The organism is Amycolatopsis sp. NPDC003731 (assembly GCF_053586895.1).
The window spans coordinates 1-50,444 of sequence record NZ_JBSFNC010000059.1 but is presented as its reverse complement, the minus strand read 5'-3'; the positions used below and the strand labels follow the sequence as shown (position 1 = coordinate 50,444).

At 71.7% G+C, this 50,444-nt stretch carries 45 protein-coding genes and 2 riboswitches; of the genes, 20 read left to right on the top strand and 25 right to left on the bottom strand.

What is annotated here, in order from left to right:
- Positions 1-66: 66 nt before the first annotated feature.
- From ACWDN5_RS24340 to ACWDN5_RS24320, 5 genes are all read right to left on the bottom strand, one after another.
- Positions 67-1,716, bottom strand: a complete 1,650-nt coding sequence (locus ACWDN5_RS24340) for a S53 family peptidase (RefSeq protein WP_449677880.1) — start codon at positions 1,714-1,716, stop codon at positions 67-69.
- Between the two features lie 166 nt (positions 1,717-1,882).
- Positions 1,883-2,845 (bottom strand): hypothetical protein, encoded by a 963-nt coding sequence (locus ACWDN5_RS24335; RefSeq protein WP_449677879.1) that lies wholly within the window; start codon positions 2,843-2,845, stop codon positions 1,883-1,885.
- Between the two features lie 44 nt (positions 2,846-2,889).
- Positions 2,890-3,102 (bottom strand): hypothetical protein, encoded by a 213-nt coding sequence (locus ACWDN5_RS24330; RefSeq protein ID WP_310968743.1) that lies wholly within the window; start codon positions 3,100-3,102, stop codon positions 2,890-2,892.
- Positions 3,103-3,520: 418 nt separating this feature from the next.
- Entirely contained in the window at positions 3,521-4,198 is a 678-nt protein-coding gene (locus tag ACWDN5_RS24325; RefSeq protein ID WP_449677878.1) for a copper homeostasis protein CutC, read from the bottom strand.
- A gap of 13 nt (positions 4,199-4,211) precedes the next feature.
- Complete coding sequence (locus ACWDN5_RS24320; protein WP_449677877.1) at positions 4,212-7,133, bottom strand: nitrate- and nitrite sensing domain-containing protein; 2,922 nt, start codon at positions 7,131-7,133, stop codon at positions 4,212-4,214.
- A 186-nt stretch (positions 7,134-7,319) separates the two neighbouring features.
- Here ACWDN5_RS24320 and ACWDN5_RS24315 point away from each other — a divergent pair, with 186 nt between their 5' ends.
- On the top strand, positions 7,320-8,285 hold the full coding sequence (locus ACWDN5_RS24315) for an ABC transporter substrate-binding protein (RefSeq protein WP_310968746.1): 966 nt from the start codon (positions 7,320-7,322) through the stop codon (positions 8,283-8,285).
- A 3-nt stretch (positions 8,286-8,288) separates the two neighbouring features.
- Here the strand turns inward: ACWDN5_RS24315 and ACWDN5_RS24310 are convergent, their stop codons facing one another.
- Positions 8,289-8,906 carry an LppU/SCO3897 family protein gene (locus ACWDN5_RS24310; protein ID WP_449677876.1) on the bottom strand — a complete coding sequence of 206 codons (618 nt, stop codon included), beginning with the start codon at positions 8,904-8,906 and terminating at the stop codon, positions 8,289-8,291.
- 89 nt (positions 8,907-8,995) lie between these two features.
- On the opposite strand from ACWDN5_RS24310, the gene ACWDN5_RS24305 reads away from it, so the two are divergent.
- A complete protein-coding gene (locus ACWDN5_RS24305) occupies positions 8,996-10,642 on the top strand; it encodes a DNA repair helicase XPB (protein WP_310968748.1) in 1,647 nt (548 codons plus the stop codon).
- A 130-nt stretch (positions 10,643-10,772) separates the two neighbouring features.
- Here ACWDN5_RS24305 and ACWDN5_RS24300 read toward each other — a convergent pair whose 3' ends face one another.
- Positions 10,773-13,823, bottom strand: coding sequence for a BTAD domain-containing putative transcriptional regulator (locus ACWDN5_RS24300; RefSeq protein ID WP_449677875.1), 3,051 nt, complete (start codon positions 13,821-13,823; stop codon positions 10,773-10,775).
- A gap of 294 nt (positions 13,824-14,117) precedes the next feature.
- Here ACWDN5_RS24300 and ACWDN5_RS24295 point away from each other — a divergent pair, with 294 nt between their 5' ends.
- Positions 14,118-14,879, top strand: coding sequence for a DUF4253 domain-containing protein (locus ACWDN5_RS24295; protein ID WP_449677874.1), 762 nt, complete (start codon positions 14,118-14,120; stop codon positions 14,877-14,879).
- Between the two features lie 1,075 nt (positions 14,880-15,954).
- Positions 15,955-16,800, top strand: coding sequence for a DUF72 domain-containing protein (locus ACWDN5_RS24290; RefSeq protein ID WP_449677873.1), 846 nt, complete (start codon positions 15,955-15,957; stop codon positions 16,798-16,800).
- Between the two features lie 99 nt (positions 16,801-16,899).
- Here the strand turns inward: ACWDN5_RS24290 and ACWDN5_RS24285 are convergent, their stop codons facing one another.
- Positions 16,900-19,677 (bottom strand): AfsR/SARP family transcriptional regulator, encoded by a 2,778-nt coding sequence (locus ACWDN5_RS24285; protein ID WP_449677872.1) that lies wholly within the window; start codon positions 19,675-19,677, stop codon positions 16,900-16,902.
- Positions 19,678-19,751: 74 nt separating this feature from the next.
- On the opposite strand from ACWDN5_RS24285, the gene ACWDN5_RS24280 reads away from it, so the two are divergent.
- The 3 genes from ACWDN5_RS24280 (at position 19,752) to ACWDN5_RS24270 (ending at position 21,846) form a co-directional block, all read left to right on the top strand.
- Entirely contained in the window at positions 19,752-20,681 is a 930-nt protein-coding gene (locus ACWDN5_RS24280) for an o-succinylbenzoate synthase (protein ID WP_449677871.1), read from the top strand.
- Positions 20,682-20,758: 77 nt separating this feature from the next.
- Positions 20,759-20,977 carry a PspC domain-containing protein gene (locus ACWDN5_RS24275; RefSeq protein WP_310968754.1) on the top strand — a complete coding sequence of 73 codons (219 nt, stop codon included), beginning with the start codon at positions 20,759-20,761 and terminating at the stop codon, positions 20,975-20,977.
- A 548-nt stretch (positions 20,978-21,525) separates the two neighbouring features.
- Positions 21,526-21,846 (top strand): hypothetical protein, encoded by a 321-nt coding sequence (locus tag ACWDN5_RS24270; protein ID WP_310968755.1) that lies wholly within the window; start codon positions 21,526-21,528, stop codon positions 21,844-21,846.
- A 47-nt stretch (positions 21,847-21,893) separates the two neighbouring features.
- Here ACWDN5_RS24270 and groL read toward each other — a convergent pair whose 3' ends face one another.
- The 5 genes from groL to ACWDN5_RS24245 form a co-directional block, all read right to left on the bottom strand.
- Positions 21,894-23,522, bottom strand: a complete 1,629-nt coding sequence (gene groL, locus ACWDN5_RS24265; protein ID WP_086857657.1) for a chaperonin GroEL — start codon at positions 23,520-23,522, stop codon at positions 21,894-21,896.
- A gap of 224 nt (positions 23,523-23,746) precedes the next feature.
- Complete coding sequence (locus ACWDN5_RS24260) at positions 23,747-25,234, bottom strand: serine/threonine-protein kinase (protein WP_449677870.1); 1,488 nt, start codon at positions 25,232-25,234, stop codon at positions 23,747-23,749.
- A gap of 64 nt (positions 25,235-25,298) precedes the next feature.
- Positions 25,299-25,505, bottom strand: a complete 207-nt coding sequence (locus ACWDN5_RS24255; RefSeq protein WP_003085446.1) for a cold-shock protein — start codon at positions 25,503-25,505, stop codon at positions 25,299-25,301.
- A gap of 112 nt (positions 25,506-25,617) precedes the next feature.
- Positions 25,618-26,241, bottom strand: coding sequence for an AIM24 family protein (locus tag ACWDN5_RS24250; RefSeq protein WP_310968758.1), 624 nt, complete (start codon positions 26,239-26,241; stop codon positions 25,618-25,620).
- On the bottom strand, positions 26,241-26,918 hold the full coding sequence (locus ACWDN5_RS24245; RefSeq protein ID WP_310968762.1) for a TIGR00266 family protein: 678 nt from the start codon (positions 26,916-26,918) through the stop codon (positions 26,241-26,243). Before ACWDN5_RS24245 ends, ACWDN5_RS24250 begins: the two co-directional genes overlap by 1 nt.
- A gap of 74 nt (positions 26,919-26,992) precedes the next feature.
- On the opposite strand from ACWDN5_RS24245, the gene moeA reads away from it, so the two are divergent.
- A complete protein-coding gene (gene moeA / locus ACWDN5_RS24240) occupies positions 26,993-28,186 on the top strand; it encodes a molybdopterin molybdotransferase MoeA (protein WP_449677869.1) in 1,194 nt (397 codons plus the stop codon).
- Here the strand turns inward: moeA and ACWDN5_RS24235 are convergent.
- Together ACWDN5_RS24235 and ACWDN5_RS24230 are read right to left on the bottom strand one after the other, a co-directional pair.
- Complete coding sequence (locus tag ACWDN5_RS24235; RefSeq protein WP_449677868.1) at positions 28,140-29,393, bottom strand: MFS transporter; 1,254 nt, start codon at positions 29,391-29,393, stop codon at positions 28,140-28,142. The genes moeA and ACWDN5_RS24235 overlap by 47 nt on opposite strands.
- Positions 29,390-29,950: an ArsR/SmtB family transcription factor gene (locus ACWDN5_RS24230; protein ID WP_310968766.1), complete on the bottom strand. Its 561-nt coding sequence runs from the start codon at positions 29,948-29,950 to the stop codon at positions 29,390-29,392. Before ACWDN5_RS24230 ends, ACWDN5_RS24235 begins: the two co-directional genes overlap by 4 nt.
- A gap of 72 nt (positions 29,951-30,022) precedes the next feature.
- On the opposite strand from ACWDN5_RS24230, the gene ACWDN5_RS24225 reads away from it, so the two are divergent.
- Positions 30,023-30,307 carry a GlsB/YeaQ/YmgE family stress response membrane protein gene (locus ACWDN5_RS24225; RefSeq protein WP_310968768.1) on the top strand — a complete coding sequence of 95 codons (285 nt, stop codon included), beginning with the start codon at positions 30,023-30,025 and terminating at the stop codon, positions 30,305-30,307.
- A gap of 39 nt (positions 30,308-30,346) precedes the next feature.
- Here the strand turns inward: ACWDN5_RS24225 and ACWDN5_RS24220 are convergent, their stop codons facing one another.
- Positions 30,347-30,568, bottom strand: a complete 222-nt coding sequence (locus ACWDN5_RS24220) for a hypothetical protein (RefSeq protein WP_310968769.1) — start codon at positions 30,566-30,568, stop codon at positions 30,347-30,349.
- Between the two features lie 247 nt (positions 30,569-30,815).
- Between ACWDN5_RS24220 and ACWDN5_RS24215 the strand changes: the two genes are divergently transcribed.
- The 3 genes from ACWDN5_RS24215 to ACWDN5_RS24205 all read left to right on the top strand — a co-directional run bounded on the left by ACWDN5_RS24215 (position 30,816) and on the right by ACWDN5_RS24205 (position 34,943).
- Complete coding sequence (locus ACWDN5_RS24215; protein WP_449677867.1) at positions 30,816-31,541, top strand: phosphatidylserine decarboxylase; 726 nt, start codon at positions 30,816-30,818, stop codon at positions 31,539-31,541.
- A gap of 3 nt (positions 31,542-31,544) precedes the next feature.
- Positions 31,545-32,489 (top strand): CDP-diacylglycerol--serine O-phosphatidyltransferase, encoded by a 945-nt coding sequence (pssA, locus tag ACWDN5_RS24210; protein ID WP_310968771.1) that lies wholly within the window; start codon positions 31,545-31,547, stop codon positions 32,487-32,489.
- A gap of 192 nt (positions 32,490-32,681) precedes the next feature.
- Positions 32,682-34,943: an AAA family ATPase gene (locus tag ACWDN5_RS24205; protein WP_449677866.1), complete on the top strand. Its 2,262-nt coding sequence runs from the start codon at positions 32,682-32,684 to the stop codon at positions 34,941-34,943.
- Between the two features lie 149 nt (positions 34,944-35,092).
- Here the strand turns inward: ACWDN5_RS24205 and ACWDN5_RS24200 are convergent, their stop codons facing one another.
- Positions 35,093-35,728, bottom strand: a complete 636-nt coding sequence (locus tag ACWDN5_RS24200; RefSeq protein ID WP_310968773.1) for a LytR C-terminal domain-containing protein — start codon at positions 35,726-35,728, stop codon at positions 35,093-35,095.
- Positions 35,725-36,033, bottom strand: coding sequence for a DUF3263 domain-containing protein (locus ACWDN5_RS24195; protein ID WP_003101701.1), 309 nt, complete (start codon positions 36,031-36,033; stop codon positions 35,725-35,727). Before ACWDN5_RS24195 ends, ACWDN5_RS24200 begins: the two co-directional genes overlap by 4 nt.
- A gap of 155 nt (positions 36,034-36,188) precedes the next feature.
- On the opposite strand from ACWDN5_RS24195, the gene ACWDN5_RS24190 reads away from it, so the two are divergent.
- Entirely contained in the window at positions 36,189-36,767 is a 579-nt protein-coding gene (locus tag ACWDN5_RS24190; RefSeq protein WP_310968776.1) for a peptide deformylase, read from the top strand.
- A 43-nt stretch (positions 36,768-36,810) separates the two neighbouring features.
- Here the strand turns inward: ACWDN5_RS24190 and ACWDN5_RS24185 are convergent, their stop codons facing one another.
- Positions 36,811-38,976 (bottom strand): glycoside hydrolase family 15 protein, encoded by a 2,166-nt coding sequence (locus ACWDN5_RS24185; RefSeq protein WP_310968778.1) that lies wholly within the window; start codon positions 38,974-38,976, stop codon positions 36,811-36,813.
- A gap of 201 nt (positions 38,977-39,177) precedes the next feature.
- Between ACWDN5_RS24185 and ACWDN5_RS24180 the strand changes: the two genes are divergently transcribed.
- From ACWDN5_RS24180 to thiD (ACWDN5_RS24170), 3 genes are all read left to right on the top strand, one after another.
- Positions 39,178-40,089 (top strand): S1C family serine protease, encoded by a 912-nt coding sequence (locus ACWDN5_RS24180; protein WP_310968779.1) that lies wholly within the window; start codon positions 39,178-39,180, stop codon positions 40,087-40,089.
- A 38-nt stretch (positions 40,090-40,127) separates the two neighbouring features.
- Positions 40,128-40,249, top strand: a riboswitch (TPP riboswitch).
- Positions 40,243-41,880, top strand: coding sequence for a phosphomethylpyrimidine synthase ThiC (gene thiC, locus ACWDN5_RS24175; RefSeq protein ID WP_310968781.1), 1,638 nt, complete (start codon positions 40,243-40,245; stop codon positions 41,878-41,880). (Overlaps the previous riboswitch by 7 nt.)
- Positions 41,877-42,680: a bifunctional hydroxymethylpyrimidine kinase/phosphomethylpyrimidine kinase gene (gene thiD / locus ACWDN5_RS24170; protein WP_449677865.1), complete on the top strand. Its 804-nt coding sequence runs from the start codon at positions 41,877-41,879 to the stop codon at positions 42,678-42,680. The genes thiC and thiD (ACWDN5_RS24170) overlap by 4 nt, the downstream gene beginning before the upstream one ends.
- Here thiD (ACWDN5_RS24170) and ACWDN5_RS24165 read toward each other — a convergent pair.
- On the bottom strand, positions 42,677-43,072 hold the full coding sequence (locus ACWDN5_RS24165) for a winged helix-turn-helix transcriptional regulator (protein ID WP_310968785.1): 396 nt from the start codon (positions 43,070-43,072) through the stop codon (positions 42,677-42,679). The genes thiD (ACWDN5_RS24170) and ACWDN5_RS24165 overlap by 4 nt on opposite strands.
- A gap of 90 nt (positions 43,073-43,162) precedes the next feature.
- Between ACWDN5_RS24165 and ACWDN5_RS24160 the strand changes: the two genes are divergently transcribed.
- Entirely contained in the window at positions 43,163-44,086 is a 924-nt protein-coding gene (locus tag ACWDN5_RS24160; protein WP_449677864.1) for an NADP-dependent oxidoreductase, read from the top strand.
- On the opposite strand, the gene ACWDN5_RS24155 is transcribed toward ACWDN5_RS24160, so the two are convergent.
- Positions 44,083-45,093, bottom strand: coding sequence for a phosphatidylinositol-specific phospholipase C domain-containing protein (locus tag ACWDN5_RS24155; protein WP_449677863.1), 1,011 nt, complete (start codon positions 45,091-45,093; stop codon positions 44,083-44,085). The two genes, ACWDN5_RS24160 and ACWDN5_RS24155, sit on opposite strands and share 4 nt — an antisense overlap.
- Before the next feature lie 105 nt (positions 45,094-45,198).
- On the opposite strand from ACWDN5_RS24155, the gene thiD (ACWDN5_RS24150) reads away from it, so the two are divergent.
- Together thiD (ACWDN5_RS24150) and ACWDN5_RS24145 are read left to right on the top strand one after the other, a co-directional pair.
- Positions 45,199-46,026 (top strand): bifunctional hydroxymethylpyrimidine kinase/phosphomethylpyrimidine kinase, encoded by an 828-nt coding sequence (gene thiD, locus ACWDN5_RS24150; RefSeq protein ID WP_449677862.1) that lies wholly within the window; start codon positions 45,199-45,201, stop codon positions 46,024-46,026.
- A 59-nt stretch (positions 46,027-46,085) separates the two neighbouring features.
- Complete coding sequence (locus ACWDN5_RS24145) at positions 46,086-46,892, top strand: ion transporter (protein ID WP_176174506.1); 807 nt, start codon at positions 46,086-46,088, stop codon at positions 46,890-46,892.
- Here ACWDN5_RS24145 and ACWDN5_RS24140 read toward each other — a convergent pair.
- From ACWDN5_RS24140 to thiO, 4 genes are all read right to left on the bottom strand, one after another.
- A complete protein-coding gene (locus tag ACWDN5_RS24140; protein ID WP_310968790.1) occupies positions 46,889-47,317 on the bottom strand; it encodes a MarR family winged helix-turn-helix transcriptional regulator in 429 nt (142 codons plus the stop codon). The two genes, ACWDN5_RS24145 and ACWDN5_RS24140, sit on opposite strands and share 4 nt — an antisense overlap.
- Before the next feature lie 97 nt (positions 47,318-47,414).
- Positions 47,415-48,173 (bottom strand): thiazole synthase, encoded by a 759-nt coding sequence (gene thiG, locus ACWDN5_RS24135; protein WP_449677861.1) that lies wholly within the window; start codon positions 48,171-48,173, stop codon positions 47,415-47,417.
- A gap of 1 nt (position 48,174) precedes the next feature.
- Positions 48,175-48,375, bottom strand: a complete 201-nt coding sequence (gene thiS, locus ACWDN5_RS24130; protein WP_449677860.1) for a sulfur carrier protein ThiS — start codon at positions 48,373-48,375, stop codon at positions 48,175-48,177.
- Entirely contained in the window at positions 48,375-49,448 is a 1,074-nt protein-coding gene (gene thiO, locus ACWDN5_RS24125) for a glycine oxidase ThiO (RefSeq protein WP_449677859.1), read from the bottom strand. Before thiO ends, thiS begins: the two co-directional genes overlap by 1 nt.
- Positions 49,442-49,547: riboswitch (TPP riboswitch) on the bottom strand. Its footprint overlaps the gene before it by 7 nt.
- A 31-nt stretch (positions 49,548-49,578) precedes the next feature.
- Here thiO and thiE point away from each other — a divergent pair.
- A complete protein-coding gene (thiE, locus tag ACWDN5_RS24120; protein WP_449677858.1) occupies positions 49,579-50,238 on the top strand; it encodes a thiamine phosphate synthase in 660 nt (219 codons plus the stop codon).
- Positions 50,239-50,444: the final 206 nt, after the last annotated feature.

The window sequence follows — 50,444 nt, the reverse complement described above, 5'->3', positions numbered from 1 at the left end:
GGAGCGAGGGGCTGGGGGTCCGGAGCTCACCGGCCGGGGGGACCTGCTGCGCCGCTGGTCACGCACTCAGCCGAGCAGGCCGGAGAGCCCGGTGCCCTTGAAGGAACCCCAGCCGGTCACCTGGTCGTACCCGGTCCCGGCACTGAAGCCGGTCGTGCCGTGCAGGGTGTTGTTGCCCGAGGTCACGTCGTGGAACCCGGTGCCGTACGAGGAACCGTTGCCGATCGAGTAGAACTTCGGGTTCAGGTTGCCCAGACCACCGCCGTGCACCTGGTTCTGCAGCGTCGCGAAGGCCGCCCACAGCGGAGCCGCACCCGACGTGCCGCCGACCGTTCCCCAGCTGCCCGCGCTGTAGATGTAGTACCCCGAGGTCGGTGAGGCGTCCGCGGACACGTCCGGCACCTTGCGGTAGGTCGTGCTCTGCGAGGACTGCCACGACGGCGCCGTGAACACCGTCGAGATGCCGCCGCCGGTCGAGCCGCCGCTGTTGCCGTCGTTCCAGGTCACTTCGCTGCTGTAGCCGTTGGCCGACGTCACGCTCAGCTTCGTCCCGCCGACGCCGGTCACGTTCGGGCTCGACGCCGGGAAGTCGACGCCCTTGGCCGCCGAGCCCGTCTGGCGGTAGCAGTCGGTCGTGCCGTCGTCCCCGGCCGCCGCGAAGTACGAAATGCCTTCCGCGGTGCCGGTCGCGATCGCGCTGCTGACGCTCTTCGCCGCGCTCGAACCTTCAGCCGCTTCGCAGGCGCCCCAGGAGATCGAGACGACGTTGACCTTCGCGTCCGAGGCGATCTTCTGGTACATCGCCAGTTCGCCGGCGCTCGAGTTCGGTGCCTCGTAGACGTAGTCGTTGGCCGCCGCGGCCAGCGCGTGCACGACCTCGATGTCGAGCTCGACCTCGATCTGGCCGTCGCCCGGCGACGAGTCGTAGTTCGCGCCGCTGACGCCGACCGTCGTCACCGTGCCCGCGGACAGGCCGTACGTGCTGTCGTACTTGGTGATGTTGGACTTCTGGTAGCCGTCGAACTCGACGAAGCCGACGTTCACGCCGCGGCCGGTCGCGGACAGGCCGCTGGTGCCGTACGCGGTCTTGAGCACCGGCGGGGTGACGGACTTGACGACGTTGGGCTGGGCCAGCGGCTTCGCCGAGTGCGTGCGCACCGCGTGGTCGTCGAGGCCGACGACACCGGCCACGACGTCCGAGACGCTCGCCGGCACGGCCGGGACGGCGTCGTTGGCGAAGAAGTCCCGCCCGGACGCCTGGTCGTGGTAGGTCCCGATCCGGGTGCGGAAGGCCGACTCCAGCTGCGCCGCCGAGCCGGTGAACGTGACGGCCTGCCGGTTGCCGGAAACCTCGATCCCGCTCAGCCCGGCTTTCCCGAGAAATGAGACGGCCTTGTCGACATCGGCTTGGGTCGGGCCGAACCTGGCATTGAACTGTGCCGGGGTCAGGAACCGGTGGTATTGCGGCGAAGCGGGATTCTGTACATCGGCGAGGAACTTTTCCAGCGCCTGCTGGTTGTGCAGTTTCAGCGAGAGCGCGGCGGTGATCGGCCGGTCGGCCGGGACGTCACCGGTGCGCGCGCTGTTGATCAGCTGCGCGGCGTTGTCGGCCAGCGTGACCAGGGGTTCCGACGCCGCGGCGGCCGGGACGGCCACGGCGAGGCCGAGCAACGCCGGCAGCGGCACAGCGGCCGCGACGAGCTTGCGCAAGCGCATGGGGAATTTCCTCTCGGCGGTGGGGACCGGGCCTGCGCGGAATGCTCGCCGCAGGTTGCCGAGAAGCATAAGAAGCCGCGATCACGCCGAGGAACCTACTTTTGGCCGATCTTCGACGGATCCCATTTTCATTTTCCGATACGTTTACCTTTGGCTGATCATTCGATTATCGTCCGGAATGTCCGAGACGGTCGACGCGGTCGACGATCTCCCGAGCGTCGGCATTGCCGGAGAACCGGCGGGCGGCCGCCGAAAGCGAGTGCAGCCGCTGCCGCACCCGTGGCGACCGCAGCGCGCCGGCCAGCTCGACGGCCTCCTCCCCGACCGTGATGGCGATGTCGAGGTCCCCGTCCAGCGCGTGCACGGTGGCCAGCCAGATCAACGTCAGCGAGCGGCTGCGCGTCATGCCCCGCTGGTACCCCTCGATCGCCTCGGCGAGGGCGGGGATGCCGTCGCGGCCGTGGCGGACGTCGACCATCTGCGCCAGTTCGCCGTGCACCGTCCCGACCATCGCGGCCATGTCGGTGGGGCCGAAGAACGCCGCCCACGGCGACGGTTCGCGGCCCTCGGCCTCCGCGAACTCCTGGCGGGCGCGGCGCAGGTAGGTCAGCGCGCCGGTGACGTCGGCCTTCCGGGCGTGCGCCCACGCCTGGTTGGCCGACAGGATCGCCTGCGCGAGCTTGGAGTGGGCCGAGACGGCCGCCTCGCGGCCCCGCGCGAACTCGACCAGCGCCGCGTCGACCGCGTCGTAGTGCAGGTGCAGCCGCCCGACGCGGTACCGGATGTTGGCCTGCAGGTCGTCGTTCCCGGCCTCGACGGCCAGCTCCAGCGCCCGCGCGAACGCCTCCAGCGCGGCGGCCGGACGGTCCTGGTCGAAGTTGGTCCAGCCGGCCAGGTTGTAGAGGTCGGCGACGGCGGTGTAGAGCCGCGCCTGGACCACGGTCTTCGCCTCGCCGTCCAGCAGGGCCACGGCCGCGGGCAACCGCGACTCCACGGCCGCCCGGCACGAACCGCCGCCGTACCGGTAGTCCAGCGCCCTCAGCTCGGCGACGCTGTCTTCGAGCTGCCGCACGTCGGCGAGACCCACGCGCGTACCGCTCCGTTCGTCCCGCCCGTCACTGCCGGCCATGGCAGCCCTCCGTCCGTAGAGAGCTGCCGATCGGGCAGCCCCGCTCATTCCCCTCCCGGCCAGGCCGGAGCCCGCTCCTTCGAGGGACTGGCACCGGGCAGCACCCCGGTGGCGGTCAGCACCACACCCGTGGCGGTTTCCGCGATCTTGACGACGGCCAGCAGCCCGGTCAGGGCGAGGGAACCGCCGAGCCCCAGTTTCGCGAAATCGTCTTCGGAGGTTCCGGTTCCGCGTTGGCGCGGTATCGCGCTGGTCACGATTCGGCCTTCCGGCTCGCCGCGGCCGCGCCCGGGCGGCTTCCGCGGGGAATCAGCCGTCCCCAGGTGACGGAAATCCACCTGATCGTCGGCATCCTGGTTTCCTGTTGTCCTCGCAACGAGTTCTCGAACTGAATACGCGCGCACACGGCGCCGCCTCCCGCACTGCAGATCGATTCCTTGAAGATCGGCCGGATCGCGAAATGCGGGACAACCGTAGCCAGCCGATCACCGTAAAATCAGCCACCAACCAGGTCAAAGCTGGAAATGCTCGTGCAGCGGCACGCGCAACGCCCGGCGCGACACTGCACGCGGCGGATGCAATTTCGCATGCCGGTTCACGATTGCCGCGGGCACGCGAAAACAACGGAAGAAATCGTTCTACTCCGCCGATCCTGCGCGAGAACGGCGTAGTCGATCAGGATTTGACGAGCTCGACCCAGGTTTGCACGGCCGCGGCGTCCACCGGCGCCTGCCAGCCACCCGGCCGCACCGCGCTGCCGACGTGGAATCCGCGCACGCCGCCCGCGCGCAGGAGGTGCACCTGCTGGGCACGCAGACCGCCGCCCACCAGCAGCTCCGGGCCGCCGTCGCGCTGCGCGAGCCGCTGCAGCACCGAAAGGCCGCTGCCCACGCCGTTCGGGTGACCGGCGGCGAGCACGGTGTCACACCCGAGCGAGGCCAGCTGGTCGTAGGCGCGCACCGGGTCGCGCGTGCGGTCGATGGCGCGGTGGAACGTCCACGGCAGGCCGTCGACCTCCTTGATCAGCGCCTCGCAGGCGTCGACGTCGATCTCGCTGTCGACGTTGAGGAAGCCGAAGACGAATTCCCGCGCGCCCGCGTCGATCAGCCTGCCGGTGTCCGCGCGCAGCCCTTCCAGGTCGCCGACGGCGAAGGAACCGTTGTCCCGCAGCATGACCCGCACCGGGAGGTCGGTCGCCGAAAGCACGTCGCGCAGCGTCTCGACCGACGGCGTCAGGCCGTCCTGCGCCATGTCCGCAACCAGTTCGAGGCGGTCGGCCCCGCCCGCCTGCGCGCTTTCGGCGTCCGCCGCGTCCAGCGCGATCACTTCCAGCAGGGGCGTCTTCGAGCTCATGCCTCAATCCGTTTCACTGGTTCCGGGTGTCGTCCCCCCTCGCATGCCGCCCTCGCCGGAAGCCGCCTTGAAGGCTCGTCATCCGCTCGCGCACCGCTTCCGGGGAAAGAGAGAGTATCGGCCGCTGTTCCGGCACCGCTCCCGGGCTGGCCGCGGAATCCAGCGGCTGCAGGAACGGCCAGGTGTCCTCGGCACCGTCCTCCTGCTCCAGTTCGGCGGGGGTCGGCCACTCGTAAGCGGGCTCGACCGCGGCGGGCGGCGCGACCGGCGTCAGCCGCGGTTCGGTGTCCTCGTCGTCCGGCCTCGGCTCGCCGATTTCCCGCAGAAGCGGTGAGTCGACGGGCTCGGGGGCGAAGCTTCCGCCGGAAATCGGCGCCTCGGCCGGGGTTTCCCGGGAAAGCGGCGCTTCCCGCGATGGCAGGGGCGGAGTCTCCCGGGCAGGCAGCAGCGGCGGAGCTGGAGCTTCCCGGGCAGGCAACGGCGGGGCCGGAGCTTCCCGCGATGGCAGCAGCGGCGGGGGCGCGGCTTCCCGGGACGGCAGCGGAGGTGGCGGGGCGGCGAGCGCGTGCCGAGGCTGGGGCTCGGCCGGACGTGGCTGGGGTTCGGGCGGCCGCGGCGCCTCGGCGACCGGGAGCGGCTCCGCGGGCTTCCGCGGCTGTTCGGGCGCGGCGGAGGCGTCGAACCAGCGGGACAGGACGTCGCGGTAGGCGGGCATCCGCTCGGTCGGGGCGTCGAGGTCCAGGTGGGCCTCGTCGTCCACGGTCGGCCACTCCGGCGCGTGGTCGCGGGCCACCACCGGGGCCCGGCGCGGCGGGCCGGCCTCGATCGACGGCGGCGACAGCTCTTCCGGCTCCGGCTCGGGTTCCGGCTCCGGCGGCGTCAGCGGGGCGAGCGGTGCCAGCAGCTCCGGTTCCGGAACGGCGGCCGGCTCGGCGGGCGGCGGTGGCGCCGGCATCGGCGGCAGCTCGACGATCAGCGCCGCCGGCACCAGCACGGTCGCGACCAGCCCGGAGTCCGCGCCCGCGCTCAGGCTGACGTCGATGTGGTGGCGGGTGGCCAGCGTCGCGACGACGAACAGGCCCATCCGGCGCGACACCTCGACGTCGACGTCCGGCGGGTGCGCGAGCCGCGCGTTGGTGCGGTCGATCTCCGCCTGCGGCATGCCGGCCCCGTGGTCGACGATCTCGATCTGCCAGTCGCCGTCGTGGGTTTCGGCGCTCGCCACGGTGACCATCTCGTCGCCGGAGTAGCGCGTGGCGTTCTCCAGCAGCTCCGAAACGACGTGCACGAGGTCGTTGACGGCCTCGCCGCGGACCGCGACCTGCGGCGCCGGCCCGAGCTCGATCCGCTGGTAGTGCTCGACCTCCGAGAGCGCGGCGCCGATGATCTCGTCGGCCGGCACCGGGCCGGCGTCCTCGCGCGCGGAGTCGTTGCCGGACAGGACCAGCAGGTTCTCGCTGTTGCGCCGCATCCGCGTCGCCAGGTGGTCGAGCTCGAACAGCCCGGCGAGGGTGTCCGGGTCCTGCTCGTCGGCCTCCATCCGGTCGAGCACCGAAAGCTGCCGCTCGACGAGGTCCTGGCTGCGCTGCGAGAGGTTGACGAACATCGCGTTGACGTTCTCGCGCAGCATCGCCTGCTCGCCGGCGAGCCGGACGGCCTCGCCGTGCACCGCGTCGAACGCGCGCGCCACCTGGCCGAGTTCTTCGCGGGTGAACACCGGCACGGGCGCGACGGCGAGCCGTTTCCGCAGGTTCTCCGGGGCGGGCTCGGGATCGGTGAGCAGGTTCTGCACGGCCGCGGGCAGCCGGTGCTCGGCCACTTCCAGCGCCGTCCGGCGGAGAATCCGCAAGGGGCGCAACAGGGACCGCGCGATGACCACCGACAGCACGCCGGCGACGAGCAGGACGCCGAGGACGACACCGCCGTCCCACAGCGCGGCCGTCCGTGCTTGCGCCGCAAGGGCGTCCGTGCGTTCCTGCAACTGGACCAGCAGTGCCTGCTGCACCTGGTGGGCGAGGTTCACCGTGTGCGTCGCCGAAGTGTCCCACTGGTTCGGGTCGAGACCCGAGAGGTTCTGGCCGTTTTCGGTGCGGGTGAGCGCGGATTCGACCATGTCGTTGCCGATGTCGACGACCAGGCCGATCACCGTGTCGTCGAACATCCGCTGCTGGTCGGGGGTGGCGAAGGTGCGGTAGTCGCTGTGCGCGGCGGCCAGTTCGGCTTCCGCGCCGAGCAGCGCGCGCGTGCGGTCGCGGTTGAGGGTGCCCGACGCCAGCGCCTCGGCCATCACCGCCCGCTTGACCGACATCTGGTCCTTGATCCGGGCGAGGGCGTTGCCCGCCAGCCGCATCCGCGCGAGTTCCGGGTCGGCGACGTCGGCCGCGGCGGAGTCGCTGATGTCGAGCAGGCCGGAGATCAGCTCGCTGTAGGAGCGCAGCACGGCGTCGGCGGGGAAGGCCGAATGCTCCGCGGAAAACCGCAGGCCACCGAGGACGCGCAGCCGGTCGTCGGTCTGCTGCAGGCTTTCCGCGGCCTTCGCGTCGAGCCGCGGCTTGCTTTCCGCGAGCGTCCGTTCGAACGTGCCGATGCCCTTGTCGACGCGGGTGCGCTGGGCGGTGAGGTCCGCGGTGTCGCCCTGCCGGTTCTGGGCGACGAAGCGCACGGTGAGGTCGCGCTCGCGCTGCAGCTCGTGCAAGGCTTCGGCGACCGTGCTGTCGACCCGGCCGCGCGTGGCGAACTCGGCGAGCTGCCGGGCGTCGCGCAGGTCGGAGCTGATCCGCAGGCCGACGAGCGCGATCACGGCCAGCGCCGGGATGAGGAGGACGGCGAAGAGCTTCGTGCCGAGACGCCAGTTCCGCAGCCGCCAGCGGCCACCCGCCGGACGCGGATCCGCCGCGTCGCCGCCCTTGCGGGGACGCTTGTCGCGACGGGTCACCTGGTTTCCTTTTCCGCCGCGGGCGGGAACCCGCGGATCGAACGACACTCGAACCTACTGAACGGTAGCCCGCCCCATGAAGATCCGAAAGCCGCGCTGGCACGATACGGCCCTGCCCGCGATCGTATGGGGCGCGGACCATACGATCCAGCACGAGAACCAGATTCTCGCGGTAGGTGAAGGTTCATGAACAGACGCGGACGGCTGATTCCGCTGGTAGCGGCGCTCCTGGCGACCGCGGGGTGCAGCGTGTTCTCTTCCGGTACGCCCGCGCCTCCGCCGCCGCTGGAGCGGACCACGCTGCGCGTCGGTGTGGGCAACGCCATCGACACGGCCCCGCTGCGGATCGCCGTCGCGGCCGGGAAGTTCGGGTCCGCCGGCCTGAACGTGCAGCTCGTCGAACTCGGCGCGGACGACGGGCTCGCGAAGCTGGCCGCCGGCGACCTCGACGTCACCTTCGCCTCCGACATCGCGATGTTCCGGGCCGCGGCCGGGGGGACGGCGTTGCAGCTGCAGGGCGAGGCCTACACGTCCGGCCCCAACACGATGGCCCTGGTCACCCTGCCGGACTCGGACTACACGGTGCCGACGGCGAAGAGGTCACCGAAGATCGCGGTGAACATGCTGGACGACGTCGGCGCGCTCGTCGCCCGCTCGGTGCTGGGCACCGCGGGCGTCGACGAAGCGAAGATCAAGTTCCAGGCGGTGCCGTTCGACCGGATGCCGCAGGCCCTGCAGGCGGGCGACGCGGACGCCGCGCTGATGATCGAGCCGTACATCACCCGCGCCGAGAAGGACCTCGGCGCGCACATCCTGGCCGACGGCGCCCGCGGGTCGACGCTGGACTTCCCGCTGTCGGGCTACGCGGCGGCCAAGCCGTTCGCGCAGGCCAACCCGCGGACGCTCCATGCGTTCCGCACCGCGCTGGGCACGGCCCAGGAGAGCGCGACCGACCCGGCGATCGTGCGCGACGCGCTGCCGAAGTTCTCCGACATCGACACGACGACGGCCGCGCTGATCTCGCTCGGCTCCTACCCGGCGTCGCTCAACGGCATCCGGCTACAGCGCGTCGCCGACCTGATGCACAACTCGGGTCTGCTGGCGAACCGCCTCGACGTCCAGGGCCTGCTCCCCGACCAGACCGGTTACTGACGGTCAGATGTTCTCGCCGGTCTTGATCAGGCACACCGTGCGGGCCGGCGGGCCGGAGTAGCTGAACACCATGTCGGCGCCTTCGCACTTGTCGTCGCGGCCGTAGCCGGAGAGGATCTCGACTCGCTCCTGCGCCGCCGGGTCGGTGCAGAGGACCTTGCCGATCGTGCTCTCGTCGTCGACGTCACGCAGGCAGTCGCCGGCCTTGACGTTCAGGGCCAGGCACAGCGTGCGGCCGGAGGCCGAGCCGGAACCGAGCCGGAACCGCACGTAGTCGCCGGAGCCGCACGCGATGCCGCTGCGGTAGGTGTTCTCCACCTTGTACGTCGCGTTGTCCGCGCTGCAGCCGACGCGGTGGTAGGCGAGCTTGCCCGCCCCCTCGCGCGTCAGGTACAGGCAGTCGCCGTCGGACGGCGGCCCGCTGCGGTCGGCCCAATAGATGGCCATCGCGCCGAGCGCGCCCAGGCCCAGCGCGACGACGACGCACGCGACCAGCGTGATCCGCACCTTCGTGGTGAACCAGTGCGGAATCGCCTGCTGCCCCGGAACCGGCGGCATCGGCGCGGACTGCGCGTAGCCCGGCGACCGGAACGGGTTGTCGTCGAACGGCGGTGTGGTCAACGTGCCCTCCAGTGATCCCCTCGGCACCTCGTCCCACCGGCGGACCCGCGAGCGGAGCGGGCCGGAGCGAGGCACGTATAACAGTAGTTGTGACTGATGGCCCGTTGATCGTCCAGTCCGACAAGACCGTGCTCCTGGAGGTCGACCACCCCCAGGCCGATGACGCGCGGGTCGCGATCGCGCCGTTCGCCGAGCTCGAACGCGCACCCGAGCACGTCCACACCTACCGGATCACGCCCCTCGCCTTGTGGAACGCGCGTGCCGCCGGCCACGACGCCGAGCAGGTCGTCGACGCGCTGACGACGTACTCGCGCTTCCCCGTGCCGCAGCCGCTGCTGATCGACGTCGTCGACGTCATGGGCCGGTTCGGGCGGCTGCAGATCGCCAACCACCCGGCGCACGGGCTGGTGATGTCCACCACCGACCGCGCGGTGCTGGCCGAGGTCGTCCGGAACAAGAAGATCAGCCCGATGCTGGGCGCCCGGATCGACGAGGACACCGTCATCGTGCACCCGTCCGAGCGCGGGCGGCTGAAGCAGGCGCTGCTGAAGGTCGGCTGGCCGGCCGAGGACCTGGCCGGGTACGTCGACGGTGAAGCCCACCCGATCGCGCTGGACGAGCAGGACTGGCACCTGCGCGACTACCAGCGGATGGCCGCCGAGGCGTTCTGGGCGGGCGGCTCCGGCGTCGTCGTGCTGCCGTGCGGCGCCGGCAAGACGCTGGTCGGTGCCGCGGCGATGGCGCGTGCCCAGGCGACGACCCTGATCCTGGTGACGAACACGGTCGCCGGCCGGCAGTGGAAGCGCGAGCTGATCGCGCGGACGTCGCTGACCGAGGAGGAGATCGGCGAGTACTCCGGCGAGAAGAAGGAGATCCGGCCGGTCACGATCGCCACGTACCAGGTGATCACCCGCAAGACCAAGGGCGAGTACAAGCACCTGGAGCTGTTCGACTCCCGCGACTGGGGCCTGGTCGTCTACGACGAGGTCCACCTGCTCCCGGCCCCGGTGTTCCGGATGACGGCGGACCTGCAGTCCCGCCGCCGCCTCGGCCTGACGGCGACATTGGTCCGCGAGGACGGCCGCGAGGGCGACGTGTTCTCCCTGATCGGCCCGAAGCGCTACGACGTCCCGTGGCGCGATATCGAGGCCCAGGGCTGGATCGCCCCGGCGGAGTGCACGGAGGTCCGCGTCACGCTGACGGACGCCGAGCGCCTCGAGTACGCCACGGCCGAGGCCGACGAGCGCTACAAGCTGGCGGCGACGGCGTTGACGAAGACCCCGGTGATCAAGTCGATCGTGGCCAAGCACGCGGGCGAGCCGACCTTGGTGATCGGCGCGTACCTGGACCAGCTGGAGATGCTCGGCGACGAGCTCGACGCCCCGGTGATCCAGGGCGCGACCCGCAACAAGGAGCGCGAGGAGCTGTTCGACAAGTTCCGCCGCGGCGAGATCCGCACGCTGGTGGTCTCGAAGGTGGCGAACTTCTCGATCGACCTGCCGGAGGCATCGGTGGCGATCCAGATCTCGGGCACGTTCGGCTCCCGCCAGGAGGAGGCCCAGCGGCTGGGCCGGCTGCTGCGCCCGAAGGGCGACGGACGGCAGGCGCACTTCTACTCGATCGTCTCGCGCGACACGGTGGACACGGAGTACGCGGCCCACCGCCAGCGGTTCCTGGCGGAGCAGGGCTACGCGTACCACATCGTGGACGCGGACGACCTGCTCAGGCCGCTGTGAGCCGGTAGGCGCCCGGGTCAGTAGAAGGGTGAGGGTCACGCCCCCTCGACGTGGCCCTCACCCTTACCCCGGAACCAGCGTCTCCCACCACGATCAAAGAAACCTAAAACGCTCTGGCCAGCGGAAACGATCAGTTCCGAACGGTAGGAGAGCTCTCCGCCGGGTTCGGAAGCCGGAGCACCGGCCGGGGCTCCCGCGCCTCGCGGCTGCCGTGCAGCCGGAAAATGCCCACGGCCTCCGTCCACGCCGCTTCGGCGCCCGCGGTCTCGCCGAGCGCGTCGAGGGTCGTGGCGAGGTCCCGCAGGGCACGCGCCCGCCACACCGGGAGCAGCAGCGCGTCCCACCACTGCACCGACCGCTCGAGGTGGGCGCGCGCGTCGAGGAAGCGGCCGGCGGCGAGCTCCAGTTCGCCCAGGGTGCGCAGCATCAGTCCCTGGCCGAAGCCGTCCTGCATCTCGTGGCAGGTGGCGAGGCAGGCGAGCATGGCCTCGCGCACCCCCGCGCCCCGGCCCTGGCGGATGCGGACCTTGGCGAGCGCCTGCACGGCGTAGGCGGACATCAGCGGGTCGTCGGCGGGACGCAGCAGGTCCACCGCCTCCTGGCTGCACCGGGCCGCCTCGGCGAGCCGTCCGGCGGCTCGGTGCACGAGGCTCACCGAGCGCAGGGCGAGCGCGTGGCTGCTCTTGTCGCCCATCGACGCGTACCCCGCCACGGCGAGTTCGGCGGCGACCAGGGCCTCGTCCAGCTCGCCCTGCTCGGTGAGGACGCGGCCGAGCCCGTGCAGCGCCTGGATCTCGGCCTGCTTCTCGCCCAGCTCCCGCAGCGCGGGCAGGGCGAGGTCGAGCGAGTGCCGCGCCTGGGCGAACTGGCCGTATTCGCACTGCACGACGCTGAGGTCGAGCCGGCTCATCGCCTCCCCGCGCCGGTCGCCGTCCAGCTCGTAGGCGGCGAGGGCCTGCTCGTGGTAGGCGATCGACTCGTCGAAGCGGTCCTGTTCGTAGCGCAGCCAGCCCAGGCCCGACAGCAGCCGCGCCTCACCGATGCGGTCGCCGGTCCGGCGCGCGGCCGCGAGCGCGGCGTTGTGCGTGCGCCACCACTGCCCGAACAGGTTGCGCACGGCGAACACCGACGAGCACAACGCCGCCGCCAGCCGGGTGGCGACGTCGGTGAGGTCCAGCCCGCTGACGCGCTCGACCACCCCGACCAGGCCGGTCTGCTCCGCGTCGAACCACGCCTCGGGGTCGGTGAGGATTTCGTCGACCTGCGCCGGCGTCAGGTACCGCGCCAGCGTGCTGCCCTCGGCGGGAGCGTGCGGCGCCCGGCTGCCCGCGAGCTCGACGAGGCCGAGCCAGCACTCGGCGGCCCGCTCGGCCGACGCCTTGGCCTCGTCCGCGGTCTCCTCCGCCTCACCGCGTTCCCGGGCGAAGGCGCGCGTCAGGTCGTGGATCTGGTACCGCAGGGCGCCACCACCGTCGTCCACAATGGACACATCGAGCAGCTGGGCGTCGACGAGCCGCTCGACCACTTCCTCCGCTTCGTGGCCGTCGCAGCCGAGCAGGGGCGCCACCACCCACGCGCCGAACGAGGAGACGTCGAGGAGGCCGAGCCGGCGCAACGCGGTCCGTTCGCGGTCGTCCAGGCCGTCGTAGCTGAGCGCGAAACTGCCGCGGACCTCCAGGTCGCCGAGGGTGAGCTCCTGCAGGACCCGGTGCTGCACGCGGAGGCGTTCGGCGAGCCGGCCGACCTTCCACCGCGGCCGGGCGGCGAGGCGGGCCCCGGCGATCCGGACGGCCAGCGGCAGGTTGCCGCACAAGCGCACCAGCTCGCCGGCGGCTTCGGGTTGCTCCGCCACCCTGGCGTCGCCGATGACCCGGCCCAGCAGGTCCAGCGCCTCCGCTTCGTCCAGCACGGGCAGGTGCAGGTGGGCCGCGCCGCCGAGCGCGCCGAGGCGTTCCCGGCTCGTCACCAGCGCCGCGCCGGTGTGGCCGCCGGGCAGCAGCGGGCGGACCTGGCGTTCGTCGGACGCGTCGTCGAGCACCACGAGGATGCGCCGGTCGGCGAGCAGGGTGCGGTAGAGCTGGGCGCGTTCCTCGAGGCGCGCGGGGATGTCCGCGTCCGCCATGCCCAGCGCGCGCAGGAACCCCGCCAGCACCTCGGCCGGATCGGCGCGGACGGCCTGCACCCCGCGCAGCGAGACGTAGAGCTGGCCGTCGGGGAACTGCCCCCGGACGCGGTGCGCGACGTGCGCGGCGACGGTGCTCTTGCCCGCGCCGGGTTTGCCGTAGACCGCGCACAGCCGCGAGCCGGTGGCCTCGCCGTCGGACAGCCGGCGCGTCAGCTCCGCCACTTCGTGCCCGCGGCCGGTGAAGTCGGCGATGTCGAACGGGAGCTGGCTCGGCACCGGCACCCGCAGGTCGGTTCCCGGCCGGGACGCCGGCGCTTCGGGTTCGTCACGCAGGACGCGCTCGTGGGCCGCGAGCAGCACCGGGCCGGGCTCCAGGCCGAGCTCGGCGAGCAGCGTCTTCCGCCCGTCCTGGTAGCAGGCGAGCGCGTCGCCCCGGCGGCCGCTCTGGTGCAGGGCGAGCATGAGCTGGGCGCGCAGCCGCTCGCGCAACGGGTGCTCGGCGACGGCCGACGTCAGCTCCGAGACGAGCGATTCGCCTTCGCCGGTCTCGAGTTCGACGTCGACGCAGTCCTCCAGCGCCGCGATCCGCAGTTCGTCCAGCCGGGCGCGTTCGTTCTCGGCCCACCGGCCCTGCGTCCCGCCGAGGGCGTTCCCCCGCCACACCGCGAGCGCCTGCCGGAGGTGGGCAACGGCCCGCCGGGGTTCGCCGGCCGCCTTGGCGCGCCGGCCCGCGGACGCCTCCCGCACGAAGGCGTGCAGGTCGACCTGGTCGAGGTCGGCGGCCAGCCGGTAACCGCCACCACTGCGCGCGATGACGTCGGGGTCACCACCGTCGGCCAGCGCGCGGCGCAGGGCGGAGACGTAGGTGTAGACGGCGGCGCGCGCCTGCTCGGGCGGATCTTCGCCCCAGATCGCGTCGATCAGCTGCTCCAGCGGGACGACGTGCCCGGCGTTCACGGCCAGGAGGGCGAGCAGCGTGCGCGGTTTCGGGCCACCGAGGCCGGCCGCCGTCCCCGCGACGACCACCTCGACCGGGCCGAGCACGTGGAATTCCATACACCCCCTCCGCCTGCGTGTCTCTTAGACGGAGAGCCTGGCAACCGATCACCGGCTAGGCAAGATCCGCACAGGTGACCGGTCTGTCGGGTTCGTCTCATGTCGGCTGCGCCACCCCTTCGGCGCAGTGGCGTGTCTCAGCAACATCTTGCGTCACACGCGTATCAGCAAGGCGCTGAACTGCATGTTTGCCGATTCACTCGAACGGATGAGCGGCCGAAACGCTGGAAATTGTCGGACCCTCGAACTACTGTTCGAGGTGCAGGAACCGAACACAAGTTCGAGGGGACGTCCATGACGATCGCACCGCTCCGCCCCGGTACGCCCGCGCCGCCGGTCCAGACCCTCCCACCGGGGTCGTGGCACGGCCGGCTGTGGGTGTCCGACCTGCCGCTGACCCGGCCCGAGCGCTACCTCGGCTGCGTGGCCGAGTTCGAGCGATCGGGGCTGTGGCCGGTGCTGATCCCCCACGACCAGCGCTTCGCGGCGAACGGCGAGGACTGGATCGACGACCGAGGCCGCCTGGCTCCGGCCGGCCACCGGGTGGCCACAGCGGACCCGGCGGCAGCCCTGTCCCGCTGGTGGGACGGCTCCTGCTGTGACGGCGCGTGCCTCCGTCCGTTCGGCGCCCGCTTCCCAGGCCTGGCGAAGCGCAGCCCGCGCAGGTCCGACCCACTGGCCGAGGCGGGCAACACGGGTTCGATCCTGGCAACGCGCGCACCCCACAGGCTGGGCTTGGTCCAGACGGAGCGCCCGGCCGACATCCCGGCGTTGCTGGGCTGGACGGGCATGATCAAGTGCACGGACCAGGTGGCAGAGCTGTCGGCGGTGCTGAGGAGCTGGGAGGACCGCTTCGGGGCAACGCTGGTGGTGCTGGGGTTCGACGCAATGGAGCTCTCGGTGGCGGCCCCGCCGAGGAACCAGGCCCGCGCACTGACGGTGGCGGCAGAGCACCGGGCATTCAGCTTGCCGACGTTCGCGGGGCAGCCGGGGAATCTGCGGGAGTACGCCTCGGGTCTGGTCCAGTCACGGCACTGGAGGTTTTCCTGGGCTTGACGGGTTGAGTCGCGCGGCCAGGGCCGGGGCGGGTCGGGCGCGGGCAAGGGTTGCGCCGTTCCACCCGGACGGCACTGCCGCCCGGCGGCGAGTGGCCGAGGGTCGCATGGCCGGGGCTGTAGCTGGGGCGTCGGCCTGGGGCGGGTGAGGTTGCGCCCGTTTCGCCGCCGGGCGGCACTCCCGCCGCACCCGCCCGGCGGCGAGCGGGCGAGGGTCGCGCGGCTGGGCCGGAGACCGGAGGCCAGCCGGGCGCGGGCGAGGTTGCGCCCGCTCCGCTGCCGGGCGGCGACCGGCCAGGGTCGCGCGGCCAGGGCGGGTCGGGCGCGGGCAAGGGTTGCGCCATTCCACCCGCCGGACGGCACTGCCGCCCGGCGGCGAGTGGCCGGGGGTCGCATGGCCGGGGCTGTAGCCGGGGCGCCGCCCGGAGCGGGCGAGGTTGCGCCCGTTTCGCCGCCGGGCGGCACTCCCGCCGCTCCCGCCCGGCGGCGAGCGGGCGAAAGTCGCGCGACCAGGCCAGGCCAGGCCGGGTCGGGTCGGGTCGGGCGCGGGCGCGGTTGCGCCCGCTCCGCTGCCGGGCGGCACTCCCGCCGCTCCCGGACTGGCAGCGAGGGGCCCGGCGGCGAGCCGGCGACGGTCGCGTGGCCGGCGCCAGAGGCCGGGCCGGAACGCCAGCCACCCCTGGGCGGCAAGCGGCCGCCAGACCGCAAAGCCGCCCACCCAAAAGAAGCCGGGAGGTCATCCCGTCGCCTGAGGCCGTCGAATCACTTTGAGCCAGGCCCGCAACCACCCCACCAAGCCAAGCCGAAAACCCGAGCTTGCGGGCCTGGCTCAAAGTGATAGGCCTCGCCCAGGCGACGGGATGACCACCCGGCGACCCACACACAAAGGCGAGCCAAGAAGCGCCCCCGAGCTCATCCCAGAGCCTGCCCGTCCGGCGAGGACGGCCCTCGAACACAAGCCAGACGAGCGTCCACAAAACTGGGTCGCCTGTCCCAACCCTCAGCCCGCCCGTCCGGCCGAGCCCGCGTTTGGAGCACCGGACGACCGGGAACCACCCGCCCAGACGGAAAGGCGGGTGAGCACGATCGCCGAGATCCGGATCGGGACCTCCGGGTGGCGCTATCCGCCGTGGCGCGGGGTTTTCTACCCACCCGGGCTCGCGCAGCGGCGGGAACTCGAATACCTCTCGCGGCGGATGAACGCCGTCGAAATCAACGGCTCCTTCTACTCCCTGCAACGCCCCGAGCGCTATCGCGCCTGGTTCGACGAAACCCCCGACGACTTCCTCTTCGCCGTCAAGGGTGGGCGCTTCATCACCCACATGAAGCAACTCCGCGGCGTCGAAACCGCGCTCGCGAACTTCTACGCCTCCGGCGTCCTCGCCCTCGGTGCGAAGCTCGGCCCCTTCCTCTGGCAGCTTCCGCCTCGACTCTCCTTCGATCCCGAACGGCTCGAGAACTTCTTCGCCCTGCTTCCCCGCACCACCACCGATGCCGCCCAGCTCGCCGCGAAGCACGACGACAAGCTCAAGGGCACTCCCCACCTCGAAGCCGGCGCGCGGAAACCGCTGCAGCACGCCCTCGAAGTCCGGCACCCCAGCTTCGCCGAGCCCGCCGCCAAAAAGCTCCTCGAAGAACACGGCATCGCCCTCGTCGTCGCCGATACCGCCGGCAAGTGGCCGTTCCTCGAAGACCAGACCGCCGACTTCGCCTACGTCCGGCTGCACGGCGACGAAGAACTCTACGTCAGCGGCTACTCCGACCGGGCCCTGCGCAACTGGGCCGAAAAGATCCGGGCCTGGCACGACGGCGGACGGCGGGACGTGCACGTCTACTTCGACAACGACGTCAAAGTCGAGGCTCCCCGGAACGCCGAATGCCTCGCCGACCTGCTCGGGGTGGCACCGATCACGAGACAGTGAGTGGACAGTGAGCGCCGCCCCTTCTAATGAACCCTGCGGGCCGGACGGCTTGCGTGCTGCCACTGGGGGTCGGCACGCGCGCCGTCCGGACCCGAAGACTCAGGCGCCCACCACCACCAGCGCCGCCAGCTTGGCGCGGACGTCGTCCGCGTCCGGGTGACCCAGCTCCGTCAGCAGGCGCACCGAGCGGAGCCAGCACTCGCGGGCCAGTGCCGCGTCGCCGTGACGCAGGTGGATCGTGCCCAGCTGGGCGAGGACGTCCGCCGCCTCGTACTGCTCGTCCATCGCGAAGAACATCTCCACCGAGTCGCGGATGCACGCGATGCCTTCCTCGACCCGGCCGAGGCCGATCAGGGCCAGGCCGCGCGTGTGCTGGGTGAACCGCGTGTCCACCGGACGCCCGTCCGGGTCCAGGATCGCCAGCGCCGCGTCGGCCAGGCGCAGCGCCTGCTCGTGATCGCCCATCGACGTGCAGATGTCGCCCAGTGCCCGCAGCACACTCGCCTCGAAGTGCCCCAGCCCCAGCTCGCGGACGATCTCCAGCGCCTGCACGCCGTGCTCGTACGCCCAGGCGCAGTCTTCGAGGTTGTGCGCCGCCATCGCCAGGTTGTACTGCGCCCGCGCCTCACCCTCGCGCGCCCCGAGCTCGCGCTGGATCGCGAGCACCTGCTCCAGGTACCGCCGGGATTCCGCGTACTGCCGGGCGACGCCGTTGACGACGCCGAGCCCGCTCAGGATCCCCGCCTCGCCCGGCCGGTGGCCGCTCGCCCGCGCGGCTTCGAGCGCCACCGCGAACACCGACCGCCAGTCCTCGAGCCGCGAGCGCGTCACGAAATAGCTCTGCAGCAGCCAGGCGAGCTTCCAGCAGACGTCGTCGCGGCCCCGGCGCCGCGCCAGGTGCACCGCCGCGATGAGGTTGCCGTTCTCCTCGCCGAACCAGTCCAGCGCCTCGCGGTACTCGGAGAACGAAAGGCCGCCCTCGAGGTCGTCGAGCTCCAGCAGCCGGTAGTAGCGCTCGGGCCGCATCCGCCGTGACGCGTTCAGTGCCGACGCCAGGTACCAGCCCAGCAACCGGTCCAGAGCGGCGTCGTGCTCCGAAGCCGAATCGACCTGCGAAGCCGCGTACGCCCGGATGAGGTCGTGGAACTGGTAGCGGCCCGGGCGTGGCTGGGCCAGCAAGTGCGCGGCGGCCAGGGTTTCGAGCATCGGCCGGGTCTCGGCGACGTCGAGCCCGGCGACCGCGGCCGCCGCCGGCGCGGTGAAGTCGACGCCGGTGTGCAGCCCGAGCAGCCGCAGCAGCCGGGCCGTCGACGGCGCCAATGCCTGGTAGGAGTACGAAAAGACCGACCGGATGTTGGTTCCTTCGCCGTCGGCGAGGTCGAACGAGCCGAGCAGGTCGCTGTCGAGGGAATCGACGAATTCGTCGAGCGGCAGGTCGGGGAACTGCGCCGCGCGCACGGCAAGGATCCGGATCGCCAGCGGCAGCCCGCCGCAGTAGCGCACGAACCGTTCGGCCGCCGCCGGATCGCGGGCCACCCGGTCGTGGCCGATCGTCGCCGCCAGCAACGCGACGGCGTCCTCGTCGCCGAGCTCCTCCAGCGCGATCCGGCGCGCGCCGTGCGTCGCGACCAGCGCGCGCAGCTGCCAGCGGCTGGTGATCACGACCAGGCAGCCGGGCCCCGGCAGCAGCGGGCTCACCTGCTCGGTGCGGTTGGCGTTGTCGAGCACGACCAGGAGCCGCCGTCCAGCGGTGTGCGTCCGCCAGCTCGCCGCGCGGCCGTCGAGGTCGGCGGGGATCTGGTCGCACGGGACGCCGAGCGCGGTGAGCACGGCCTCCAGCGCCGCCGACGGCTCGACCGGCTCGCCGGGGCCGTAGCCGCGCAGGTTGAGGTACACCTGCCCACCGGGGAACCGGTCGGCGATCTCGTGCGCGAAGTGCACGGCCAGGGTCGTCTTGCCGATGCCGCCCATGCCTTCGACGGACGCGATCGGCGTCGACGCGCCGGCGTCGACCGCCTCCGGCAGCAGCGCGTGCAGTGCCTTGAGGTCGCCCTCGCGCCCGGAGAAGGTCCGCAGGTCGGCGGGCAGCTGGTGCGGCACCTGCGGGTCGACGCCGGGCCGGTAGCGCACGGGGTCGCCGCCGTCGGTGCCGGTCAGGATCGCCTGCCGGGTGCGCTGCAGCGACGGCCCGGGGTCGAGCCCGAGCTCGTCGGCCAGCACGCGGCTGATCCGGCGGTACACCTCCAGCGCCTCGGCCTGGCGGCCCGACCGGTACAGCGCGATCATCAGCTGCTCGTGCAGCCGCTCCCGCAGCGGGTTCTCCCTGGTCAGCCGGGCGAGTTCGGGGACGACGGTGCCGTACTCGCCGACTTCGACCAGCGCGTCCGCCCACTGCTCGCGCACGCGCAGCCGTTCCTCGGCCAGCTGGCCGGCTTCGTCGCGGTGCAGTGCGTCGGACTCGACGTTCAGCAGCGCCGGGCCGCGCCACTGCGCGAGCGCTTCGGCGAACAGCGCGGCTGCCCTGCGGCTGTCGCCGCGGTCCATCGCCGCCTTGCCGCGGACGGCGAGCGCGCGGAACCGGGTCAGGTCGAGCAGGTCGTCGTCGAGCTCGATCAGGTAACCGCCGCTCTCCGTGCGGATGGCGACCTGGTCGCCGAGCGCCCGGCGCAGGCGGAGCACGTACGTCTGGAGCGCGCCCTTGGAGCGGCGGCGGTCGTCGTTCCACAGCCAGCGGCCGAGCTCGTCGACCGGCACGACCCGGTTCGCGCGCAGCAGAAGGCCGGCCAGCACGATCAGCGGCCGGCTGCCCCCGAGCGGTACCGGGCGGCCGTCGGCCGTGACCTCGGCCGGACCCAGTACGCGGAAATCGAGGACCACGGAGTCATTCTTGCCGGAAACGCGCAGTTCGGCACCTGTTTGCGAGACGCGGCACGGTGGCATGATCGGCCTCGATGAAGGTCTACGCGATCCCCCTGCGCACCCGGTTCCGCGGCATCACCGTCCGTGAGGGCGTGCTGCTGCACGGCCCGGCGGGCTGGGGCGAGTTCTGCCCGTTCGCCGACTACTCCGACGCCGAAAGCGTCCCGTGGCTGCACTCGGCGGTCGAAGCGACCGACGCCGGCTGGCCCGCGCCGGTCCGCGACCGGATCGAGGTGAACACGACGGTGCCGGTGGTCGATCCCGCGAAAGCGCACGAACTGGTCCGCGCCTCCGGCTGCCGCACGGCGAAGGTGAAGGTCGCCGATCCGCGCGTCTCCCTGGCCGACGACTGCGCCCGGGTGGAGGCGGTCCGCGACGCGCTCGGCCCCGGCGGGGCGATCCGCGTCGACGCCAACATGGCGTGGGACGTCGACACGGCGGTGCGCGCGATCGCCGACCTCGACAAGGCGGCGGGCGGGCTGGAGTACGCGGAACAGCCGTGCCCGTCGATCGAGGACCTGGCCGCGGTCCGGCGCCGGGTGGCCGTCCGGATCGCGGCCGACGAGTCGATCCGCCGCGCGGAGGACCCGCTGAAGGTGGCGGTCGCCGGAGCGGCGGACATCGCGGTGCTGAAGGTCGCCCCGCTGGGAGGCGTCCGGCGGGCGCTGGAGGTCGCCGAGGCGTGCGGGCTGCCGTGCGTGGTGTCGTCGGCGGTGGAGACGAGCGTGGGCCTGGCGGCCGGGCTGGCACTGGCCGGCGCGCTGCCGTCGCTGGAATTCGCTTGTGGACTCGGGACGCTTTCGTTGCTGGAGGGGGACGTCTGCGCGGACCCACTGTCCCCTGTGGACGGCTATCTGCCGGTCCTGCGGGCCGCCCCGGAGCCCACGGCGGCCTACCCGGCGGCGCCCGGGGTCGCGGCGGCCTGGGCGGACCGGCTGGCCCGGGTGTGCGCGCTGTCCTGACCCCGAGGGCAAGTTCAGGGTCGGGGTCGGGGCCGTTCCCGATGTGGCCGGGGGTGCCCGGGAGCCACTATTGAGCCATGACGAACAGCGTGTACACCCCGGAAACCACCAAGAAGCTCCGCCGCAGCCGGACCGACAAAATGCTCACCGGCGTCTGCGGCGGCTGGGCCACCTACCTCGGCATCGACGCCAACGTCCTGCGGATCGGCATGGTCGCCGCCGTGTTCCTCTCCGTCGGGATCGCCATCCCGGTCTACGTCGCCGCCGCCATCCTGACCCCCGAAGAGGACTCCTGAACGCGGGCGGGCGCGGGCTCGCAGGGGAAGCCCGCGCCCGCCGGACACCGGGGGCGCGCTGAACAGACCCGCGCGGGGGCGCGGGTGGCCGAACACAACCCGCGCGGGGACGCGGGGACCGAAGCAGCTCGCGTGGGGAGCGCGGGTCGGGGGGAAGCAACCCGCGTCGGGGCGCGGGTCGACCGAACACAACCCGCGTCAGGGGCGCGGATCGGCCGAACACAACCCGGGCGGGGACGCGGGGACCGAAGCAACCCGCGTCAGGGGCGCGGGTTGGGGGAAGCAACCCGCGGGGGGCGCGGGTCGACCGAACACGACCCGCGCAGGGACGCGGATCGACCGAACACCACTCGCGCGGGGGTGCGGGTGACCGAAGCAGCTCGCGTGGGGAGCGCGGGTCGGGGGAATGCCGCCGTCGGGGGACGCGGCAGGCACGAAGCGAACGGCCCGGACGCCAGGGGACGTCCGGGCCGTTCGGCGTACCGCGCTCGGCCGAGCGGCCGAAAACCGCACCGCGAATCCCGTTCGAGGGGCTAGGGTTCGCGCTCGTGGATCACGGAAACACCGCCGCGAAGGTCGTCGTCGGGATCTTGGGCGGGTTGTACCTGATCGCCGGGCTGGGGCTGACCGCTTTCGCCGGTTATGCCGTGTTGTCCTCCGGTGACACCGGCGGGGTGAGGGCCGCCAGGACCGTGCTCTACACCGCCGCGGCGCTGGCGATCTGGGTCATGCTCACCGGCATCGGCGCCATCGTCGTCGGCCTGGAAGCCGACCGGAAGAGCACCGCCTGGCTCGGGGGCCTGGGCGTGCTCGCTCTCGGTGTCGTGATCGTCGGTGCCTACGCCGTCTGGTTCTTCACCAAGCCATAGAAAAAGCCCGGCCCGCCGAAGCGGACCGGGCTCTTTTCGAGCGTGGCTCAGAAGTCCATGCCACCCATGCCACCGGACGGGTCGGCGGGAGCGGCCGAAGCCTTCTCCGGCTTGTCCGCCACGACGGCCTCGGTGGTCAGGAACAGCGCCGCGATGGAAGCGGCGTTCTGCAGCGCGGAGCGGGTGACCTTCGTCGGGTCCGGCACGCCGGCGGCGAGCAGGTCCTCGTAGACACCCGTGGCGGCGTTGAGGCCGTGACCCTGCGGCAGGCCCTTGACCTTCTCCACCACGACGCCGCCCTCGAGGCCGGCGTTGATCGCGATCTGCTTGAGCGGGGCCTCGACGGCCACCTTGACGATGTTGGCACCAGTGGCCTCGTCGCCCTCGAGCTTCAGGCCCGCGAACGCGGCCTCGGCGGCCTGGATCAGGGCCACGCCACCACCGGCGACGATGCCCTCTTCCACGGCGGCCTTCGCGTTGCGCACCGCGTCCTCGATGCGGTGCTTGCGCTCCTTGAGCTCGACCTCGGTCGCGGCGCCGGCCTTGATGACGGCCACGCCGCCGGCCAGCTTCGCGAGCCGCTCCTGCAGCTTCTCGCGGTCGTAGTCCGAGTCCGAGTTCTCGATCTCGGCGCGGATCTGGTTGACGCGACCCTGGATCTGGTCGGCGTCGCCCGCACCCTCGACGATGGTCGTCTCGTCCTTGGTGATGACGGCCTTGCGGGCCTTGCCCAGCAGGGACAGGTCCGCGTTCTCCAGCTTGAGGCCGACGTCCTCGGAGATGACCTGGCCACCGGTCAGGATCGCGATGTCCTGCAGGATCGCCTTGCGGCGGTCACCGAAGCCCGGGGCCTTGACGGCGACGGACTTGAAGGTGCCGCGCATCTTGTTGACGATCAGGGTGGCCAGCGCCTCGCCCTCGACGTCCTCGGCGATGATCAGCAGCGGCTTGCCGGACTGGATGACCTTCTCCAGCAGCGGCAGCACGTCCTTGACGGTGGAGATCTTGGAGCCGAAGAGGAGGATGTACGGGTCCTCGAGCTCGGCTTCCTGACGCTCCGGGTCGGTCACGAAGTAACCGGAGATGTAGCCCTTGTCGAAGCGCATGCCCTCGGTGAGCTCGAGCTCGAGCCCGAAGGTGTTGCTCTCCTCGACGGTGACGACGCCTTCCTTGCCGACCTTGTCCAGCGCCTCGGCGATCAGCTCGCCGATGGTGCGGTCCGCGGCCGAGATCGAGGCGGTAGCAGCGATCTGCTCCTTGGTCTCGATCTGCACGGCGGCCTTGTGCAGCTGCTCGGTGACGGCCTCGACGGCCGCCTCGATGCCCCGCTTCAGGCTGATCGGGTCGGCGCCGGCGGCGACGTTGCGCAGGCCCTCGCGCACGAGCGCCTGGGCGAGCACGGTGGCGGTGGTGGTGCCGTCACCCGCGACGTCGTCGGTCTTCTTGGCAACTTCCTTGACGAGCTCGGCCCCGATCTTCTCCCACGGGTCCTCGAGCTCGATCTCCTTGGCGATGGAGACACCGTCGTTGGTGATGGTCGGCGCGCCCCACTTCTTTTCGAGCACGACGTTCCGGCCCCGCGGGCCGAGGGTCACCTTGACGGCTTCGGCGAGGGTGTTCAAGCCGCGCTCAAGACCGCGGCGGGCGTCCTCGTCGAACGCGATCAGTTTGGCCATTGCGGTGTGGTCCTCCGGTATTGGGCGCCACCGCCGCGCTTGTCTTCAGCGGCGGCAGCAGGACTCTTTCCTCGGCCAGGCTCGGTGCCCGCGACGGACGACTGGACCCGGGTGGGGGTCAGCCTCACCGTCCCGACCTTTGGCACTCGACGGCGTCGAGTGCCAAGTTCGTGTTTAGCACTCTCGGGGGGAGAGTGCAAGAAACCCAGCTCAGCGTCGCACGATCAGGAACTCGGCTTGATGCTGATCGACGTCGGCGGTGCGTTCAGCGACGAAGGCGCGTTCGTCGACGAGCCGCCGTCGGGACCGACCGGGATGTTCGGCGCGGGCGTCTGGCCGCCCCCACCGCCGCCGCTGTCACTGAAGAGGAAGATCGCGCCGACGACCAGGCCGGCCACCACGACCAGGCCCAGCACGACGAAGAGCCACTTCTTGCCGCCGCCGCTCTTCGGCTGCTCGAACGCGCCGGCGCCGCCCGCGGGCATCGGCGGGCGCAGCCGCATCGGGTCCTGGCCGTAGCCCGGCGGGGGCAGGCCCGGCTGCTGGGGGTAGCCGTACCCGGGCGGCGGGCCTTGGGGTGGCATCCCCTGCGGCGGCATCCCCTGCTGCTGCGGGTAGCCGTACCCGGGCGGCGGGCCCTGCGGCGGCATCCCCGGCGGCGGCCCCTGCGGCCCACCCGGACCGCCCGGCCCGTGCGGCCCTTGGCCGTAGCCGGGCTGCTGCTGTCCTCCGTACGGGTGCACGGGGGCCCCCTCTCCCTGCGGTGCGCTGTTCTGGTGCGGCCCCTGTTGTACCTGACCAGGACGCTGCGGCGCGGGGATTCCGCCCGAATGGGACCCGGGCGGACCCGGCGGGGTGTCCGACGTGGCGAGCGGGCCGAGCGCGCGGCGGGCGGCCGCGACCATCTCGACGCAGCTGGGGTAGCGGTCGGCCGGGTTCTTGGCCATGCCGCGCCGGATCACCTCGTCGATCGCCGGCGGCAGCGCGACGGCGCGGGAGATCGCCGGCGGCTCGCCGTTGAGGTGGCCCTTGATCACCGTCGGGACGTCGCCCTTGAACGGCGGGCTGCCGGTGAGGCAGGCGTAGAGGACGCACGTCAGCGCGTACTGGTCGGTGCGCCCGTCCAGCGGCTCCCCGCGCAGGTGCTCGGGGGCCGCGTACGTGGGCGAGCCGAGGAAGTCGCCGCCGCGCGTCCGGTGCCCGGTCGCGCCGCGCCGGGTCAGCCCGAAGTCGGCGACGTACACGTGTTCGCGTGCGGTCTCCTTCTTCGTCACCAGCACGTTCGCCGGCTTGACGTCGAGGTGGACCAGACCACGGTTGTGCAGCGTGTCGAGGGCGTCGGCGACCTGGTCGAGCATCGTCAGTGCGCGCGCGGGCCCGATGGCACCGCCCGCGATCAGCCCGGCGAGATCGCCGCCGTCGACCATGCGCATGGCGATGTAGAGCATGCCGTCGAGCTCGCCGAAGTCGTACAGCGGCACGACGTTGGCGTGGTCGATCGCGGACGTGTTGCGCGCCTCGTCGACGAACCGTTCGCGGAACTCGGCGTCGGCCCCGAGGTGGTCACCGATGACCTTCAGGGCCACCTTGCGGCCGAGCCGCACGTCCGTGGCCTTGTAGGTCACGCTCATGCCGCCTTTGCCGAGCACCCCGTCGATGCGGTAGTTGCCCAGCCGGCGACCGGTGAGGTCCCCCGACACATCGCCTGTCACGCCCGCAGCCTAACGCCCCTGGTTCGGCGCCTGCCGGGGGTTCACCGATCAGCGGAGGAGCGTGTTACGAAACCTTTCGGACGTCGGCTGCCTGGCTACGGCCGTCCCGACCGGACTGCACTTCGAACTCGACGCGGTCGCCTTCGTCCAGAGTGCGGAATCCTTCGGACTGGATGGCCGAATAGTGGACGAACACGTCCGGCCCCTCCGTGGATTCGATGAACCCGTAGCCCTTTTCCGAGTTGAACCATTTGACGGTGCCGACAGCCACGGCGCCCTCCCTCAGCACAAAGGATCCGCTGGCCCGAGCGGAGGCCAGCGGCGGAAGTGCCAATCACGCTACCGGAATTATTCCCCTCGGCAATGGGCAATTCGTCCGAAGATCACGAACCCGAAAGGCGTCTGTTCCGCGCGTGCACGAGCACCGTCCCGGGGCCGGCGAAGTCGAGGGCGAGCCCTTCGCCCGTGCGCAACGACTGCGGCCCGCCCGGATCGAGGGCCCGCAACCGGCACTGGACGGTGTCGGGGTAGGCCAGCAGGTAGTCCGGCCGGACCGTGACGAGCTCGCCCTGGCCGAGCTCGAAGGCGTCCACCGGGCCGGGCGCGGCCAGCACCAGCGGCCCGGTTCCGCTGTAGTGCTCGAGGAACCCCGAGTCGGCGCCGAAGAGCTGCTGCAGCGGGCCCCAGCCGGTGTCGTGCCGGACCGACGACGGCCGCACCAGGACCGCGTCGCGGTGCACCGACCAGCCCGTGCCGCCGCCGACGTCGAGCGGGTAGACGTCGCCGGGGCGCAGCGGCGCGAAGTCGATCCAGCCGCCGTCGGAGGGCGCGGTGTAGACGAACACCGCGCTCTTGCCCGTGCGGGCACCGGCCCGGCCGGCCGGTGCCTCGGAGACGCCGAACCGGCTGGCGAGCAGGGTTTCCGGCGCGGCACGGACGGCCTCGCCCGGGTCCAGCAGGACGCGGGCGACCCCGAAGGCGGGCGTGTGCCGGGTCTGGACGCGCATCAGCGAGACGGGACGTGGGAGACGATCCAGCTGATCAGCGCGGACGGATTGCGCGTCTGCGTCATGATCTGGCCGGGACCGACGAAGTCGAACACCAGGCCTTCGCCGCTCTTCATCGACTGGATGATGCCCTGCGCGACCTTCCGGATCTGGTACTGCACGGTGTCGGCGTAGGCGACGACGTGCCCGGTGTCGATGGTCACCATCTCGCCCTGCTGCAGCGTGATGGTCTCGACCGCGCCGTAGCAGGAGACGAGCAGCTGGCCCTGGCCGGTGGCGTGGGTCAGGAAGCCGCCCTCGCCGCCCATCAGGTTCTTCACCCCGCCCCACTTGGTCTCGGTCTGCACGCCGTGCGACGACGCGAGCCAGCAGCCGCGGGTGACGGCCCAGCCGGTGCGGCCGTCGAGGGTGATCACCTGGATGTCGCCGGGCAGGTTGGCGGCGACGTCGACCCAGCCGCCGTTCGGCGGGGCGGTGAAGGTGGAGATGAAGAAGGACTCTCCGGAGAGGAACGCGCGGCCCAGGCCCTTCATGATCCCGCCCTGGGCCTGCGACTGCACCTGCACGCCGTAGCTGGTCGCCATCATCGCGCCGGACTCGACCTGGCACGGCTCGCCGGGCGCCAGCATCAGCCGGGCGACGGCGAACGAAGGCTGTTGACGGATTCCGACCTGCATGCGTGCTCCCCATCCGGCGTGCCTGTGACGGGGCAGAGTCTTGCACGCCCGCCGATGGCGGGGAGGATGGTCCGGTGATCTCCGTCGACGACTACCGCGACCGCGTCGCCGCGCTCCTCGGCACGGCCCCCGCGACCACGCTGCCCCTCGCCGCCGCGGCCGGCCTCGTCCTGGCCGAAGACGTGCGCGCCGGCGTCTCGCTGCCGCCCTTCGACAACTCCGCGATGGACGGCTACGCGGTCCGCGCGGCCGACGTCACCACCGCCCCGGTGACCCTGCCGGTCGCCGACGACATCCCGGCGGGCCGGGTCGACGTCCGGCCCCTCGAACCGGGCACCGCGCACCGGATCATGACCGGCGCGCCGCTGCCACCGGGCGCGGACGCCGTCGTGATGGTCGAGGACACCGACGGCGGCACGTCGCAGGTGACCATTTCGGCGCCCGCCCGCGAAGGCGCGCACATCCGGCGCGCCGGCGAGGACGTCGTCGACGGCGACGTCGCCCTGCACGCCGGCACCGTGCTGGGCCACTCGCAGCTGGGCCTCGCGGCCGCGGTCGGGCTCGCCGAGGTGCGGGTGCACCGGCCGCTGCGGGTGGTGGTGGCCTCGACCGGCACCGAGCTGATCGACGCACCCGCCCCGCTGCGCCACGGCCAGATCTACGAGTCCAACAGCGTGATGCTCGCCGCGGCGATCCGCGGCCTCGGCTGCGAGGTCGAGGTGGTCCGCAGCGTCGTCGACGACGTCGAGGAGTTCCGCAAGGTCATCGAGCCCAGGCTGGCGGGCGCCGACCTGCTGGTCACCTCCGGCGGCGTCAGCGCGGGCGCGTACGAAGTGGTGAAGGACGCCCTGACCGGCCAGGGCGTCGAGTTCGCGAAGATCGCCATGCAGCCGGGCGGGCCGCAGGGCAGCGGGCGCTGGCACGACGTGCCCGTGGTGGCGCTGCCCGGCAACCCGGTCAGCGTGCTGGTGTCGTTCGAGGCGTTCCTGCGCCCGGCGATCCTGACCGCACTCGGCCACACCGACGTCTCGCGGCGGCGGGTGCGGGCCCGGCTGACCGAGGCGATGACCTCGCCGTCCGGGCGCCGCCAGTACCGCCGGGGCGTGTTCACCCCGTCCGACCGGGAGGTCACCGGCATCGTCGGCCCCCGCGGCGGCCCGGGCTCGCACCTGCTGGCCGCGTTCACCCAGGCCAACTGCCTGATCGTGCTCCCGGAGGACGTCACATCGGCTGGGGAAGGGGAAGAGGTGGACGTGCTGCTGCTCTGACCGGGAAGTCCCGCAGCTTCGCCAGCGGGACGAGCATCGCCAGCGCGGCGAGCAGCACCCCGGCCAGCACCCAGAGCGTCTGGCGAACGCCGATCGCCTCGCCCAGCACGCCGCTGAACACCCCGGCCAGCGGGATGGTGCCGTAGTTGACGATCGAGGTGCTCGAGTTGATCCGGCTGAACAGCTCGGGCGGGCAATACTGCTGCCGGAACGTCGTGGTCAGCACGTTCGAGGCGACGACGCCCGCGCACACCCCGAAGACCGCGAGCACGAACAGCACGAGTCCCCAGCCGGGCCCGCTCAGCGGCGCGAGCAACAGCATCGGCGCGGCGAACGCCTCGCAGAGCAGGAACGCGCGGGCGGTGCCGAAGCGCGCGCCGAGCCGCCCGGCCAGCACCGCACCGAGCACCCCGCCGCCCGCGGCGAGCGCCAGCACCAGGCCGACCAGACCGGGTGCGGCGGCGAGCGTGCGGGACAGGAAAACGATCTGGATCGCGCTGTACCCGGCGAGCGCGACGTTGGAGACGGCACCGAACACCATCAGCGTCCGCAGGTAGCGGTCGGCCACCACGAACCGCAGCCCTTCGGCGATCTGGTGACGCAAGCGGGTGCGCGGAGGCGGCACCACGGTCTCGCGCGCCCGGATCGCCCGCACGCACAGCACGGAGACGCCGAAGCTGACCGCGTCCGCGAGAACCCCGCTGACCGGGCCGAACACCTGGGCCAGCAACCCGGCCAGGCCCGGCCCGGCGACCTGGGTCGCGGACTCGCTGCCCTGGAGCTTCGCGTTGGCTTCGAGCAGTTCGCGGTCGCCGACGAGCGCGGGCACGTACGCGCGGTAGGCGAGGGTGAAGAACACCTTCGCCACCCCGCCGAGCAAAGCGGCGGCCAGCAGGTAAGGCATGGTGAGCTCCCCGAACGCGGCCACGACCGGGACACTGCCGAACACCGCCATCGACACCGTGTTGCAGGCGAGCATCACCGGGCGCTTCGCCAGCCGGTCGACCCACGCGCCTGCGGGCAGACCGACCAGCAGCCACGGCAGCCAGGCCACCGCGTCCAGCAGCGCGACCTGGAAGGTGCTCGCCTGGAGCGTGACCACCGCGACCAGCGGCAACGCCGTCGTCGCGACCATGCTGCCGAGCATGCTCGTGGTCTCGCCGGTCCAGAGCAGCCGGAAGTCCCGGTTCCCCCAGAGCCCCTTCACGGCTTGCCCAGCGACGCTCGCGCGGCGAAGAAGACCGGGCGGCGCTCGACGCCGTCCCCGGGTTCGGTGCGGTTCTCGAACTCGCTGATCAGGAGGAAGATCCGCTCGTTGAGCTCGTCGAGTTCGTCGCGCGACAGCCGGACCCACGTGTCGATGCTGAACGGCGCCCCGCGCCACTCCTCCGGGTAGGTCTCGCGGTTCGCGATCCATTCGCGGGCGACCGCCGTCTGGTGGTCGAGCACGAGGACCTCGGCGGCTTCGGCGACCGGGTCGCCCGGGAAGTCGGCCGCGGCCCACCGCAGTGTCCTCGCGCTGCGCTTCCACCAGCGTTCTCGCTGGTCACGGGCCAGTTCCGGGGCTTCTTCGACCAGTTTCGCGGCGGCCAGCACCTTCATGTGGTGGCTGACGTTGCCGACCGCTTGGCCGGTCTTCGCCGCGAGCACCGACGCCGTCGCCGGGCCGTCGAGGTGGAGCAGTTCCAGGAGCCGGCGCCGCAGCTGGTGGGACATGGCGGCCAGCACCTTCGAATCCCGGATCTCCCGGATGTCGTCGCTCATGACGCACAAGAGTAGTTGTGCAAGAGTTCTTGTGCAATGGTGCTTGTACGTCTGCCCGGGTAAGCTTCGGTCATGGGTTTCGTCGCATGGGTGATCTTCGGCGCGATCGTCGGCTGGGCCGCGAACCTGGTCGTCGGCGGCCGCGAGCGGCGGCGGCAGGGTTGCCTGGTCAGCGTGCTCGTCGGGGTCGTCGGCGCCGCCCTGGGCGGGCTGCTCTACCGGCTCGCGACCGGCCAGGCGAAGACGTTCGACTTCGACTTCCCGAGCTTCGGCGTGGCCATCCTCGGCGCGGTCGTGCTGCTGGCGATCCTGCGGCTCGCGAGCGGTCTGGCCCGGCGTCCGAATGACCGTTGGTAACTTTCGCCGAACGAACGGTGATCAACGGGCCGTTCGCCGCTAAACTCTTCCCTCACGCGCATCTCCCGGTGGCCGGGTGCGTGCGCCGTCGGGGGGCGGATGCACCCGGCCCCGGTTCCTCGCCTTCTTCGCCTCGATGACGACGTCGACCGCGCGCAGCGGGTCGACGAGCGACGGCACCGGCACCTCGTCGATCTCCCGACGCCACGCGCCCAGAAGCTCGCGAAGCCGGGCTTCGGCGGGATCGTGGCGGTCGCTCATCGGTCCTCACAGGTCAGGCGGGGCAGCGCCCCGAACGGCGGCAACTACTCAGTGTCATCGGCGAAATCGACCATGTGTTACGACGCGGCGATCTTTCCCACCCGCCGCGGTGACCCCCTCCCGGAGGAGTCCGGCAGGGGCGCGCGGACACGCTCACCTGGGGCAGCGGTAGCGTGGGGGCGCCCGTACGCGGCCGCCGGAAACGGCGCCGATCCGTTCTTCCGACACGAAACCAGGGGACCCGACCATGAGCGGCACCCGGCCGGATTCCGCCGGCAACCCCGTCGCCCACGCCCTCCAGCTCGCCCGCGAGACGCTGCCGCCGATGCACCCCGCCGGTCGCCCGTTCGTGGCGGGCGGCGTCGCCGCGACCCTGCTCGCGCGCCGGTTCTCCAAGCGCCTCGGTGTCCTGGGCGCGCTGACGACGGTGGCCATGGCCGCGTTCTTCCGCGAGCCGAAGCGGGTCCCGCCGCCGCGTGACGGCGTCGCGCTCGCCTCGGCCGACGGTCTCGTGTCGCTGATCGAGGAAGCCGTCCCGCCCGCCGAGCTCGGCCTGCCGGCCGAGCCGCGGATGCGCGTCTCGGTGTTCCTCTCGGTGTTCGACGTGCACGTCCAGCGCGTGCCGTCGAACGGCGTGATCGAGCGGGTCGCCTACCGGCCGGGCAAGTTCCTGTCCGCGGACCTGGACAAGGCGAGCGACGACAACGAGCGCAACTCCGTGCTCATGCGCACCGAAGACGGCCACGAGCTGGTCGTCGTGCAGATCGCCGGCCTGGTCGCGCGCCGCATCCTCTGCGAGATCCGCGAGGGCGACAAGGTCGCCGCCGCGTCGACGTACGGCATCATCCGGTTCGGCTCGCGGGTCGACCTCTACCTCCCGCCGGGCTCGACCGTGCTGGTCAGCAAGGGCCAGCGCACGATCGGCGGCGAGACGGTCATCGCGGAACTCCCTGCCACGCCTTCGAAGGGCTGATCGATGGTCCGCGTGACCACCCCGGGCGTCCGGCTGCTGCCGAACGCCATCACCGTGCTGGCGCTGTGCGCGGGCCTGTCGGCCGTGCAGTTCGCGCTGACCAAGAACTACGCGATGGCGATCGCCTCGATCGGCATCGCGGCGGTGCTCGACAGCCTGGACGGCCGGATCGCGCGGCTGCTGGACGCGACGTCGAAGATGGGCGCGGAGCTCGACTCGCTGTCCGACGGCATCTCGTTCGGCGTCGCGCCGGCGCTGGTGATCTACGTGTGGCAGACGGGCGCGGACCGGATCGGCTGGGTGGCGTCGCTGATCTTCGCCGTCTGCATGATCCTGCGGCTGGCCCGGTTCAACACGCTGCTGGACGACACCGAGCAGCCGCCGTACGCGAGCGAGTTCTTCGTCGGCGTCCCGGCGCCCGCGGGCGGCCTCCTGGGGATGCTGCCGCTGGTGGCGTACCTGCAGTGGGGCGAGGGGTGGTGGTCGTCGCAGTACGTCGTGTGGGCGTGGACGGTCGCCATCGCGGCGCTGCTGATCAGCCGCATCCCGACGCTGTCGTTGAAGACGGTCAAGGCCCCGCCGAAGGCGATCGCCCCGCTGCTGCTGGGCGTGGCGTTGCTGGCCGCGGCGATCATCCAGTTCCCGCTGGTCGCGCTGCTCGTGGCGATGGTGCTGTACCTGGCGCACATCCCGTACTCGATCCACCGGCACCGCTGGCTGGCGGCGCACCCCGAGGCCTGGACGGTCCCCCCGAGCGAGCGCCGCGCGATCCGCCGCGCCCGCTCCACCCGCCGCCTCGGCCTGCGCCCGCCGCTGCGCCGCCGCGTCGCGGGCGCGGCCATGCGCGCCGTCCGCCTCCCCCGCGAGACGGTCCGCACCCCCCGCGTCACCTCGGAAAACGGCCAGCGCCGCCGCTCCTGGCGCCAGATCGGCCTCCGCCGCAAGTAACCGTGTCGTCCCTTCAATCACGCGTGTCGACCCTTCAATCACGCGAGATCGCTCCCCAATCACGCGAGTTACACCTCCGATCACGCGAGATCCGTGATCGAGGGGTCGACACGCGTGATCGGAAGGTCGACTCGCGTGATTGGAGGGTCGACACGAGGTCCTCGGGGGCGGCGGCTCGCTAGGGTGAACGGCGTGAGCCACCCGCAGATCACGCTGACCGTCCGGCACACGCCGTCGGCGCTGGACACCCGCCGCGGCGTCGTCCGGCTGCACCCCGAAGTCCTCGACGCGCTGGGCCTGCGGGCCTGGGACGCCGTCCACCTCACCGGGGCGCGGGTCAGCGCCGCGCTCGCCGCGCCCGCCGACGAGACCGGGGTGCCCGGGGTGGTGCTCACCGACGACGTCACCATGTCGAACCTCGGCGTCACCGAGGGCGCGGAGGTCGTCGTCGCGCCCGCCGACGTCGCGGCCGCCAAGACCGTCACCGTCGCCGGGTCGCGGCTGGCCAGCGTCTCGGTCAGCCCGCACATGCTGCGGCTCGCCCTGATCGGCAAGGTGCTGACCGTCGGCGACGCCGTTTCGCTGCTGCCCCAGGACCTCGCCCCGTCACCGGGGTCGGACCCGGCCGGGCTCCGCGGCCAGCTGTCCCGCGCGATCGGCGCGACCTGGACGAACGAGCTGCTCACCGTCACCGCCACCGAACCGGCCGGCACCGTCGCGGTCGGACCGTCCACAGTGGTCACCTGGCGGGACGGGGCGCGCCCGGCCGCCGAGCCCGCCGCGCCGCGGACGGCGACCGCGCTGGTCCGCGCCGAAGCCGTCACCGCGGCCGAGGAGTGGATCGACGCCGAGATCGTCGAAGACGAGGTCACCGCCGAAGAAGAGCCGGCCGTCCCGCTGGCCGACCTGGTCGGCGCCGAAGCCGCCGCGCGCAAGCTCACCGAGTGGTTCGACCTCGCGTTCCACCGGCCCGAGCTGCTGGCCCGGCTCGGCGCGCCCGCCCACCTCGGCGTCCTGCTGTCCGGCCCCGAAGGCGTCGGCAAGGCGACGCTCGTGCGGTCGGTGGCCCACGACGCCGGGATCGGGATCATCCCGCTGGCCGCGCCGAACCTCGCGGTGCTGGACCCGAACGTCGCCGTCGCACGCCTGCGCGAGGCCATCCGCGGCGCCGAAGGCCCCTCGGTCCTCCTGCTCACCGACGTCGACGCGCTACTGCCCGCGACGACTCCCCCGCCGGTGGCCACGGTCGTGCTGGAGGAGCTGAGGACCGCCCTCAAACGTGACCGGTTCGCCGTCGTCGCGACGACGGCCCGTGCGGAGTCGGCCGACCCGCGGCTGCGCGCCGCCGACCTGCTGGACCGCGAGCTCGGCCTGGCTCTCCCGGACGCGAAAACCCGCCGTGAGCTGCTGAACGTCCTGCTCCGCGACGTCCCGCTCGACGCCGGCATCGACTGCGGCGTCCTCGCCGAGCGGACCCCGGGCTTCGTCGCGGCGGACCTGATCGCGCTGCGCCGCGACGCGGCCCTGCGCGCCGCCCTGCGCCAGCGCGACACCGACGAGCCGCGCATCTCGCAGCAGGACCTGCTGGACGCGCTGGCCACCGTCCGGCCGGTCTCGATGTCCACTTCGGACAACCTGGCCACCGGCGGGCTGACCTTGGACGACGTCGGCGACATGGTCGACGTCAAGCAGTCCCTCACCGAGGCCGTGCTGTGGCCGCTGCGGTACCCGGACTCGTTCGCCCGGCTCGGCGTCGAACCGCCGCGCGGGGTGCTGCTGTACGGGCCGCCCGGCGGTGGCAAGACGTTCCTCGTGCGGGCGCTGGCCGGCACCGGCGCGCTGAACGTCTTCGCGGTCAAGGGCGCCGAGCTGATGGACAAGTGGGTCGGCGAGTCCGAGCGCGCGGTGCGCGAGCTGTTCCGCCGGGCCGCCGAAGCCGCGCCCGCGCTGATCTTCCTGGACGAGATCGACGCGCTGGCCCCGCGCCGCGGCCAGTCGTCGGACTCCGGCGTCGCCGACCGCGTGGTCGCCGCCCTGCTCACCGAGCTCGACGGCGTCGAGCCGATGCGCGAGGTCGTCGTCCTGGGCGCGACGAACCGGCCGGAGCTGGTCGACCCGGCACTGCTGCGGCCCGGACGGCTCGAGCGCCGCGTCTACGTGCCGCCGCCGGACGCCGAGGCCCGCGCGGCGATCCTCGCGGCCAGCTCGAAGAACACCCCGCTGGCCGAGGACGTCGACCTCGCCGCGGTGGCGTCCACTCTGGACGGTTACTCGGCGGCCGACTGCGCGGCCCTGATCCGCGAAGCGGCGTTGACGGCGATGCGCGAGTCCCTGGAGGCCCGCGAAGTCACCGCGGCCCACCTGGAGACGGCTCGGAAGACGGTCCGGCCGAGCCTCGACCCGGCCCAGCTGGCGGCCCTGGAGGCCTACGCGAAGACCCAGACCGGTGACTGAAGGGTCGACACGCGTGATTGAAGGGACGACACGGGCGGAGCCGGCCGGCCACGGCGTGTCGACCTTCTGATCACGCGTGTCGACTGCCCAATCACGCGTGTCGACTGCTCGATCACGCGTGTCGGCGTTCGGATCACGCTAGGTGCGGGTCAGCTGCCCTTGTGGCCGCTCTGGTATTCCTTCGTCACGATGACGATCACGCCGGGGCTTGCGTTCTGGATGCCCTCGAAGCGCGGCTCGGCCTTGATGCCGAACTCCTGGGCGAGCTGCTTGGCCGCGGCTTCCTCGTCGGTGCCCGGGCGGTAGAACGCCGTCGTCGTCGGGATGATGCCCTGGGAGTAGTTGCTGACCTCGTTGACGTTCCACCCGGAACCGCGGAAGTCCTCGGCCGCGCGGTCCGCCAGGCCCTTGACCGTCGAGTTGTTGAACACCCGGACGGTCACCCACTTGTTGGACGCCTGCTGGTCACCACCCGGCTGACCGGGCTGGCCGGGACCGGCCGACGTCGGCTGGCCGGGGGCCGGCGAGCTCGGCGACGGCGGCGTGGGTGACGAAGGGCTCGCCGAGGACGAAGACGTCGAAGAAGAAGCCGAAGACGACGTCGACGGCGGTGCCGAGGACGAGCCCGACGGCGTCGGAGAAGTGCCGCTCGGCCCGGCTTCGTTCGACCCGTCACCCCCGCCCAGCGCGGTGATCCCGCCGATGACGGCGGCGATGATGGCCACCCCGACCAACGCGACGCCCGCGGCCTTCATCGGCCGGGACATTCCGGAAAACACACTCATTTCAGCTCGATCCCCAGTCGCCGGGCGCCTCGCTTGCGCTGGCGGGCGGCACGCGTCTTGCGCAGCCGCTTCACCAGCATCGGGTCGGCTTCGATCGCCTCCGGCTTCTCCAGCAGCTTGTTGAGCAGCTGGTAGTAGCGCGTCGCAGACAAGTCGAAGCGTTCGCGGATGGCGTTCTCCTTCGCCCCGGCGTGCCGCCACCACTGGCGCTCGAAGGCGAGGATCTCGACCTCGCGTTCGGTCAGGCCGGGCACGGGCTTCGGCGGCGACGGCTGCGGCTCAGCCATCGACTCCGCGGCGTCCATCCGAGTCCCTCTCAATCGGGCGTCATGGCGAATCAGACCTAGCTCTTCCGCGGGCGCCATTCAACCACGGAAGCACGCACCGACGTGGGCATCGACGTCGGCGCGTCACGGTCTGATGCAGGTCTACCAGAGGGGTCCGACTAAACTGGCTCGCCGTGACCATCCACCCCATCGTGATCGCCGGCGAACCCGTGCTGCACCAGCCGACTCGGGAGATCACCGAGTTCGACGAGAAGCTGCGCACGCTCGTGGACGACATGTTCGAGACGATGTACGCCGCCGAGGGCGTCGGCCTCGCGGCCAACCAGATCGGCCTCGATCTGCGGGTGTTCGTCTACGACTGCCCGGACGACGAGGGCGTGCGGCACAAGGGCGTCGTCGTCAACCCGAAGCTCGAGACGTCGGAGATCCCGGAGACCATGCCGGACCCGGACGACGACTGGGAGGGCTGCCTCTCGGCGCCCGGCGAGTCGTACCCGACGGGCCGCGCGAAGTGGGCGAAGGTGACCGGCGCCGACCTCGACGGCAACCCGATCGAGGTCGAGGGCACCGGCTACTTCGCGCGCTGCCTGCAGCACGAGACCGACCACCTGGACGGGTACATCTACCTCGACCGCCTGGTCGGCCGGCACGCGCGCGCCGCGAAGAAGATGCTGAAGTCGAACAAGTGGGGCGTGCCGGGCAACTCGTGGCTGCCGCCGCGCACCCCCGAGGACGACGGCGCCGTCATCTGAGACCACGAAGGGCCCCTCGCGCACGAGGGACCCTTCGCCGTTTTCAGCAGCCGAGGAAGTGGCACCGGACGACGCGCGGCGTCTCCAGGACCGAGCCCGCCCGGACGTCCCAGGCGAGCCGGACGTACTGGGCGTGCGTCCAGGCCAGCGGGGTCGCCGAGGTGTTCGGCGTGCCGGCCGGGAAGCCGGTCTGCCCGGACGGCGGGTTCTCGTCCCACACCTGCTCCGGCATGGTCTCCGCCGAGCTGCTCACCCGGCCGAGGTCACGCAGCCGCCGCGCGGCCGACGACGGATCGCCGAGCGCCAGTTCGTACTCGCCGCGTTCGCCGGCGAGCAGCGGCCAGAGCCGGCCGAACGTGGTGCGGCTCTCCGCCGGGAAGGTGTAGTCCCACGGCGAGCCGTCGGCCTGCTCGCCATAGCCGTCCTTCGTGTAGCGGTGCCAGAACTGGCCGGTCGGTGTGGTGAACGCGATGTCTTTGTCGGTCACGCGCACGCTGTTGCGGATCACCGGGTCGTCGGCGCGGTAGACGCCGAGCCGGACCAGGTCGAGGAAGCCCGCGTCGGTGACCGCGCGCTGGTCCATCGTCACGCTCGAGTTGCCGAGGTTGTACGTCGTCCCGTTGTTCGCGTTGGCGTCCTTCGTCAGCCGGACGAAGTACGGGTCCTTCGACAGCGGCCCGTTCGTGGTGATCGTCTGCTTCGGCAGGTCGGCCTTCATCTTGTCGGCCGCCGCGAGGTACCGGGCCGCGTCCGCCGAAGCGCCGTTGTGCGACGCGATGTCCGCGGCGCAGACAAGCCCGGCGATCACCGAGGCGATCGTCGACGGGGACCAGCCGTCCTGCTCCTCCCAGCGTTCCTGCTGCGTGTACGGCGACGGCTGCCCGTCCGGCCCCCGGTAGCCCAGGATGAAGTCGGCGGCCTTGCGGACGCCGGGCCACAGGTCGGTCCGGCCGAGCTGCTGGGCGAGCACGATCGGGAACGCGGTCTCGTCGAGCTGGATCGACGTCCAGTACGGCACGCCGTCGACCCGGCTGTTCTGCGGCATGTGCCCGTCGGCCTGCTGCTGCGTGCCGAACATGTAGGACACCGCGCGGTTCGCCGCCGCCGTGTCGCCGCCGGCGGCCAGGCCGGTCGCGATCTGGTAGAGGTCACGCGGCCAGACCAGGTGGTAGGTGCCGGACGGCGACCACTCCGGGTCGTTGTTCCCGAACCGCCACGGCATGCTCGGCGAGGCGATGAAGGCGCCCGGGTGGTGCTTGTCCTCGCTCGCCGCGAGGGTGAGCATCGACGCCTTGTAGAGGTCACGCTCGGCGTCGGTCTTCAGCGACGACGGCGGCTTGCTGACCCCCCGCAGGTACTGCTGCCAGCCGCGGTCGTAGGCGCGCGTGATGTCGCGGACACCGCGTCGCTGCGACGCCCGTGCACTGCCGAGCGCGTCGGCGGCCTTCGCGCCCATGCCGAGGGCGAGGGTGACGTGCCGGTTGCGGAGACCGTCGGCGTTCGTCTGGCCGGTCAGCACGACGTTGCCCTTCTCGGCCGTGTCGTACTGCGCCAGCTTGAAGGTCTTGGCGAGCTGGGTGTTCCCGTCGGACGCGCCCGCGTAGCCGACGCTCGTCTTCGTGAACGCGGGCTTCGCGGTGAGGGCGGCGGCGTTCGACGCGTCCTGCGCGGTGACGGCGTCGCCCTGGCGGGCGGCGGAGTCGTCCGAGCCGTCGTTGGTCAGGTCCGGGTCGGCGACCGCGTAGAGCTGGTAGGGCCGGCCGGTGAGCGACTGGAAGTCGACGTCGACCAGCACGGTCGTCGCGGCCGGGTCCGTGACGTAGGTCTTGCGGAGACGCCAGCGGTGCTGGTCGTCGGTGATGGTCTGCTCGTAGGTCAGGCTGTCGTCGTCGGTCCGCCGCACCTGCTGCGACTTCGCCGAGTAGTCGGTGACGGCGAAGCTGCGGCCGTCGGTGACGACGAAGTTCAGCGAGCGGACGCTCGGCGTGGACAGGTCCGGGTAGTAGACCTCGGACATCTGGCCGCCCTGGAGGGTGAACCAGACGTTGCTCGACCGGTCGTGGGCCGTGCCGAACCCGGTCTTGTTCGCGGGCAGCCAGCTCGGATGGGCCCCGGGTGCCCCGGGAGCCTCTTCCGCGGCCACCGCGGTCGCCGGGATCAGGCCGGTGACCAGCAGGCCGGCGAAGGCGCCGGAAATGAGTTTGCGCATATCAACCCCACAGAAGATCGCTTCTGCACCGTTACAGAAGCGACTTGGGAGTCTGCCGCCGATCCTTCACCGGCGCATGGTCCGATCCGGTGAACCACCGACCGTCACTGGTCCGGTGAACCGGTTCACGGACAGCGAACGGACTTCCCGCTCAAGCGGGCGCAAACTTGTATTACCTGCAACGGTGTAATCGAGGTGCACATGGACGACGCGATGGACGCCTACTCGCGCGTGGTCAGCACGGTCGCCGAGACCGTCACCCCGCACGTAGCCGGTGTGCAGCTCGCGCGCGGGAGCGGCTCGGCCGTCGTCTTCGCCGAGGACGGGCACCTGCTCACCAACGCCCACGTCGTCAGCGACCACCGGCGTGGGGTCGCCACCTTCGCCGACGGCAGCGAAGTGCCCTTCGACGTCGTCGGCGCCGATCCGCTGTCCGATCTCGCCGTGCTGCGCGCCCGGGGCGAGACGCCGGCCGCCGCCGTGCTGGGCGACGCCGACCGGCTAGTCGTCGGCCAGCTCGTCGTCGCCGTCGGGAACCCGCTCGGCTTCTCCGGGACCGTCACCGCCGGGGTCGTCAGCGCGCTCGGGCGGGCGCTGCCGGTGCGGCAGGGGCGCACCACCCGCGTGATCGAGGACGTCATCCAGACCGACGCCGCGCTCAACCCCGGCAACTCCGGCGGCGCGCTCGCCGACTCCGCCGGCCGGGTCGTCGGCGTCAACACCGCGGTCGCCGGGGTCGGGCTCGGCCTCGCCGTCCCGATCAACGCGACCACGCGGCGGATCATCGACACGCTCGTCGTCGAAGGCCGGGTGCGGCGGGCGTACCTCGGCGTGGTCGGTGTGCCCGCGCCGCTGCCGGACGACGTCGCCGAGCGCACCGGGCAGCGCGCGGGGCTGCGGGTGCACGAAGTGGTGTCCGGCGGCCCGGCCGACCGGGCGGGCCTGCGCGCCGGCGACCTCGTGCTGACCGTCGGGCGCACCCGCGTCTCGGACGCCCAGGGCATCCAGCGGCAGCTGTTCGCGGAAGTGATCGGCACCGCACTGCCGATCACCGTGCTGCGCAACGGCGCCATGGTCGACGTCTACGCCACACCGGCAGAGTTGGTCGGGTGACTTGAGTATCGCGCGCCGGCGTGGCATGGTCGGAGGCACAACACCAACGCGGGAGCTCGCGCCATGGCGGGCTGAGAGGGTGACTTGCGTTTCGCAGGCGTCACCGACCGCATGAACCTGACCGGGTAATGCCGGCGTAGGGAGTGAAAGTCGTTGACGGCTTTGGAAAGCAATGCTGCGCTGAACGTCACGACCGGGCCGATCACCGGCTCGCGCAAGGTGTACCACCAGACCGAATCCGGGCTGCGGGTTCCGGCCCGCCGGATCGATCTGTCCAACGGTGAACACTTCGACGTCTACGACACTTCGGGCCCCTACACGGATCCGGAAGCGGCCATCGACGTCCACAGTGGACTACACCGGCTGCGCGCCGGCTGGGCCGACGGGCGTGAGCACAACACGCAGCTCGGGTGGGCCAAACAGGGCGTCATCACCCGGGAAATGGAGTACATCGCCGCGCGCGAACGGGTTTCCCCGGAGTTCGTGCGCGACGAGGTGGCCCGGGGCCGCGCGGTGATCCCGGTCAACCGCAAGCACCCCGAGTCCGAGCCGATGATCATCGGCAAGAACTTCCTGGTGAAGATCAACGCCAACATGGGCAACTCGGCCGTCTGGTCGTCGGTCGAGGAAGAGGTCGACAAGATGGTGTGGGCGACCCGCTGGGGCGCCGACACGATCATGGACCTCTCCACCGGCAAGCGGATCCACGAGACGCGCGAGTGGATCATCCGGAACTCGCCGGTCCCGGTCGGCACCGTGCCGATCTACCAGGCGCTGGAAAAGGTCAACGGGGAGCCGGAAAAGCTGTCGTGGGAGGTGTACCGCGACACGATCGTCGAGCAGTGCGAGCAGGGTGTCGACTACGTCACCGTGCACGCCGGCGTGCTGCTGCGGTACATCCCGCTGACCGCCCGGCGCGTCACCGGGATCGTCAGCCGCGGCGGGTCGATCATGGCCGCGTGGTGCCTGGCGCACCACCAGGAATCGTTCCTGTACACGCACTTCGAGGAACTCTGCGAGATCCTGCGGCAGTACGACGTCACGTTCTCCTTGGGTGACGGCCTGCGCCCGGGGTCCATTGCGGACGCCAACGACCGCGCCCAGTTCGCCGAGCTGGAGACCCTGGGCGAACTGACGCACATCGCGCGCTCGCACGACGTCCAGGTGATGATCGAGGGCCCCGGCCACGTGCCCATGCACAAGATCAAGGAGAACGTCGAGCTCGAGGAAAAGCTCTGCGGCGAAGCACCGTTCTACACCCTCGGCCCGCTCGCGACGGACATCGCGCCGGCGTACGACCACATCACCTCGGCCATCGGCGCGGCGCAGATCGGCTGGTACGGCACGGCGATGCTGTGTTACGTGACGCCGAAGGAGCACCTGGGCCTGCCCAACCGCGACGACGTCAAGACCGGCGTGATCACGTACAAGATCGCCGCGCACGCCGCGGACCTGGCCAAGGGCCACAAGTACGCCCAGGAATGGGACGACGAGCTGTCCAAGGCGCGCTTCGAGTTCCGGTGGAACGACCAGTTCAACCTGTCGCTGGACCCGGACACCGCACGCTCGTTCCACGACGAGACGCTGCCCGCCGAGCCGGCCAAGACCGCGCACTTCTGCTCGATGTGCGGCCCGAAGTTCTGCTCCATGCGGATCACGCAGGACGTCCGCAAGTACGCGGAGGAGCACGGTCTGTCCACTGTGGAGGCCATCGAGGCCGGCATGGCTTCGAAGTCGGCGGAGTTCACCGAGTCCGGTGGCAAGGTGTACCTGCCCGTGGTGGGGCAATGACCCCTCGGACCGCCCTCACCATCGCCGGCTCGGACTCCGGCGGTGGTGCGGGCATCCAGGCGGACCTGCGCACGTTCTTCGCGCACGGCGTCCACGGACTGGTCGCGGTGACGGCGGTCACCGTGCAGAACTCGCTGGGCGTGCAGGGTTTCACCGAGATCCCGGCCGACGTGGTGTCGGCGCAGATCAAGGCGGTGGCGTCGGACATGGGCGTCGACGCGGCGAAGACGGGCATGCTGGCCACGGCGGAGATCATCCGTTCGGTGGCGAAGACGCTGGACGAGGTGGGTTCCGGCTTCCCGTTGGTGGTCGACCCGGTGGCGGCGTCGATGACGGGCCACGCGCTGCTGCGCGAGGACGCCCTGGAGGCGATCCGCACGGAGCTGTTCCCGCGCGCGACGCTGATCACCCCGAACCTCGACGAAGTCCGGCTGCTGACCGGGGTTTCGGTGGACGATTCCGCTTCCCAGCGGGCGGCGGCCGACGCGCTGCTGGAGTTCGGCTCGCAGTGGGTCCTGGTCAAGGGCGGCCACATGCAGGGCACGGCCGAGTGCGTGGACCTGCTGACGGACGGCCGCGATTACCTCTCCCTCAGCGGGCCGAGGTACGAGACGGAGAACACCCACGGCGGCGGTGACACCCTGGCCTCGGCGATCACGGCGTCGCTGGCGAAGGGCGCTTCGGTCCCGGACGCGGTGGCGGCCGGGAAGAAGTTCATCGAGCGGTGCGTGGCGGAGGCCTACCCGCTGGGGGCCGGGGTCGGCCCGGTTTCGCCGTTCTGGGTGCTGGACAAGAACTAACGGACCGGCTGCAGTTCCCGGCCGTCGTACTCCTCGCGCGCCGAGCGGATGCGGCCGAAGTTCGCCTGCGACCACGTGCTCAACGCGATCAGGTGCGCGCCCACCTCGGCACCCATCTCCGTCAGCGCGTACTCGACCGTCGGCGGCGTTGTCGGGTACACCGTGCGCGTCACGAAGCCGTCGCGCTCCAGCTGGCGGAGGTTCTGGGTCAGCATCTTCTGGCTGATGCCGTCGACCGCGCGGCGCAGCTCGCCGAAGCGGTGCGGCCCGCGGGCCAGTGCGCCCAGGACCAGGGCCGTCCACTTGTTGGCCAGGAGGTCGAGGACGTCGCGGCACGGGCAGTTGCGGAGGTAGACATCCCAGGGTCCGCCCTGGTCACAGGTGGTATCCATCAGGTACCTACGATACCAACTAGTGCCTTCTGGCGAAAAGTGACCAAGCACCCGAGGATGGAGCCGACCCAAGACAGAAGGAGTGAAGCAATGCGCATCGTGACCCAGCAGGCCCTCGGCGGACCGGAGGTGCTCCGCGTCACCGAGGCACCGCGTCCCGAACCCGGGCCGACCGAGGTCCTGGTGCGGGTGAAGGCCGCCGGGATCAACCCGGTCGACTGGAAGGTGCGGCGCGGGGGCGGGTTCCTCGGCGAGCCGCCGTTCACCGTCGGCTGGGACGTCGCCGGCGTCGTCGAGGAGGCCGGCTTCGGCGCGACCGGTGTCGAAGAGGGCGACGAAGTCCTCGGCATGCCGTGGTTCCCGCGGCCGGCCAACGCCTACGCCGAGTACGTCACCGCGCCCTCGCGGCACTTCGTGCGCAAGCCGGCCGGGCTGTCGTTCGCCGAGGCCGCCGCCCTCCCGCTCGCCGGGCTGACCGCCTGGCAGGGCCTGGTCGACGTCGCCGGCGTCCACAAGGGACAGCGGGTGTTCGTCGACGCCGCCGCGGGCGGGGTCGGGCACCTCGCCGTGCAGATCGCCAAGGCCCGCGGTGCGCACGTCATCGGCACGGCCAGCGCGAAGAAGCACGACTTCCTGCGCGAGCTCGGTGTCGACGAACCGATCGACTACCGCGACCCGGACGCGACCACGTCCGATGTGGACGTCTACTTCGGACTGGTCGGCGAGGAGAGCGACCTGCGCTGGCTGCCCGCCATCAAGGAGGGCGGCCTGCTGATCGGCGTGCCCAGCGGCGTGGCCGACCGGGTGGCGCAGAAGGCGGCGGAAAACCACGTGCGGACGAAGAGGATCCTCGTCGAACCCGACCGCGGCGGGCTGACCGGCCTCGTCGAGCTGATCGAGGCCGGTCAGCTGAAGGTCCGCGTCGAGCAGACCTTCCCGCTGGAGGACGCGGCCAAGGCGCACGAGCTGGGTGAATCGGGCCGGGTGTCCGGCAAGCTCGTGCTGACCGTCTAACCGCGGGCGAGCACCTGGGGCAGCACCGTCGTGAGCCCGGTCCAGTCCGAAGTGACCACCGACGCGTGCTGCTTCGCCAGGTCGGCGACGCGCTGGTTGGCCTGGTCGACCGTCGGGTTGTGGGCGTCGATGGCCGGCGCGACGTTCTGCCCGTCGGTCATCACCACGTAGTAGTGGTTGGCGTCGTACCACCACGGCCCGGTCTGGGTGACCCACGCGTTCGCGTCGCCGTCGAACACCACGAACCACGGCTTGAGGTCGGCGGTGTACTTGTCCCGCGGGTCACCGCCGGCCGCGCCGTGCACGGTCGGGAAGATGTTCGCGTCGCCGAGCCTGCCCGCGTTCTTCAGGCCGACCAGGTACCGCGCGTATTCGACGTCGGTCTTCAGCGTGTCGGTCGGGTTCTGCTCCTCGACCGTGCCCGGGATGATCTCGGTGATCACCCGGCCCCGCAGCGCGTCCACGGACGGCCAGTTGTCCGCCTTGGCCGCGTCGTCCAGCGTGGCGTAGCTCCCGAGCAGCTCGGCCGGGCGGAAGGCGACGCTGCCGAGGTGCGAGCGGAACGTGGCGTCCAGCTCGTCGGGACCCATGCCGGTGTTGTCCGAGAAGCCGGTCTTCATCTCCAGCTTGAGCGTGATCGGCGTGTGCCCGGGGTGGGCGGCCAGCCAGATCCGGATGTCGTCGAGGCAGTACTCCAGGTTCTTGTTCTTGCCGCCGCTGTAGAGCTGCGACGCCGAGGTCGCCGCGACGCAGTTGTTGTTGTTCCCCAACGGGTTCGAGTGGCTGACCTTCCACTCGTGGGTGAAGAAGTCGGGCCAGACGTCGAGCTCGATCAGCGACGAGCCGGCGTCGAGCGCCTGGGCGAGGTAGCCGTAGGCCGCCGGGTCGTAGGTGTTGTGCACGCCGACGGTCGTGACGTGGGACAGCTTGGGGCTGTCGGCGCTGGCGGCGGTCGCTCCGGAGAGCGTGAGCGCGGCCGCGAGGAGGGCCACCGAGAAGAGCTTCATCCAGGCTCCTTCGAACGTGAGTAACGTTCACAATGTCCCACCGTGGTTGACTGTTGATGAAGCAAAAGAGGCTGATTGGCCTAGACCAGAAGTCGGGAAACCACCATGACGACGAGCCTTCCGACCGCCTTGACGATCGCCGGGTCGGACTCCGGCGGCGCCGCCGGGCTCCAGGCGGACCTCCGCACGTTCCTGACCTGCGGGGTGCACGGCCTGGTCGCGGTCACCGCCGTCACCGTGCAGAACACCCTGGGCGTGCACGACCGCGCCGACCTGCCGCCGCACATCGTGGCCGGGCAGATCGAGGCGGTGGCGGCGGACATGGGCGTCGGCGCGGCGAAGACCGGCATGCTGGCCTCGGCCGAGATCATCCACGCCGTCGCCGCCGCGTGCGACAAGGCGGAAATCGGCCGGGACGCGCGCATCCCGTTCGTCGTGGACCCGGTCGCGGCGTCGATGCACGGCCACCCGCTGTTCGACGAGGCGGGGCTGCACGCGTTGCGCGACGAACTGCTCCCGCGCGCGACGGTGCTGACCCCGAACCTCGACGAGGTCCGGCTGCTGACCGGGATGACCGTCGAGGACCGTGAGGGCATGCACACCGCGGCGGTCGTGCTGCACCGGATGGGCCCCCGCTACGTCCTGGTCAAGAGCGGCCACCTGCAGGCCGACCCGGAGTGCGTGGACCTCCTGTTCGACGGCTCGACGTTCGTGGAGCTCCCAGGCAAGAGGTATTCGACGCCGCACACGCACGGCGCGGGTGACACGATGGCGTCGGCGCTCACCGCGGGCCTGGCCAAGGGCATGTCGGTGGTGGAGGCGGCGCGGTACGGCAAGTGGTTCGTGTCCCACGCGGTCGAGAACGCCTACCCGATGGGGGCGAAGGTCGGCCCGGTCTCGGCCTTCTGGCGGCTGGCTCCCGAGGAGCGCTGAGTACGCGTCCGGCTACCATCCCTGCGTTTACTCATCCTTGACCAACGCAGGGGGCGGCCTTGACCGGACGCGAGCGGGTGGCGAAGGTCCTCGAGGGCCGCCGCTTCCAGAACTTCATCATCGCCGTCATCGTCTTCAACGCCGTCACCCTCGGCATGGAGACGTCGACGTCGCTCATGGACGGCTACGGCGGCCTCCTGCACGCCCTGGACCACATCGCGCTGGGCATCTTCGTCGCCGAGCTGCTGGCGAAGTTCTACGCCTACCGCGGCAGCTTCTTCCGCGACAACTGGAACGTCTTCGACCTGCTGGTGGTCGGCATCGCGGTGATCCCGGCGACCGGGCCGTTCGCCGTCCTGCGGTCGCTGCGGGTACTGCGGGTCCTGCGGCTGATCTCCGTGGTGCCGTCGATGCGGAAGGTCGTCTCCGGGCTGCTCGCCGCGATCCCCGGGATGGCGTCGATCGCCGCGTTGCTCGCGCTGATCATCTTCGTGGCCGGGGTGATGGCGACGAAGCTGTTCGGCGCCATCGACCCCGGCGACTTCGGCGACCTCGGCACGTCGCTGTTCACCCTGTTCCAGGTGATGACCGGCGAGGCCTGGCCGGACATCGCGAAGACGATCATGGAACAGGCGCCGCTGGCCTGGATCTTCTTCGTCGTCTACATCCTGGTGTCCAGCTTCGCCGTGCTGAACCTCTTCATCGCCGTCGTCGTCAGCGGCATGGAGGACGAGCTGCGCCAGGACATCCGCGAGGAAGAGGCCAAGCAGGCCGAAGCGCAGGCCGCCGCGAACCAGGAGATCCTCGACGAGCTCCGCGCCCTGCGCGCCGAGCTGGCCGAACTGCGGCAGGAGAAGGCGGCTTAGTCGTCCGCGATCAGGGCTTCGAGGGCCGGCAGCGCCGCCAGCAGCGCCTCCCGGTGGTCGGTCGAAAGGCGGTCGAGCCGCCGGTTCAGCTCCTGCACGCGCGTCGACCGGACGCCGGACACGAGCCGCTCGCCCTCTTCGGTCGCCTTCGCCAGCCACGCCCGGCGGTCGACCGGGTCGGACTCGCGGCTCACGTACCCCGCCTCGACCAGGGAGGCGATGATCCGCGACATCGTGGCCGCGGCCACGCCCTCCTTGGCCGCAAGGTCGCCGAGCCGGAGCTGGCCCGCGTGCACCAGCGTCGCCAGCGCCGAGATGGCGCCGTGGCCCGGGCCCGGCACGCCGGCCTGCCGCAGTGACCGGGAGAGCCTGCCCACGGCGAGGTACAACCTGCCCGAGACGTCCTGGACCGATGTGCTCGTCACGGCTGGCTCCTTCTGCCCTCGCCCCGCCGCGGGTGCGCCGGAAATTGCCGTCCACCTTACGGGTTCGAGGTCACGGTCGGCGTTAAGCCACCTTGGTTCACCTCGGTGGGCTCGACGCCTGCGCCCAGAAGCGCTGCGGCACCCGCCCGGCCTCCCGAGCCAGGTGCCCCGCGACGACGGCGGACCGCATCGCCGCGGCCATCCGCTCCGGATCGGCCGCCCTGGTGACGGCCGTGGCGAGCAGGACGGCGTCGCAACCGAGCTCCATGGCGAGGGTCGCGTCCGAGGCCGTGCCGATTCCGGCGTCCAGGATGACCGGGACGCCCGCCCGCGAGACGATCAGCTCGATGTTGTGCGGATTCCGGATGCCGAGCCCGGTGCCGATCGGCGCGCCCAGCGGCATCACCGCGGCGCAGCCGGCCTCCTCCAGGCGCAGCGCGAGGACCGGGTCGTCGTTCGTGTAGACGAACACGGTGAACCCGTCGGCGGCGAGCCGCTCGGCGGCGTCGAGGGTCTCGATCGGGTCCGGCAGCAGCGTCCGGTCGTCGGCGTGCACCTCGAGCTTGATGAGGTCGGTCTCCAGCGCCTCGCGCGCGAGCTGCGCGGTGAGCACGGCTTCGGCGGCCGTCCGGCAGCCCGCCGTGTTCGGGAGCAGCTCGATGCCGAGCCTCTTCAGCAGTTCGAGGACGCCGGAGCCACCTTCGGCGTCGGCGCGGCGCATGGCGACGGTGGTCAGCTCGGTGCCCGACGCCACCAGCGCACGCTCGAGCACGGCGAGGTTGGCCGCGCCGCCGGTGCCGATGATCAGCCGGGACGTCAGCTTGGTCGTGCCGATGACCAGTGGTTCTTCGTCCATTTCAGCCTCCCTGGACCGCGGTGAGCACGTCGAGGACCGCCCCCTTGGGCACCGGGGTGGCCGCCCAGTCGGCGCGGCGGACGACGACGCCGTCGACCGCGACGGCGATGCCCGGCCGCGCCCCGCCGGTCCGGTCGAGGACGTCGGCGACGGTGGCGCCTTCCGGGAACTCCGTCCACTCGCCGTTGAGCTTGATCTCCATCACACGTGCTCCTTCTGATGCAGGCGGGCGGGGGACGCGGCCGCCGTGCCCTCCGGCGGCTCGTCCCCGTCGAGCCAGGCGACCACGGCGTCCGCGGTCACCGGGGCCATCAGCAGGCCGTTGCGGTGGTGCCCGGTCGCGGCGAACACCCGGCCGTCCAAGGCACCGAGGTACGGCAGCGCGTCCCGGCTGCCTGCCCGCAGGCCGGCGGCGGTCTCGGTCAGCTCGTACTCGGTGATCGCGGGGAAGACGCGCTCGGCGCCTTCGAGCAGCTCGCGCACGCCGCGGGCGGTGACGGCCCGGTCGAAGCCCGCCTCGTACTGGGTGGCGCCGAGGACGAGCTCGGCGGCACCGCGCGGGACGAGGTAGATCGGGCGGCCTTCGACGACGGCCCGGACGGTGTGCGCCGGCGGCGGCAGGCAGCCGCGGCGGGGCTTGAGCCGGAGGATCTCGCCCTTGAGCGGGCGGACGGCGTCGGCGAGCAGCGGGTGCAGCCGCCCGGTCCAGGCGCCCGCGGCGAGCACGACGGCTTCGGCGTCCGGGAGTTCCTCGACGCGCTCGCGGACGAACCGGACGTTGCGCTTCACGCACGCCGCGTACAGCGCGTCGAGCAGCTTCCGGTTGTCCACCGCCAGGTCACCGGGCACGTGGAGTCCACTTCGGACGGATCCGACGCCGGGTTCGAGCCGCTTGACCTCCCGGCCGGTGAGCCGCTCGGCCACGCGGCCGAGCGCGTGCAGGTGACCGGCGAGGATGTCGAGGTGGCCGGCGTCGGCGTGGTCGAAGGCGACGACGAGCGTCCCGTGCGCGGCCAATCCCGGGTCCATGCCGTCCCGCGCCAGGTCCGCGGCGAACCCCGGCCAGCGCTTCAGCGACTCTTCGCCGAGGCGGAGGACGTCCTCCTCGCCCGGCCAGGCCTCGGTGACCGGCGCGAGCATGCCCCCGGCCAGCCAGGACGCGCCGCCGCGGGCGGGTTCGGGGTCGTACAGGGTGACCTTCCGGCCGGTGCGCGCGGCTCGCCACGCCGTGGACAGGCCGATCACGCCGCCGCCCACCACTGCCAGGTTCGTCATGGGATCACGCTCCCTGCGCCGGCATGACCCGGATCAGGTTCCACGGTCGGAGCGGCAGCTCCCTCTCAGCCCGTGCGTCGGGCTCCCGTGCGGACACCTCCACCCTAACGCGCGGGGTACGGTCGCCGCTATGCCCGCCCTCTCCGGTGACAAGATCCGCGCCCGCCTCGACTCGGCGCGCCTGTACCTGTGCACGGACGCCCGCACTTCGCGTGGGGACCTCGCGGCCTTCGCCGACGCGGCCCTCGCGGGCGGCGTCGACATCATCCAGCTGCGCGACAAGACCGGCGTCCTGGAGGCGGCCGGCGAGATCGCCGCGCTGGAGGTGCTCGCGGAGGCGTGCGCCCGCCACGGCGCGCTGCTGTCGGTGAACGACCGCGCCGACGTCGCGCTGGCGGTCGGTGCCGACGTGCTGCACCTGGGCCAGGACGACATCCCGGTGCCGCTGGCCCGCCGCATCCTGGGCGAGGACGTCGTGATCGGCCGCTCGACGCACTCGCTCGACCAGGCCCTCGCGGCGGCCGCGGAACCCGGCGTCGACTACTTCTGCACGGGCCCGTGCTGGCCGACACCCACGAAACCGGGCCGGCCCGCGCCCGGCCTGGACCTGGTGCGCGACACGGCGGCCTGGGCGCCGGAGCGGCCGTGGTTCGCGATCGGCGGCGTCGACGGCGAGCGGCTGCCTTCGGTGCTGGAGGCGGGTGCGTCCCGGATCGTGGTGGTCCGGGCGATCACCGAGGCCGAGGACCCCGAGGCCGCGGCCCGCGAGCTGCGAGCCGCGCTGCCCTGAGTCCGAACTCGCCGATGCCGCGAATGACTCATTCGGGACGTCCGATGTCGCGAATGAAGCTTCTATGTCAAGTTGTGGTTTGTAGTCGGTGGTGGTCGTTGAGCAGGGCTCGGTAGATGGTGTTGGTGAGGTGGCGTTTGAGTGCGCGTAGTGCGGCTTTGCTGCTGGCGTGGGGACGTTGTCCGGTCCATCGTTGGCGGTAGTCG

Bases quoted from the DNA above. Each gene is read 5' to 3' on its own strand.
- ACWDN5_RS24220 (WP_310968769.1), bottom strand. From the start codon at position 30,568: ATGAGCGACCGCCACGATCCCGCCGAAGCCCGGCTTCGCGAGCTTCTG.
- ACWDN5_RS24275 (WP_310968754.1), top strand. From the start codon at position 20,759: ATGACGAACAGCGTGTACACCCCGGAAACCACCAAGAAGCTCCGCCGC.
- thiD (WP_449677865.1), top strand. From the start codon at position 41,877: ATGACCCCTCGGACCGCCCTCACCATCGCCGGCTCGGACTCCGGCGGT.
- ACWDN5_RS24250 (WP_310968758.1), bottom strand. From the start codon at position 26,241: ATGCGCGTCCAGACCCGGCACACGCCCGCCTTCGGGGTCGCCCGCGTC.
- ACWDN5_RS24295 (WP_449677874.1), top strand. From the start codon at position 14,118: ATGACGATCGCACCGCTCCGCCCCGGTACGCCCGCGCCGCCGGTCCAG.
- ACWDN5_RS24335 (WP_449677879.1), bottom strand. From the start codon at position 2,845: ATGGCCGGCAGTGACGGGCGGGACGAACGGAGCGGTACGCGCGTGGGT.
- pssA (WP_310968771.1), top strand. From the start codon at position 31,545: ATGGTCCGCGTGACCACCCCGGGCGTCCGGCTGCTGCCGAACGCCATC.
- ACWDN5_RS24165 (WP_310968785.1), bottom strand. From the start codon at position 43,072: ATGGATACCACCTGTGACCAGGGCGGACCCTGGGATGTCTACCTCCGC.
- ACWDN5_RS24325 (WP_449677878.1), bottom strand. From the start codon at position 4,198: ATGAGCTCGAAGACGCCCCTGCTGGAAGTGATCGCGCTGGACGCGGCG.
- ACWDN5_RS24315 (WP_310968746.1), top strand. From the start codon at position 7,320: ATGAACAGACGCGGACGGCTGATTCCGCTGGTAGCGGCGCTCCTGGCG.
- ACWDN5_RS24340 (WP_449677880.1), bottom strand. From the start codon at position 1,716: ATGCGCTTGCGCAAGCTCGTCGCGGCCGCTGTGCCGCTGCCGGCGTTG.
- thiO (WP_449677859.1), bottom strand. From the start codon at position 49,448: ATGACGAACCTGGCAGTGGTGGGCGGCGGCGTGATCGGCCTGTCCACG.
- groL (WP_086857657.1), bottom strand. From the start codon at position 23,522: ATGGCCAAACTGATCGCGTTCGACGAGGACGCCCGCCGCGGTCTTGAG.
- ACWDN5_RS24195 (WP_003101701.1), bottom strand. From the start codon at position 36,033: ATGGACGCCGCGGAGTCGATGGCTGAGCCGCAGCCGTCGCCGCCGAAG.
- thiS (WP_449677860.1), bottom strand. From the start codon at position 48,375: ATGGAGATCAAGCTCAACGGCGAGTGGACGGAGTTCCCGGAAGGCGCC.
- thiG (WP_449677861.1), bottom strand. From the start codon at position 48,173: ATGGACGAAGAACCACTGGTCATCGGCACGACCAAGCTGACGTCCCGG.
- ACWDN5_RS24245 (WP_310968762.1), bottom strand. From the start codon at position 26,918: ATGCAGGTCGGAATCCGTCAACAGCCTTCGTTCGCCGTCGCCCGGCTG.
- ACWDN5_RS24280 (WP_449677871.1), top strand. From the start codon at position 19,752: ATGAAGGTCTACGCGATCCCCCTGCGCACCCGGTTCCGCGGCATCACC.
- ACWDN5_RS24225 (WP_310968768.1), top strand. From the start codon at position 30,023: ATGGGTTTCGTCGCATGGGTGATCTTCGGCGCGATCGTCGGCTGGGCC.
- thiD (WP_449677862.1), top strand. From the start codon at position 45,199: ATGACGACGAGCCTTCCGACCGCCTTGACGATCGCCGGGTCGGACTCC.
- ACWDN5_RS24200 (WP_310968773.1), bottom strand. From the start codon at position 35,728: ATGAGTGTGTTTTCCGGAATGTCCCGGCCGATGAAGGCCGCGGGCGTC.
- ACWDN5_RS24230 (WP_310968766.1), bottom strand. From the start codon at position 29,950: ATGAGCGACGACATCCGGGAGATCCGGGATTCGAAGGTGCTGGCCGCC.
- thiE (WP_449677858.1), top strand. From the start codon at position 49,579: ATGCCCGCCCTCTCCGGTGACAAGATCCGCGCCCGCCTCGACTCGGCG.
- ACWDN5_RS24155 (WP_449677863.1), bottom strand. From the start codon at position 45,093: ATGAAGCTCTTCTCGGTGGCCCTCCTCGCGGCCGCGCTCACGCTCTCC.
- ACWDN5_RS24215 (WP_449677867.1), top strand. From the start codon at position 30,816: ATGAGCGGCACCCGGCCGGATTCCGCCGGCAACCCCGTCGCCCACGCC.
- ACWDN5_RS24160 (WP_449677864.1), top strand. From the start codon at position 43,163: ATGCGCATCGTGACCCAGCAGGCCCTCGGCGGACCGGAGGTGCTCCGC.
- ACWDN5_RS24300 (WP_449677875.1), bottom strand. From the start codon at position 13,823: ATGGAATTCCACGTGCTCGGCCCGGTCGAGGTGGTCGTCGCGGGGACG.
- ACWDN5_RS24185 (WP_310968778.1), bottom strand. From the start codon at position 38,976: ATGCGCAAACTCATTTCCGGCGCCTTCGCCGGCCTGCTGGTCACCGGC.
- ACWDN5_RS24180 (WP_310968779.1), top strand. From the start codon at position 39,178: ATGGACGACGCGATGGACGCCTACTCGCGCGTGGTCAGCACGGTCGCC.